Source organism: Streptomyces sp. MUM 2J (assembly GCF_022414535.1).
In the GTDB taxonomy this organism is placed as follows: domain Bacteria; phylum Actinomycetota; class Actinomycetes; order Streptomycetales; family Streptomycetaceae; genus Streptomyces.
On the sequence record NZ_JADWYM010000025.1, the window covers coordinates 1 to 57671 of the forward strand.

Annotated in this window: 50 protein-coding genes (1 of these 50 running past the window's edge); 15 read left to right on the forward strand and 35 right to left on the reverse strand. The window is 71.7% G+C overall.

Annotated features, from left to right (window positions below):
- Positions 1-377 precede the first annotated feature (377 nt).
- Positions 378-1580: an amino acid deaminase/aldolase gene (locus I3F54_RS20170; protein ID WP_240120225.1), complete on the forward strand. Its 1203-nt coding sequence runs from the start codon at positions 378-380 to the stop codon at positions 1578-1580.
- A 169-nt stretch (positions 1581-1749) separates the two neighbouring features.
- On the opposite strand, the gene I3F54_RS20175 is transcribed toward I3F54_RS20170, so the two are convergent.
- From I3F54_RS20175 to I3F54_RS20185, 3 genes are read right to left on the reverse strand one after another with little or no spacing between them, the layout of a single operon-like run.
- On the reverse strand, positions 1750-2532 hold the full coding sequence (locus I3F54_RS20175; RefSeq protein ID WP_240120226.1) for a 3-oxoacyl-ACP reductase: 783 nt from the start codon (positions 2530-2532) through the stop codon (positions 1750-1752).
- Positions 2529-3941, reverse strand: coding sequence for an aldehyde dehydrogenase (locus I3F54_RS20180; protein ID WP_240120227.1), 1413 nt, complete (start codon positions 3939-3941; stop codon positions 2529-2531). The genes I3F54_RS20175 and I3F54_RS20180 overlap by 4 nt, the downstream gene beginning before the upstream one ends.
- Before the next feature lie 8 nt (positions 3942-3949).
- Positions 3950-5320 carry a glutamine synthetase family protein gene (locus I3F54_RS20185; protein ID WP_240120228.1) on the reverse strand — a complete coding sequence of 457 codons (1371 nt, stop codon included), beginning with the start codon at positions 5318-5320 and terminating at the stop codon, positions 3950-3952.
- Positions 5321-5417: 97 nt separating this feature from the next.
- Here I3F54_RS20185 and I3F54_RS20190 point away from each other — a divergent pair, with 97 nt between their 5' ends.
- Together I3F54_RS20190 and I3F54_RS20195 are read left to right on the forward strand one after the other, a co-directional pair.
- Positions 5418-6191, forward strand: coding sequence for a FadR/GntR family transcriptional regulator (locus tag I3F54_RS20190; protein WP_240120229.1), 774 nt, complete (start codon positions 5418-5420; stop codon positions 6189-6191).
- Positions 6192-6605: 414 nt separating this feature from the next.
- Positions 6606-7301 carry a gamma-glutamyl-gamma-aminobutyrate hydrolase family protein gene (locus tag I3F54_RS20195; protein WP_240120230.1) on the forward strand — a complete coding sequence of 232 codons (696 nt, stop codon included), beginning with the start codon at positions 6606-6608 and terminating at the stop codon, positions 7299-7301.
- A 236-nt stretch (positions 7302-7537) separates the two neighbouring features.
- Here I3F54_RS20195 and I3F54_RS20200 read toward each other — a convergent pair whose 3' ends face one another.
- Positions 7538-8551 (reverse strand): LysR family transcriptional regulator, encoded by a 1014-nt coding sequence (locus I3F54_RS20200; protein WP_240120231.1) that lies wholly within the window; start codon positions 8549-8551, stop codon positions 7538-7540.
- A gap of 70 nt (positions 8552-8621) precedes the next feature.
- Between I3F54_RS20200 and I3F54_RS20205 the strand changes: the two genes are divergently transcribed.
- Complete coding sequence (locus I3F54_RS20205; RefSeq protein ID WP_240120232.1) at positions 8622-9752, forward strand: TDT family transporter; 1131 nt, start codon at positions 8622-8624, stop codon at positions 9750-9752.
- Here I3F54_RS20205 and I3F54_RS20210 read toward each other — a convergent pair.
- Entirely contained in the window at positions 9664-10401 is a 738-nt protein-coding gene (locus I3F54_RS20210; protein WP_240120233.1) for a helical backbone metal receptor, read from the reverse strand. The genes I3F54_RS20205 and I3F54_RS20210 overlap by 89 nt on opposite strands.
- Entirely contained in the window at positions 10398-10967 is a 570-nt protein-coding gene (locus tag I3F54_RS20215; RefSeq protein ID WP_240120234.1) for a helix-turn-helix domain-containing protein, read from the reverse strand. Before I3F54_RS20215 ends, I3F54_RS20210 begins: the two co-directional genes overlap by 4 nt.
- 501 nt (positions 10968-11468) lie before the next feature.
- Between I3F54_RS20215 and I3F54_RS20220 the strand changes: the two genes are divergently transcribed.
- The 3 genes from I3F54_RS20220 to I3F54_RS20230 all read left to right on the forward strand — a co-directional run bounded on the left by I3F54_RS20220 (position 11469) and on the right by I3F54_RS20230 (position 14333).
- Positions 11469-12374 carry a 5'-3' exonuclease gene (locus I3F54_RS20220; RefSeq protein WP_240120314.1) on the forward strand — a complete coding sequence of 302 codons (906 nt, stop codon included), beginning with the start codon at positions 11469-11471 and terminating at the stop codon, positions 12372-12374.
- Positions 12375-12467: 93 nt separating this feature from the next.
- Positions 12468-13310, forward strand: a complete 843-nt coding sequence (locus I3F54_RS20225) for a siderophore-interacting protein (protein WP_240120235.1) — start codon at positions 12468-12470, stop codon at positions 13308-13310.
- A gap of 54 nt (positions 13311-13364) precedes the next feature.
- On the forward strand, positions 13365-14333 hold the full coding sequence (locus I3F54_RS20230; protein WP_240120236.1) for a pseudouridine synthase: 969 nt from the start codon (positions 13365-13367) through the stop codon (positions 14331-14333).
- On the opposite strand, the gene I3F54_RS20235 is transcribed toward I3F54_RS20230, so the two are convergent.
- The 16 genes from I3F54_RS20235 to I3F54_RS20310 all read right to left on the reverse strand — a co-directional run bounded on the left by I3F54_RS20235 (position 14327) and on the right by I3F54_RS20310 (position 30780).
- A complete protein-coding gene (locus I3F54_RS20235; protein WP_240120237.1) occupies positions 14327-15847 on the reverse strand; it encodes a cytochrome P450 in 1521 nt (506 codons plus the stop codon). The genes I3F54_RS20230 and I3F54_RS20235 overlap by 7 nt on opposite strands.
- Before the next feature lie 52 nt (positions 15848-15899).
- Positions 15900-16514, reverse strand: a complete 615-nt coding sequence (locus I3F54_RS20240) for an ATP/GTP-binding protein (RefSeq protein WP_240120238.1) — start codon at positions 16512-16514, stop codon at positions 15900-15902.
- 67 nt (positions 16515-16581) lie between these two features.
- Complete coding sequence (locus I3F54_RS20245; RefSeq protein ID WP_240120239.1) at positions 16582-16983, reverse strand: DUF742 domain-containing protein; 402 nt, start codon at positions 16981-16983, stop codon at positions 16582-16584.
- Positions 16980-17387 carry a roadblock/LC7 domain-containing protein gene (locus tag I3F54_RS20250; RefSeq protein WP_240120240.1) on the reverse strand — a complete coding sequence of 136 codons (408 nt, stop codon included), beginning with the start codon at positions 17385-17387 and terminating at the stop codon, positions 16980-16982. Before I3F54_RS20250 ends, I3F54_RS20245 begins: the two co-directional genes overlap by 4 nt.
- Complete coding sequence (locus I3F54_RS20255) at positions 17384-19024, reverse strand: sensor histidine kinase KdpD (RefSeq protein WP_240120241.1); 1641 nt, start codon at positions 19022-19024, stop codon at positions 17384-17386. The genes I3F54_RS20250 and I3F54_RS20255 overlap by 4 nt, the downstream gene beginning before the upstream one ends.
- 317 nt (positions 19025-19341) lie before the next feature.
- Positions 19342-22191: an RNA helicase gene (locus tag I3F54_RS20260; RefSeq protein ID WP_240120242.1), complete on the reverse strand. Its 2850-nt coding sequence runs from the start codon at positions 22189-22191 to the stop codon at positions 19342-19344.
- 89 nt (positions 22192-22280) lie between these two features.
- Positions 22281-23225, reverse strand: coding sequence for a twin-arginine translocase subunit TatC (gene tatC, locus I3F54_RS20265; RefSeq protein WP_240120243.1), 945 nt, complete (start codon positions 23223-23225; stop codon positions 22281-22283).
- Positions 23226-23272: 47 nt separating this feature from the next.
- Positions 23273-23560 carry a Sec-independent protein translocase subunit TatA gene (tatA, locus tag I3F54_RS20270; protein ID WP_240120244.1) on the reverse strand — a complete coding sequence of 96 codons (288 nt, stop codon included), beginning with the start codon at positions 23558-23560 and terminating at the stop codon, positions 23273-23275.
- 259 nt (positions 23561-23819) lie between these two features.
- A complete protein-coding gene (locus I3F54_RS20275) occupies positions 23820-24014 on the reverse strand; it encodes a hypothetical protein (protein WP_240120245.1) in 195 nt (64 codons plus the stop codon).
- 20 nt (positions 24015-24034) lie between these two features.
- Positions 24035-24328, reverse strand: coding sequence for a hypothetical protein (locus tag I3F54_RS20280; RefSeq protein ID WP_240120246.1), 294 nt, complete (start codon positions 24326-24328; stop codon positions 24035-24037).
- The gene (locus I3F54_RS20285; RefSeq protein WP_240120247.1) at positions 24325-25401 is read right to left on the reverse strand and encodes a YafY family protein; all 1077 of its coding nucleotides are present in this window, start codon (positions 25399-25401) and stop codon (positions 24325-24327) included. The genes I3F54_RS20280 and I3F54_RS20285 overlap by 4 nt, the downstream gene beginning before the upstream one ends.
- Before the next feature lie 19 nt (positions 25402-25420).
- The gene (locus tag I3F54_RS20290; protein WP_240120248.1) at positions 25421-26425 is read right to left on the reverse strand and encodes a YafY family protein; all 1005 of its coding nucleotides are present in this window, start codon (positions 26423-26425) and stop codon (positions 25421-25423) included.
- A 141-nt stretch (positions 26426-26566) separates the two neighbouring features.
- Positions 26567-26938, reverse strand: coding sequence for an FKBP-type peptidyl-prolyl cis-trans isomerase (locus I3F54_RS20295; RefSeq protein ID WP_240120249.1), 372 nt, complete (start codon positions 26936-26938; stop codon positions 26567-26569).
- Between the two features lie 59 nt (positions 26939-26997).
- Positions 26998-28002, reverse strand: coding sequence for an FKBP-type peptidyl-prolyl cis-trans isomerase (locus I3F54_RS20300; protein WP_240120250.1), 1005 nt, complete (start codon positions 28000-28002; stop codon positions 26998-27000).
- A 147-nt stretch (positions 28003-28149) separates the two neighbouring features.
- The gene (gene pafA / locus I3F54_RS20305; protein WP_240120251.1) at positions 28150-29511 is read right to left on the reverse strand and encodes a Pup--protein ligase; all 1362 of its coding nucleotides are present in this window, start codon (positions 29509-29511) and stop codon (positions 28150-28152) included.
- A 9-nt stretch (positions 29512-29520) separates the two neighbouring features.
- On the reverse strand, positions 29521-30780 hold the full coding sequence (locus I3F54_RS20310; protein WP_240120252.1) for an MFS transporter: 1260 nt from the start codon (positions 30778-30780) through the stop codon (positions 29521-29523).
- Between the two features lie 212 nt (positions 30781-30992).
- Here I3F54_RS20310 and I3F54_RS20315 point away from each other — a divergent pair, with 212 nt between their 5' ends.
- A complete protein-coding gene (locus I3F54_RS20315) occupies positions 30993-32009 on the forward strand; it encodes a LacI family DNA-binding transcriptional regulator (RefSeq protein ID WP_240120253.1) in 1017 nt (338 codons plus the stop codon).
- A gap of 58 nt (positions 32010-32067) precedes the next feature.
- Here I3F54_RS20315 and prcA read toward each other — a convergent pair whose 3' ends face one another.
- From prcA to arc, 6 genes are all read right to left on the reverse strand, one after another.
- Positions 32068-32832: a proteasome subunit alpha gene (gene prcA, locus I3F54_RS20320; protein ID WP_240120254.1), complete on the reverse strand. Its 765-nt coding sequence runs from the start codon at positions 32830-32832 to the stop codon at positions 32068-32070.
- A 61-nt stretch (positions 32833-32893) separates the two neighbouring features.
- Positions 32894-33739, reverse strand: coding sequence for a proteasome subunit beta (gene prcB / locus I3F54_RS20325; protein ID WP_240120255.1), 846 nt, complete (start codon positions 33737-33739; stop codon positions 32894-32896).
- Complete coding sequence (locus I3F54_RS20330; RefSeq protein ID WP_308373718.1) at positions 33720-34310, reverse strand: endonuclease domain-containing protein; 591 nt, start codon at positions 34308-34310, stop codon at positions 33720-33722. The genes prcB and I3F54_RS20330 overlap by 20 nt, the downstream gene beginning before the upstream one ends.
- A gap of 35 nt (positions 34311-34345) precedes the next feature.
- Positions 34346-34564 (reverse strand): ubiquitin-like protein Pup, encoded by a 219-nt coding sequence (locus I3F54_RS20335; protein ID WP_240120256.1) that lies wholly within the window; start codon positions 34562-34564, stop codon positions 34346-34348.
- Positions 34565-34753: 189 nt separating this feature from the next.
- Positions 34754-36265, reverse strand: a complete 1512-nt coding sequence (gene dop, locus I3F54_RS20340) for a depupylase/deamidase Dop (RefSeq protein WP_374205943.1) — start codon at positions 36263-36265, stop codon at positions 34754-34756.
- A 244-nt stretch (positions 36266-36509) separates the two neighbouring features.
- Positions 36510-38276 carry a proteasome ATPase gene (arc, locus tag I3F54_RS20345; RefSeq protein ID WP_240120257.1) on the reverse strand — a complete coding sequence of 589 codons (1767 nt, stop codon included), beginning with the start codon at positions 38274-38276 and terminating at the stop codon, positions 36510-36512.
- Positions 38277-38522: 246 nt separating this feature from the next.
- Here arc and I3F54_RS20350 point away from each other — a divergent pair, with 246 nt between their 5' ends.
- Positions 38523-38828 (forward strand): ferredoxin, encoded by a 306-nt coding sequence (locus I3F54_RS20350; protein ID WP_240120258.1) that lies wholly within the window; start codon positions 38523-38525, stop codon positions 38826-38828.
- Positions 38829-38885: 57 nt separating this feature from the next.
- Here the strand turns inward: I3F54_RS20350 and I3F54_RS20355 are convergent, their stop codons facing one another.
- The 3 genes from I3F54_RS20355 to I3F54_RS20365 form a co-directional block, all read right to left on the reverse strand.
- Positions 38886-39461: a hypothetical protein gene (locus I3F54_RS20355; protein ID WP_240120259.1), complete on the reverse strand. Its 576-nt coding sequence runs from the start codon at positions 39459-39461 to the stop codon at positions 38886-38888.
- Positions 39462-39753: 292 nt separating this feature from the next.
- Entirely contained in the window at positions 39754-40656 is a 903-nt protein-coding gene (locus I3F54_RS20360) for a tRNA (adenine-N1)-methyltransferase (protein ID WP_240120260.1), read from the reverse strand.
- A gap of 57 nt (positions 40657-40713) precedes the next feature.
- Positions 40714-42309 carry a site-2 protease family protein gene (locus I3F54_RS20365; protein ID WP_240120261.1) on the reverse strand — a complete coding sequence of 532 codons (1596 nt, stop codon included), beginning with the start codon at positions 42307-42309 and terminating at the stop codon, positions 40714-40716.
- A gap of 175 nt (positions 42310-42484) precedes the next feature.
- Between I3F54_RS20365 and I3F54_RS20370 the strand changes: the two genes are divergently transcribed.
- Positions 42485-43483 carry a RecB family exonuclease gene (locus tag I3F54_RS20370; protein WP_275676520.1) on the forward strand — a complete coding sequence of 333 codons (999 nt, stop codon included), beginning with the start codon at positions 42485-42487 and terminating at the stop codon, positions 43481-43483.
- Positions 43484-43497: 14 nt separating this feature from the next.
- Positions 43498-44169 carry a response regulator transcription factor gene (locus tag I3F54_RS20375; RefSeq protein ID WP_205383608.1) on the forward strand — a complete coding sequence of 224 codons (672 nt, stop codon included), beginning with the start codon at positions 43498-43500 and terminating at the stop codon, positions 44167-44169.
- A gap of 89 nt (positions 44170-44258) precedes the next feature.
- On the opposite strand, the gene I3F54_RS20380 is transcribed toward I3F54_RS20375, so the two are convergent.
- From I3F54_RS20380 to metH, 4 genes are all read right to left on the reverse strand, one after another.
- On the reverse strand, positions 44259-45839 hold the full coding sequence (locus I3F54_RS20380; protein ID WP_240120263.1) for an ABC transporter substrate-binding protein: 1581 nt from the start codon (positions 45837-45839) through the stop codon (positions 44259-44261).
- A 135-nt stretch (positions 45840-45974) separates the two neighbouring features.
- Positions 45975-47579: an ABC transporter substrate-binding protein gene (locus I3F54_RS20385; protein WP_240120264.1), complete on the reverse strand. Its 1605-nt coding sequence runs from the start codon at positions 47577-47579 to the stop codon at positions 45975-45977.
- A gap of 462 nt (positions 47580-48041) precedes the next feature.
- Positions 48042-48743, reverse strand: a complete 702-nt coding sequence (locus I3F54_RS20390) for an HAD family phosphatase (RefSeq protein WP_240120265.1) — start codon at positions 48741-48743, stop codon at positions 48042-48044.
- Between the two features lie 205 nt (positions 48744-48948).
- On the reverse strand, positions 48949-52461 hold the full coding sequence (gene metH / locus I3F54_RS20395; protein ID WP_240120266.1) for a methionine synthase: 3513 nt from the start codon (positions 52459-52461) through the stop codon (positions 48949-48951).
- A gap of 307 nt (positions 52462-52768) precedes the next feature.
- On the opposite strand from metH, the gene I3F54_RS20400 reads away from it, so the two are divergent.
- The 4 genes from I3F54_RS20400 to I3F54_RS20415 form a co-directional block, all read left to right on the forward strand.
- Positions 52769-53533, forward strand: coding sequence for an IclR family transcriptional regulator (locus I3F54_RS20400; protein ID WP_240120267.1), 765 nt, complete (start codon positions 52769-52771; stop codon positions 53531-53533).
- Between the two features lie 369 nt (positions 53534-53902).
- Positions 53903-54697 (forward strand): MIP/aquaporin family protein, encoded by a 795-nt coding sequence (locus I3F54_RS20405; RefSeq protein WP_240120268.1) that lies wholly within the window; start codon positions 53903-53905, stop codon positions 54695-54697.
- Between the two features lie 67 nt (positions 54698-54764).
- The gene (glpK, locus tag I3F54_RS20410) at positions 54765-56300 is read left to right on the forward strand and encodes a glycerol kinase GlpK (protein WP_240120269.1); all 1536 of its coding nucleotides are present in this window, start codon (positions 54765-54767) and stop codon (positions 56298-56300) included.
- 19 nt (positions 56301-56319) lie between these two features.
- Positions 56320-57671, forward strand: partial view of a glycerol-3-phosphate dehydrogenase/oxidase gene (locus tag I3F54_RS20415; RefSeq protein ID WP_240120270.1) — the 5' portion only. Its footprint extends 265 nt past the window's final position; only the first 1352 of its 1617 coding nucleotides appear in the window; it begins with the start codon at positions 56320-56322; its stop codon lies beyond the right edge, outside the window.

Sequence of the window (57671 nt, forward strand, 5' to 3'; positions counted from 1 at the left end):
GCGCGGGGCGGTCCGGCGCGGGGGGCTGGGTCCGCGCCGCGTTGCCCGGCCGCTGGTCGGCGGCCGGACCGGGCGGGGGCGTGGCCGGGCGCGGTGGCACAGGGGCGCGGCGCGCTTCCGTGCTCATGCACCCCCCGTTTCCTGGTCCCCGGGCCGTCGTTCCGGTGCGCGGGCCGCGCAGCGCGTACCCCCGCAGGCATACCCGCACAGGTGGAGCGGCATCCCCGGCACGGCGACCGGCCGGAGCCGTGAACCTCCGTGCGTGCGCGTCACTCTACGGGTTGCCGCCGGTGGAACGGGAACCAGTCCGCATCGCCGGGGCATCTGCCCGGAACGTCCCCCTACCCTGCGGTAATTCCGCGTGGCAGGCTTCGTGCATGACTGCGCGCGCCGCTGACCGGGCCCGTTACGACAGGGCCACAGCCCATCTCGACGCCCCTGTGGCGATCGTGGACCTGGAGGCCTTCGACGCCAACGCCGACGATCTGGTGCGCCGTGCCGCGGGCAAACCGGTGCGGGTCGCCAGCAAGTCCGTGCGCTGCCGGGCGCTGCTGGAACGCGTCCTGGCCAAGGACGGTTTCCGGGGGATCATGTCGTTCACGCTCGCCGAGTCGCTGTGGCTTGCGCGTTCGGGCTTCGACGACGTCCTGCTCGCGTATCCGTCCACCGACCGGGCCGGATACGCCGAACTCACCTCCGACCCCAAGCCGGCCGCCGCCGTCACCGTGATGGTCGACGACGTCGCCCAGCTCGACCTGATCGACGCTGCGCGCGGTGACGGCAGCGAAGTGGTGCGCGTCTGCCTGGAGTTGGACACCTCGCTGAAGCTGCTCGGCGGCCGGGTGCGGGCCGGCGCCCGCCGTTCCCCGCTGCACTCCCCCGCCGAGGTCGCCGACCTGGCCCGGGCGGTGGCCCGCCGGCCGGGGTTCCGGCTCGTGGGGATCATGGCGTACGAGGGGCACGTCGCCGGGGTCGGGGACGCGATCGCCGGGCGGCCCCTCCGCTCCCGGGTCGTGCGGCTGATGCAGTCCGCGGCCCGGCGGGAACTGGCCGAGCGGCGCGCGGCGGTCGTGCGGGCGGTGCGGGCCGTCGCACCGGACCTGGAGTTCGTCAACGGCGGCGGCACCGGCAGCGTGCAGCACACCGCCGCGGAGGACGCGGTCACCGAGATCGCCGCGGGGTCGGGCCTGTACGTGCCGCGCCTGTTCGACAACTACACCTCCTTCCACGGCCGTCCGGCCGCCCTGTTCGCCCAGCCCGTCGTCCGGCGGCCCGGTGTCGGGGTCGTGACGGTCCTGGGCGGGGGCTATCCGGCCTCCGGTGCGCCCGGGCCGGACCGGCTGCCGGTGCCGTACCTGCCGGAGGGGCTGCGCTACGACCCCCAGGAGGGTGCCGGCGAGGTGCAGACGCCGCTGCTGGGTGCGGCCGCGGACGACCTGCTGATCGGCGACAAGGTGTGGTTCCGGCACGCCAAGGCCGGTGAGCTGTGCGAACGGTTCGACGCGCTGCACCTGGTGGCCGGGGACAAGGTGACCGAGTCCGTGCCGACCTACCGGGGCGAGGGCCGCACGTTCCTCTGACCGCGTTCGGCTCGGCCGGGCCGTCTTCCGCTCCGCCGCCCGCGGCCGTCGGAACGTACCCGTCAGGAGCCCGGCCGGCCGGAGGCGGCCGGGCGCTGCCGCCGGGGCCGCCGGGCGCACGGCTCCGGCAGCCCGGTGGCCGCAGCGGCGGCGGGCTGCCGAGCACGTCCTACAGCGGTGTGACGTAGGCCCCCGAGATGCCTCCGTCCACGAGGAAGTCGGTGGCGTTGACGAAGGAGGAGTCGTCACTGGCGAGGAAGGCGACCGCGGCCGCGATCTCCTCGGCCTCGGCGAACCGGCCGAGCGGGATGTGCACCAGGCGGCGGGCCGCGCGCTCGGGGTCCTTGGCGAACAGCTCCTGCAGGAGGGGGGTGTTGACCGGTCCGGGGCACAGGGCGTTGACGCGGATGCCCTCGCGGGCGAACTGCACGCCCAGTTCGCGGGACAGGGCGAGGACGCCGCCCTTGGAGGCGGTGTAGGAGATCTGCGAGGTCGCCGCGCCCATCCGGGCCACGAACGACGCGGTGTTGATGACGGAGCCCTTGCCCTGGCGCCGCATGTAGGGGATCGCGGCCTTGCAGCACAGGTAGACGGAGGTCAGGTTGACCTCCTGGACGCGCTTCCACGCCTCCAGGCCGGTCTCCAGGATGGAGTCGTCGTCAGGGGGCGAGATGCCGGCGTTGTTGAAGGCGACGTCGACGCTGCCGTAGGTGTCGTGGGCCGCCCGGTACAGGGCCTCGACCTGCTCGGGGTCGGTGACGTCGACCCTGACGAAGAGCCCGCCGGTCTCCTCGGCGGCGGCCTTGCCGCGGGCCTCGTCGATGTCGCCGCAGACCACGTGCGCCCCTTCGGCGGCGAGCCGGCGGGAGGAGGCGAGTCCGATGCCGCTGCCGGCTCCGGTGACGACGGCGGTGCGGCCGGTCAGGCGGCGGCAGACAGTCTCTTCGGTCACTGTGCGGGGCCCTCCGTGCTGATGAAGACGTTCTTGGTCTCGGTGAAGGCGGTCAGGGCGTCCGGGCCTAGCTCACGGCCGATGCCGGACTGCTTGAAGCCGCCGAACGGGGTCCAGTAGCGGACGCTGGAGTGGGAGTTGACGGAAAGGTTCCCGGCGCGCACCGCCTGCGAGACGCGCAGGGCCCGGCCGACGTCGCGCGTCCAGATCGATCCGGACAGGCCGTAGTCGGTGTCGTTGGCGAGACGGACCGCCTCGGCCTCGTCCTCGAAGGGCAGGACGACGGCGACGGGGCCGAAGACCTCCTCGACGGCGACCGGGGCCCGCGGATCCACGTCGGTGAGGACGGTGGGCGGGAACCAGAAGCCGGGGCCCTCGGGGGCCTTGCCGCGGATGCCGGGGGCCCGCGGGTCGACGTAGGAGCGGACGCGGTCCAGCTGGGCCCGGGAGATCAGCGGCCCCATCCCGGTGCTCTCGTCGGCCGGGTCGCCGACGGCGACCGACTCGACGGCCGGGGCGAGGAGGTCGAGGAAGCGGTCGTGGACGGAGGCCTGGACGAGGATGCGGGTACGGGCGCAGCAGTCCTGGCCGGCGTTGTCCAGGAAGGACATCGGGGTGGCGGCTGCGGCGGCTTCCAGGTCGGCGTCGGCGAAGACGATGTTGGGACTCTTGCCGCCGAGTTCCAGAGTGACCCGCTTGAGGCGGGCGGCACCCTTCGCCAGCACCTGTCTGCCCACGGCTGTGGACCCGGTGAACACGATCTTCGCGACGCCGGGGTGTTCGACGAGCGCGGCACCGGCGACCGGACCGCGTCCCGGCAGCACCTGGAACAGTCCCTCGGGCAGGCCTGCGGCGAGCGCGAGCCCGGCCAGCCGCAGGGCGGTGAGCGGGGTCGTCTCGGCCGGCTTGAGGACGACCGCGTTCCCGGCGGCCAGCGCGGGGGCCGTCCCCCACGCCGCGATGGGCAGGGGGAAGTTCCACGGCGCGATGACACCGACGACGCCGAGCGGTTCCAGCACGGTGACGTCGAGCCCACCGGGCACCGGGATCTGACGGCCGGTCAGCCGCTCCACTCCCCCGGCCGCGTAGTCGAGCAGGTCGCGGACGTTGCCCACCTCCCAGCGGGCGTTGCCGAGGGTGTGCCCGGCCTCGCGGACCTCCAGCCGCGCCAGCTCCTCCAGGTGTTCGTCGACGCCGACGGCGAACCGGCGCAGCAGGCGGGCACGGTCGCCGGGCGGCAGGGCGGCCCAGCGGGCCTGCGCATGGACGGCCCGGGCGACGGCAGCGTCCACGTCGGCCGCGGTGGCGGCCGGCACGGTGGCGAGGACCTCCTCGGTCGCGGGGTTCAGCACCCGGAGCCCGGCGTCGGAGGCAGGGGTGGGGGAACGCTCGGCGGACTGCTCGGGCACGGGGGGCCTCACATGCGTTCGAAGGAGCGGCGCAGCTCCCAGTCGGTGACCGCGGCGTCGAAGGCGTCGAGCTCGACCCGCGCCATGTTGCGGTAGTGCGCGACGACCTCGTCGCCGAAGGCGGCCTTCGCCAGGGGACTCGTCTCCCACAGCTCGGCGGCCTCCCGCAGGCTCGTCGGGACGTGCGCGAAGTCGGCGGCGTAGGCGTTGCCGGGGCAGGGCTCGGGCAGCTCCAGTTTCTGCTCGATGCCGTGCAGGCCGGCCGCCACCATGCCGGCGACGGCGAGGTGCGGGTTGACGTCGCCGCCGGGCACCCGGTTCTCCAAGCGCAGGGAGCGGCCGTGGCCGACGACGCGGAGTGCGCAGGTGCGGTTGTCGTACCCCCAGGCGACGGCGGTCGGGGCGAAGGAGCCGCGCTGGAACCGTTTGTAGGAGTTGATGCCCGGGGCGTACAGCAGCGAGAAGTCGCGCAGCGCGGCCAGTTGCCCGGCGAGGAAGTGCCGCATGAGCTCGGACATGCCGCCGGGATCCTCCTCTCGCCGGGCCATGGCGTTGTTGCCGGCGGCGTCGGCGAGCGAGAGGTGGATGTGGCAGGAGTTGCCCTCGCGCTCGTTGTACTTGGCCATGAAGGTGAGCGACATGCCCTCCTGGGCGGCGATCTCCTTGGCCCCGGTCTTGTAGACGGCGTGCTGGTCGCAGGTGACGAGGGCCTCGGCGTAGCGGAAGACGATCTCGTGCTGCCCCGGGTTGCACTCGCCCTTGGCCGACTCGACGGTGAGTCCGGCGCCGGCCATCTCGTTGCGCACGCGCCGCAGGAGGGGCTCGACGCGTCCGGTGCCGAGGATGGAGTAGTCGACGTTGTACTGGTTGACCGGTGTCAGCCCCCGGTAACCGGCGTCCCAGGCCTCCTCGTAGGTGTCCCGGAAGACGATGAACTCCAGCTCGGTGCCGACCTGCGCGGTCAGCCCGTGCCCGGCGAGGCGTTCCAGCTGGCGGCGCAGGATCTGGCGCGGAGCGGCGGTGACGGGTGAGCCGTCGTCCCAGGCCAGGTCGGCGATCATCAGGGCCGTTCCCGGGTTCCAGGGGAGGCGGCGCAGGGTGGCCGGGTCGGGGTGCAGGACGAAGTCCCCGTACCCCCGGTCCCAGGACGACATGGCGTAGCCGTCGACCGTGTTCATGTCGGCGTCCACGGCGAGGAGGTAGTTGCAGCCCTCGGTGCCGTGGTGGAGTACCTCGTCCAGGAAGAAGCGGGCGGCGAACCGCTTGCCCTGGAGGCGGCCCTGCATGTCGGGGAAGGCCAGGACGACGGTGTCGAGGTCACCGCTCGCGACGAGGGCGTGCAGTTCCTCGACGCCGAGCGGGGCGGTGCGGTCTGCCACGGGAGGGTCTCCTGGGGGCGTCGGTGCGCTTCTTCGGCCGGTCCGGAAGCCATAAGGTATTGCCGGGAACCATTCCTTGGGAAGGGGGCGCGGCCGTATGCCGGACGATGCGGTCGGCGGGTCTGCGGGCACCGGCGCCGGCGACGTCGCGGGCCGCCTGGCACCGGTGCTGCGGCCGGTGCGGGCGGGCAACGGCTTCGAGGAGGCACTGGAGCAGATCCTCCAGGTGGTACGGCTGGGCCTGGTGCCCGCGGGCGAGCGGCTGCCGGCCGAGCGCCAGCTCGCGGACCGGCTCGGCGTCAGCCGGGTGACCCTGCGGGAGGTACTGAGGGTGCTCCAGGAGCAGGGGCTGGTCGAGTCCCGGCGGGGCCGCTACGGCGGAACGTTCGTCCTGCCCCGCGAGGGGGCGGCGGGCGAGGCGGAGCTGCGCCGCAGAACCGCGGGCGTCGACCTTGAGGACGTCCTGCGCTTCCGCGAGGTCCTGGAGGTGGGCGCGGCGGAGCTGTGTGCGGGAAACGGGCTCACGCGGGAGGGGGCGGCCCGCCTGGGCCGGGCCCTGGACGGCACCCGCGACGCCCCGCTGTCCGACTACCGCCGCCGCGACACCCTGCTGCACCTGACCCTGGCCGAACTGAGCGGCTCCCCGTCCCTGACCGCCCGGTACGCGGCGGTCAGGTCCACGGTGAACGACCTGCTGGACTGCATCCCGCTCCTCGTCCGCAACCTGGAGCACTCCCAGCATCAGCACACCGCGGTGGTCGAGGCGGTGCTGGGCGGGGACGCGGAGGCGGCGCGGGCGGCGATGCGGGAGCACTGCGCGGGGACCGCGGCCCTGCTGCGGGGGTTCCTGGCCCGGCCCGGGTCCTTCTGATGGATCTCCTCGCTGATGGATCTCCACGCTGATGGATCCCCACGGTGCACCGGGCCCGTCCGGTGCGTGCTGCCCGGCCTGCGGTGTGCGGGGCCGGTACGGCCGAGCCGCCTCGCCCCCGCACGCCGCGTGCCGGGCGTCGCCGCGCCGCCGGGGGGCGTCAGCGGGTCCCCGGAAAGAGCCGCGGTGCGCGACCGGAAGGACTCACCGGCCCGTGGTGCCGCGCCCGCCTCCCGGGGCGCCCCGGGAGGCGGGGAACGACACGGCCGGTGCGGCTGTGGACACACGGCAGGCGGCCGTGGCGCGCCCTCACGGCCGCGTACTCACCGCGGCACAAAGGTCCGGCAGTGTTCCATTGGGGTGTTCGGGCGCCGGGCGCCGGGGAAGCAGGGCAGCGAGGTGCCGGGAGGGCGCATGACCAGCAGACCGCTGATCGGTGTGAGCACGTACCTGGAGGCGCGGGCGCGCTGGGGGGTGTGGGAACTGGAGGCGGCGCTGCTGCCGGCCGGATATCCGCGACTGGTGCAACGGGCGGGGGGACTGGCCGCGATGCTGCCGCCGGACGATCCGGCGCGGGCGGTGGCGGCCGTGGCGCGCCTGGACGGCGTGGTGATCGCCGGCGGGCCCGACGTCGACCCGGCCTGCTACGGCGCCGAGCGCGACCCGCACACCGGTCCGCCGGCCCCGGCCCGGGACGCCTGGGAGCTGGCGCTGATCAGGGCGGCACTCGCCGCCCACACCCCCCTGCTGGGCATCTGCCGCGGCATGCAGCTCCTCAACGTCGCCCTCGGCGGCACCCTCACCCAGCACATCACCGGCCACGCCGGGACGCCCGGCGTCTTCGACCGCCACCCGGTCCGGCCGGTCCCCGGCACCCGCTATGCCTCGCTGGCCCCCGAGGAGGCGCTCGTTCCCACCTTCCACCACCAGTCCGCGGGCCGCCTCGGCACCGGCCTCGTCCCCTCGGCCCACGCGGCCGACGGAACCGTCGAGGCGATCGAGCTCCCGTCCGGGCAGGGCTGGGTCCTGGGCGTCCAGTGGCATCCGGAGATGGGAGAGGACCTGCGGGTGATGCGCGCGCTGGTGTCCGCGGCCGGGGCCGCGAGCTGACGGGTCCGGAGAAGCGGGCCCGAGGCCGACGCGGCCGGCGCGAGCGGACGAGGAGGCCGCGGGGGGCGTCCACGGCGTCACCGGGGCGACGCCGGCAGGGCGGCGGGACGGGTCCGGGCGCGGCCGGAGCGAGCGGACGGGTCCGGAGGGAAGGGTGAGAGCGCCTGCGGGGCACGGGCGGCGGACCCTCGCGCGGACCCCGGGCCGACCCGGACGCCCGCCGGCCCTGCCGCCGCTCAGCCGGCCGGGTCCGGTGGGCGGGAGGGCACGGCCCCGTGGGGCGTGCGGAGGGCCGGGGGCCGGATTCGGGTCAGGGACAGCAGTTCCCTCGCCGGACCGGCCGGCCGCTGCCCCGTGGGCCACACGGCCCGCAGCTCCCGCCGCAACGCGACTCCGTCCAGCGGCACGCTGACCAGTCGCCGGACCCCCAGTTCCTCCCCGACGGCCAGTTCGCTGAGCACCGCCGGACCCGCGCCGCTCTCCGCCGCCGCCTTCACCGCCGTCGTCGAGGACAGTTCGATCAGCGGCCTCGCCGGACCCAGCCCCGCCCCGCCCAGCGCGGCGTCGAGGACCTGACGTGTCCCCGAGCCCGTCTCCCGCAGGATCAGCGGCGTCGCGGCCAGCTCCGCCACGCCGACCGGCCGGCGGCGCCTCGCCCAGGCGTGGCCCGGCGCCGCGACCACGATCAGCCGGTCGTGGGCGATGACCGCGGAGTCCAGGCCGGCCGGCACGGTGAGCCCCTCCACGAACCCCAGGTCCGCCTCGTCGGACAGCAGCCGCTCCGCGACGGCCGCGGAGTTCCCCGCGAGCAGCGACACGGCCGTGTCGGGGCGCTCGGCGCGCAGTGCGAGCAGCCACCCCGGCAGGAGGTACTCGGCGATGGTCATGCTGGCGGCGACCCGCAGCCGCGAGTCGCGGCGGTCCCGCAGCGCCTGCGCGCCGGCGTCGAAGGCCTCCGCGGCCTCCACCACCCGTCGCGCCCAGTCGGTCACCAGTGCCCCGGCGTCGGTCAGCCGCGAGCCGCGCGGGGAGCGGTCCACGAGTGCGACGCCCAGCTGACGTTCCATCGAGCGGATGCGGCTGCTGGCCGCAGGCTGGGTGATGCCGACCTCGCGGGCGGCGGCGCCGAGGCTGCCGAGCCGGGCCACGGCCAGCAGCAGTTCCAGGGCCCCCAGGTCGGGCACCCGGTGGGCCAGTGACCCGCCGGGCGCGGACTCCTCGGTCCCGCCACCCCTGCTCGCGCTGCCCATAAGGCAAGTTTATGTCCTCATAGAGGCATGCTCCCTGGCGGGGCCCGGGACCCGGCGGGAGGCTGAGGACATGATCACCGCAGTCCGCCACCTGGGCCCCAACTGGTACGCATCCGTCATGGGCACCGCCGTACTGGCCACCGCCGGCGCCGCCCTCCCGCTGCCGGGCCCGCCGCCCGGACTGCGCACCGTCTGCGCGGCCGTGTGGGCCCTGTCGCTGCTGATGCTGGTGACCCTGCTGGCCGCCCGCGCCCTGCACTGGCGGCACCACCGCGACCAGGCCCGCGCGCACCTCCTCGACCCGGCCACCGCCCCCTTCTACGGCTGCCTGGCCATGGCTCTGCTGGCGGTCGGCGGCGGCGCCGTCGCCGTGGGCCGCGACCTGATCGGCACCCCGGCGGCGGTCGCGCTCGACGCCGTGCTGTTCACGGCGGGGACGGCGGTGGGGGTGGCGGCTGCGGTCGCGGTGCCGTACCTGATGGCCGTGCACCACCGCGTCCGGTCCGACCAGGCCTCCCCGGTGTGGCTGCTGCCGCTCGTCGCCCCGATGGTGTCCGCGGCGCTCGGCCCGCTGCTGGTGCCCCACCTCCCGCCCGGCCAACCCCGCGGGACCCTGCTGCTGGGCTGTGTCGCCCTGTTCGGGCTGAGCCTGCTGGCGACCCTGCTGATGCTGCCGCTGGTCTTCGCCCGGCTGCTCACCGGCGGGCCGCTGCCCCTCGCGCTGACGCCGACGCTGTTCCTCGTCCTCGGTCCGCTGGGACAGTCCACCACCGCCGCCGGCAACTTCGCGGACGTCGCCCGCGGAACCGTCCCGGGCGCCGGCTCCGCGGCCTTCTCCGCCTTCGCCGTCCTGTACGGCGTGCCGGTCATGGGCTTCGCGCTGCTGTGGCTGTGCCTCGCCGGCGCGCACGTGCTGCGGGCCCGGCGGCTCGGCATGCGGTTCACGTTGACGTGGTGGGCGTTCACCTTCCCGGTGGGCACCTGCGTCACCGGCGCGGAGTCGCTGGCCCTGCACACCGGGCTCGCCGTCCTCGACGCGCTCGCGATCGTCCTGTACGGCGTCCTGCTGGCCGCCTGGGGCGCGGCTGCCCTCGGTACGGCGCGCGGCCTGCTCAGCGGCGCGCTGCCCGCAGCGCCGCCCCCAGCACCCGCGGCGCCTCGGCCAGTGAGGGTCCGTACCACGTCAGGTGCCGCCCGCTGACCAGGGCGCAGGGCTGTCCGGGGAAGGCCTCGGGTCCGTCGCCGGCGGTGAAGTGGTAGGGCTCGTCGGGCAGCACGACGAGGTCCGGGGCCGCCGCGCGCAGTTCCTCCAGCGGCACACGGGGGTAGCGGTCCGGGTGGCGTGCGTAGAGGTGGCCGACACCGAGCCGGGCGAGCACGTCACCGGCGAAGGTGTCCCGCCCGAGGACCATCCAGGGCCGCCGCCAGATCGGCACCACGGCCGTCGTCCGCTGTCCGGAAGGGTCCGGCCACCGGCCGCCTCCCGGCGCCGCCCAGACCTCCTCGGCCTCGTCCAGCCAGCGGGGCCGCTCCCGCACCCCGCAGGCCACGAGGACCCGGGTGAGTTCCCGGAAGGCCTGCGGCACGTCGCGGACCTCGGTGACCAGCACCTCGGCCCCCGCGGCGCGCAGGGCGTGGAGGTCGGGTGCGCGGTTCTCCTCCTCGTTCGCGAGGACGAGGTCGGGGGCGAGGGCGAGGATCTGCTCGGTCCTCGGATTCTTGGTGCCGCCGATCCGCGCCACGTCGAGGCCGGCCGGATGGGTGCACCAGTCGGTGGCTCCGACCAGGGTCCCGGGCGCCGAGACGGCCACCGTCTCGGTCAGCGACGGGACCAGGGAGACGATCCTCACGGCCGCGACCGGTCCCGCACCGCCTCGATGTGCTCGGCCACCGCGACGACCACCACCCGGGTGTCGGACACGGTGGCCCGCCAGCGGTGGCGCACCCCGCCGGTCAGGTACAGGCTGTCGCCGCGGCCCAGGCGGTAGGCGCGGCCCTCGGCCTCGATCTCCACGGCGCCCTCGGCCACGTACATCAGCTGGTCGTTGCGGTACTGGAACTCGCGGCCGGCATCGTGGTCCCCGGTGAACTCCTGGGCGTGCATCTGGTGGTGGCCGCGGACCAGCGACCGCACGCGCGGCTCCGGTCCGGCGTCGCCGGGCTCGGCACGGACGACGTCGACGCTGCACGCCGGGTCGGCGGCGGCGAGGAGTTCGACTGCGGTGGTGCGCAGCGCGTCGGCCACCTTCTCCAGGGAACTCCGGCTGGGCCGGGCCCGATCGTTCTCGACCTGGCTCAGGAAGGGCACCGACAGGCCACTGCGCTCGGCGACGGCGGCGAGGGTGAGCTCCAGGGCCCGGCGCCGGCGCCGTACGGCCGCGCCCACGCGCAGGGGCTGTTCTTTGTGGTCGCCCATCGCTCCGGCTCCCTCCTTCGCTCGTCGTACGGCCACTGTTCGTGCGTCCGTTGCACGGTGCACTTCTTCTGATGACTTGTCTGCACCCTACGCATGTTCGGCAAACCGATTCACGCGCCCGTCACATCGAGGACACGGCGCAGGGCGTCCGCCCTCACAGTTCGCGCCAGGGGATCGGCGCCGGCCACGCCCCGCTCCGGGTCACGGGGCTCCTGTCGGGTTCAATGCGTACCGCATCCCCGGTGTTCCCGCCCGTGTGATCGCCGAAGTTCCGGCATCCGCCTCGCTCTGCGTGGTTGGCTGGATCCTTTTCGTGCACACGGGGCGGTTCCGGGCACGATCCGAGGGGACGTCTCCGGGCGGCCGGGCGGCCGGACGGCGCGGACCGGCGAGCGGCGCGAACACCCCGGCCGGGGCACGGCGGGCGGCCGGGGCGGCGCCCCCGGTGACAGGGGCGCTGTCGGTGCGGTGCGGCATGATGCGAACGTGACCGGACGACTGATGCTTCTCGACACCGCCTCGCTCTACTTCCGCGCGTACTTCGGCGTCCCGGAGTCCGTGAAGGCGCCGGACGGCACCCCGGTGAACGCCGTGCGCGGGCTGCTGGACTTCATCGACCGCCTGGTGCGGGACCACCGGCCCACGCACCTGGTGGCCTGCATGGACGCCGACTGGCGACCGCAGTGGCGGGTGGAGCTGATCCCCTCCTACAAGGCGCACCGGGTCGCCGAGGAGCACGCGGCGGGGCCGGACGAGGAGGAGGTGCCGGACGCCCTGTCGCCGCAGGTCCCGGTCATCGAGGCGGTCCTGGACGCGCTCGGCATCGCTCGCGTGGGCGTCGAGGGGTACGAGGCGGACGACGTGATCGGCACGTTCACCGCGCGGGCCGAGGGCCCGGTGGACATCGTCACCGGTGACCGCGACCTGTACCAGCTGGTGGACGACGCGCGCGGGGTGCGGGTGCTGTACCCGATCAAGGGCGTGGGCACGCTCCGGGCGACCGACGAGGCGGTGCTGCGCGAGAAGTACGGCGTGGACGGCCCGGGGTACGCGGACCTCGCGCTGCTGCGCGGCGACCCCAGCGACGGCCTGCCGGGAGTGCCCGGCATCGGTGAGAAGACGGCGGCCGGGCTGCTGGCCGAGTTCGGTGACCTGGCCGGGATCCTGGCCGCGGTCGGCGACCCGGCGGCGAGGCTCACGCCGACGCAGCGCCGGCGTCTGACGGAGGCGGCGCCGTACCTCGCCGTGGCGCCGCGCGTGGTCAGGGTCGCCGGCGACGTCCCGCTGCCGGACGTCGACACGGCGCTTCCGCACGGCCCGCGGGACCCCGCGGCGCTGGAGGAGCTGGCGGCGCGCTGGGGTCTGGGCGGGTCGCTGCGACGGCTGCTGACGACGCTGGACGCGTGAGCGATATCCGCTGCTGCGGTCCGCTGCGGGCTCCGGAGGAAGGAGAAGTGTTAGCTTAGGTAAGCCTAAGCAAGGGGAGCATGGGAGGCCGTCATGGCAGAACGTCCGGCACGCGGGCCGCGCAGGGCCCATTCCGCGCAGGTCGTGCGCACCGAGCGGCTGACCCCGCACATGCAGCGCGTGGTGCTCGGCGGTGAGGGGCTGTCCGCGTTCACCGCGGGCACCTGCACCGACCACTACGTCAAGCTGCTGTTCCCCGCCGGGGGCGCGACCTATCCGGAGCCGTTCGACCTGGAGCGGATCCATGCGGAGTTCCCCCGTGAGCAGTGGCCGGTCACCCGGACGTACACGGTGCGCACGTGGGATCCCGAGCACCGCGAGCTGACCCTGGACTTCGTGCTGCATGGCGACGAGGGCCTGGCAGGGCCGTGGGCGGCACGCGTGCAGCCGGGTGAGACGGTCCACTTCATGGGGCCCGGCGGTGCATACGCCCCCGACGCCGGCGCCGACTGGCATCTGCTGGCCGGCGACGAGAGCGCCCTTCCCGCGATCGCCGCCGCGCTGGAGGCACTGCCCGAGGGGGCCGTGGCCCACGCCTTCATCGAGGTGTCCGGACCGGAGGAGGAGCAGAAGATCGACTCCGATGTGGAGATCGTCTGGCTGCACCGTGGTGACCGGCCGGTCGGCGAGAAGCTCGCGGCGGCCGTGACCGCGCTGCGCTTCCCCGAGGGCAGGGTGCACGCGTTCGTGCACGGCGAGGCGCACTGGGTGAAGGGGCTGCGCCGGCTGCTGCGCACGGATCGCCGGGTGGCGCGGGAGGACCTGTCCATCTCCGGTTACTGGCGGCTCGGCCACGACGAGGACGGCTGGCAGGCCTCGAAGCGCGAGTGGAACGCCCGCGTGGAGGCCGAGCAGGAGACCGCCGCGACGGCGTGACGAGCGGCGGCGCGGTTTCCCCGCGGTCAGCGGCTCCTCGTACGCTGGAGCGCGATGAGACGCCGTACCCCTGCCCCTCCCTCGCCCCTCCCCCAGCGCCACGGCGTGGACGCCGTACGGCTGCGGCTGCCCGCGGCCGGGAACTGGGCGACCGTGCGCGAGCACCTGGTGGAGCGGCTGACCGGTGCCGGTCCCGGGGTCGTCGAGGAGATGGTGGCCGCGGGGCGGGTGGTCGGCGCGGACGGGCGGCCGGTGGCTCCGGACGCGGCGTTCGTGCCGGGCATGTTCGTCTGGTTCCACCGGGAGCTGCCCGACGAGGTGGCGGTGCCCTTCGAGGTGGTGGTGGTCCACCGCGACGAGCACATCGTCGTCGCCGACAAGCCGCACTTCCTCGCCACCACCCCGCGCGGCAGCCATGTCACCCAGACGGCGCTGGCCCGCCTCCGCAGCGAACTGGGGCTGCCCGCGCTGACCGCCGCGCACCGGCTCGACCGGCTCACCGCCGGGCTGGTGCTGTTCGTCGTGCGACCCGAGGAGCGCGGCGCCTACCAGACGCTGTTCCGGGACCGGCGGGTGCGCAAGACCTACGAGGCGGTGGCACCGTACGACCCCGAGCTCACGCTGCCGACGACCGTGCGGAGCAGGATCGTGAAGGAGCGCGGGGAGCTGACCGCGCGCGAGGTGCCGGGCGAGCCGAACGCGGTCAGCGGCGTCGAGCTGATCGAGCACCGCGCCGGGGGACTGGCCCACTACCGCTTGCGGCCGGCCACCGGCCAGACCCATCAGCTACGGGTGCACATGAACACGCTCGGTGTTCCCCTGCTCGGCGATCCGCTGTACCCGGCGGTGACCGCCCCCGCACCGGCCGGTGACTTCCGGCGCCCCCTGCAACTACTCGCACGGGAGCTGGAGTTCACCGATCCGGTGACGGGTGGGCGGCACCGGTTCCGCAGTGCGCGAACCCTCGGCGCCTGGTCGTCCTACGCCGACTGGGCCGCCCGGAACGCTCAGGACCCTCAGTAGCCGCGCCACCAGCGCAGGAACCGCTGCCAGGCTCCCCGGGGACGCTCCGGCTCCGCGACCGAGGCCGGCGGCCCGGCAGGAGCGGTCCCGGACGGCGGCACTGCGGTCGCGGCCGGCGGCGCGGGCGTGGCAGGGGCCGCCGCGCGCGGAGGTGCGGTCGTCGCGGGCTCCGGCACGACGGTGCCGGCCGGCGGGGGCGGCGCGACCGAGCCGTGGCTCGGGGGCGTCATCACGTCCTGCTGCGGCTTGGGGTCGAACCGCACCGGCAGCTCGACCAGGTGACGCGAGGAGATCGACTCGCGGTGGCGCAGTTCGTCCTCGTCGCAGTCGAGCTGGACGTCCGGCAGGCGCATCAGCAGCGCGTCGACGCCGACCTCGGCGATCGCCCGGCCGATGTCCTGCCCGGGGCACTCGTGCGGGCCACCGCCGAAGGCGAGGTGGGAGCGGTTGCCCTTCATGTTCGCGGACAGGTCGGGCCGTACGCGGGGGTCGACGTTGCCGGGGGCCGGGGCGAAGAGCAGCCCGTCGCCCTTGCGGATGCGCCGGCCGCCCAGCTCGGTGTCCTGCTTGGCGTAGTAGGCGAAGACGGTGCTGAACGGCGGCTCGTCCCACAGGGACTGCTCGACCGCCTCCATCACGGTCATCTGACCGCCGTTGAGCCGGGCGTAGAAGCGGTCGTCGACGAGGACCATGCGCAGCGCGTTGGCCAGCAGGTTGGCAGTGGCCTCGTAGGCTGCCATGAGCACCAGCCACAGGTGCTTGGTGACCTCGTCGTCGGTCAGCCCTGCGGGGTGGGCGATGAGGTGGCCGGCGAAGTCCTCGTCGGGCTGGCGCCGGCGGCGGGCGGTGAGCTCCTGCAGCTTCTCCAGGACGTACGCCTGGCTGGCGATGGCGGTCTCGGTGCCCTTGAGCATGTCGCGGGCGGCCTGCACCATCCGGTCGTTGTACTCCTCCGGCAGTCCGAGGATCTCGCACATCACGGCCATCGGAAGGTGGTCGGCGTACTGCGCGACCAGCTCGGCGCGGCCCTTCCCGCAGAAGCGGTTGACCAGCCGCTGGGTGTGGCGGTTGATGTACCGGCGCAGGCTGCGGTGGTCGATGGTGGCCATGGCGCCGGTGACGGCGCCGCGCAGCCGCTGGTGTTCGTCCCCCTCGGCGTGGGAGCAGATCGGCTCCCACGCGATGTGCGGCATCAGCGGGTGGTCGGGTTTGACCATGCCGTCCTGCAGGGGGGTCCACAGGCGGCTGTCCCGGCTGTACTCCGCCGCCGAGCGCACCATGTGCAGGTTCTCGGCATGGCCGAGGACCACCCAGATCGGCACGTCGTCGTGGAGCAGCACGGGCGCCACGGCGCCGTGCTCGTCCCGCAGTTGCTCGTACAGCTCGCCCAGGTTCTCCGCACCGGGGCCGTAGAGGCGCTGCAGCCCGCCGGGGCCGCGGCTGTGCGCGGGGCAGCCGGGCGGCGGCGTACGGGCGGGGTCGTCCGTGGTCGTGGCATGGTGTTCAGGCGTCACGGGGATCGCTCCGGAACTGTGGTGGTGTCGGGGAGTTGCGGGGGTGGCTGATTCAGCCGAGGCTGCCGCTCATCGTCATGGCGTGCAGGAAGCGCATCAGGGTCATCAGCACGTCGCGGCTGGAGGACCGGCGGCGCGCGTCGCACTCGATGATCGGGATCTCCGGTGTGAGGTCGAGGGCCTGGCGGAGGTCGTCGACGGGGTAGCGGGGGGCGTCGGGGAAGGTGTTGACGGCGACCACGAACGGCACACCGCGTTCCTCCAGCCGCCCCATGACCTCGAAGCTGACCTCCAGGCGTCGGGTGTCGACGAGGACGACGGCCCCGAGCGCACCCTCGAACAGGCCGTTCCACAGGAACCAGAAGCGCTCCTGACCGGGCGTGCCGAAGAGGTACAGCACGACCTGGTCGGAGATGCGGATACGGCCGAAGTCCATCGCCACGGTGGTGGCGCTCTTCGAGGCGGAACCGAAGTTGTCGTCGACGCCGATGCCGGCCTGCGTCATGGTCTCCTCGGTGGTCAGCGGTTTGATCTCGCTGACCGCGCCGACCATGGTCGTCTTGCCGACGCCGAAACCGCCCACGATGACGATCTTCGCCGCGGCCTCGGTGGTCTGCGGCAGCTGGTCCTCGGCCCGTGGGCCGGGGACGGTGTCAGAGCCTTTCAAGTGCGGTGCCTTTCACGTGCGGTGTCCTTCACGTGCGATCGCTTCACCTACGGTGCCGGTCACGCCGTCAGAGCCGTTCGAGTCCGTGCATGACCGCCTCGAGGAGGGACCGGTCCGGGAGCTGCTGGCGCACGATCGGGGCGCGCGCGTGCACGGTCTCGGCCGCCAGCATGTCGGTGAGGAGTACGGTCATCGCGCTGAACGGCAGCCGCAGGTACGCCGACAGCTCCGCCACCGAGAGCGGGTGGGCGCTCAGCCTCAGCACCGCCGTCTGCTCCGGCGTCGCGGACGACGGTGGATCGGCGCACGCCACGATCAGCGTGACCAGGTCGAGCGGAGCGCGGTCCCCGTCCGTGCCGGTGATGGTGTAGAGACGCTCCGGCTGCTTCTGCTCGCCCTCCTGTCCCTGACCGGCCGGCCGCGGCGGCTCGGGCTCACGCCGGTGCCTCTGGCGTTGCGGAGGCGTCATACGCTCTGCTCGTTACGGCGGGGCGGACTGGTCAGATGCGCACCGATCCGGACGACGAGGTCCCGCATGTAGTGGCTCATCAGGCCGGGCTCGCACACCATGTCGGACAGGACCGCGAGGTAGGCGTTGGCGCCGGCGGCCATCAGGTAGAAGTAGCCACCGTTGAGTTCGACGAGGACGAGCTTCATCTCACCATCGGTGGCCGGAATCTCCTCGGCGACCGCGGTGACCAGGCTCTGCAGCCCCGCGCAGGCGGCGGCGACGCGGTCGGCGGCGTCGGGGTCGCCGCCGTAGCGGGCGATACGCAGGCCGTCGGCGGACAGCACCACGATCATCTCGATGCCGGGAGCGCTGTTGTAGAGCTCCTTGAGCATCCAGTCGAAGTTCTGTCGCTGCTGGATCACGTGAGATCCCCCTCGTCGTCGGCCCCCGGGTGGGCCGGGTCGTTGATCAGGTAGGTGAACTTCTCGGGGTGACGCGTGAACTCGGTGGGGTCGGCGCCCTCCGGCAGGCCCTTCCTCAGGCCCTGCCAGAACGACTCGACCCACAGGCCGGGCGGGCGGTCGTCCTGCTGGGGCCCGGCCTCGGGCCCGGCCCCGTCACCGGGCCGGTGCTGGGACCAGATGGTCGGCCGGCCCTCGCGCTCGGCGCGCTCGATGGCGTACTGCTCGCTGATGCGCTGGCTGATGGGCGTCTTGACCTTGCTGCGGCGCTGTGGAAGCCCCTTCTCCGTCCACTCGGTGACGACCGGCACCTCGTCGTCGTCCAGGGACACGTCGTCCGGGACGCGCGGGTTGGTGGGGCGGCGCCGCTTGGGCGGACGCTTGGGGCCTTCGACGCCGTCGGTGTCGGCCGTCGGCAGGGAGGTCGCGCCGATGCCGTGGGCGTAACCGGGGGCAGGCTCGGAGGTGACCATCTCCCGCGGGACGACGAGGATCGCCCGGGTGCCGCCGTAGGCGGAGGGACGCAGCGAGATCTGCATGTTGAAAGCGGTGCACAGACGTCCGACGACGGCGAGGCCCAGTCGCGGGGCCTCGCTGACGGCTTGCAGGTCGATGGCGCGCTTGGCCTTCTCCAGCACGCCCTCCAGGCGCAGCCGGGCCTCCTCGGTGAGGCTGACGCCGGAGTCCTCGATCTCGATGGCGATGCCGGTCTGCACCTCGGTGGCGGTGACGTGCACCTTGGTGTGCGGCGGCGAGTAGCGGGTGGCGTTGTCGAGGAGTTCGGCGCAGGCGTGGATGACCGGCTCGACGGAGATGCCACGGATGTTGACCTTGGCGATGTTGTCGAGGGAGATGCGCGGGTACTCCAGGATGCGCGACATCGCGCCGCGCAGCACGCTGTACAGCGGTACGGGCAGCGGCCACTGGCGGCCCGGCCGGCCACCGCCGAGGACGGCCACGGAGTCGGCGAGCCGGCCGATCATCGCGGTGCCGTGGTCGACGCGCAGCAGGTCGTCGAAGACCTCCGGGTTGCGGCCGTGGTCCTCCTCCATCTCCCGGAGTTCCTTGGCCTGCTGGTGGACGATCGCCTGCACACGGCGGGCGACGCTGACGAAGGAGCGCTGCGAGGAGTCACGCAGGGCCTCCTCGTGGTCGACGATGCGCAGCAGCGTCTTGACCACTTCGAGCTGCGCCGGCGAAAGGGCGCGGAAGTGCGGGTCCTCCAGGGAGAGCTGACGCAGTACCTCCCTGGGCGAGTTCCCCTTGTGCATCCGGTCCAGGGCCTGGGGAAGGTGCTCCAGGGCGAGACGTTCGTTCTCCTCCTCGTGGGAGGCCACCCGCTGTTCCAGGTACGCCGTGCGGCGTGCGTGCTCCGCCTCGGCCGCCCGCAGCCGACGGCCGCGGCGCACCGCCTCGGCGGCCGTGGCGATGACCAGCAGCGTGGCGATACCGCCGCACAGGCCGACGGCGGTCCGGGCCGGCTGCGCCACCAGGGCAGCGGCTGCTCCGGTCGCTGCGGCCATCGCTATGGCGGGCAGCAACAGCACGCGCGCGTAAGGGAGTTCGCGGCGACCAGGAGGGGATTGGACTCTCACCATGTGGACCCTCTGGAGTCTTCGGAAGATTTGGGAACAAGTGCACGAATACATCTCAACTCGGTGCGCTGCGGGCGAGCTTAGTCCGACCGGATCATCGCCGGGTCACATTCGGGAAGCGCCTGAAATACCGCGCGCCGCAGGAGTACGCTCAGCCCCATTTGCACGCAGGGGCTTCATTCGCACACGCTCCGTGACGGCTGGAGGGTGTGCGAAAGGCCGGTCACCGGAAAGGGTGACCGGCCTCGTGAGGCGGGTCGGGAACCCGCATCCGCACGCCGACGGCGGGTCGGCGCCCGCCAGGACGCCGGCGGCGGGGATCAGCCCACCGACGAGTAGGCGACCACGCCCCGCAGCAGACCGTCGACCGCCTTGCGCGCGGCCTTCGGCACGGTCGACCCGTCGGACGCCGCCGCCTGGATCTGCCCGAGGACGTCGATGACCTGCTTGCACCAGCGCACGAAGTCACCGGCGGGCATCTCCGCCTCGCGCAGCACCTCGTCCAGGCCCTTCCCGGAGGCCCACGTGTAAGCGGCCCATGCGAAGCCGAGGTCGGGCTCGCGCTGGCCCACGCCCTCGGTCTGGTTGATGCGGAACTCCTCCTCCAGAGCGTCGAGTCGGCCCCAGATCCGCACCATCTCGCCGAGCGCCGCCTTCGCCCTGCCCGAGGGCAGCTTGGGCGCCATCGCGTCGTCGGCGACCCGCGCCTCGTACACCAGCGCCGAGACGCAGGCGGCGAGTTCGGCCGGGCCGAGCCCCTCCCAGACGCCGGCCCGCAGGCACTCGCTGGCCAGCAGATCGAGTTCGCCGTACAGCCGGGCGAGCCGTTTGCCGTGCTCGGTGACCTCGTCGCCGCGCAGGTAGTCGAGTTCGGTCAGCAACGCCACGATCCGGTCGAAGGTACGCGCGATGGTGTTCGTGCGGCCCTCGATCCGGCGCTCCAGCTGCCCGGTGTCGCGCAGCAGCCGGTGGTAGCGCTCGGCCCAGCGGGCGTGGTCCTCACGGTCGTTGCACCCGTGGCACGGGTGGGCGCGCAGGGCCCGGCGCAGACGGGCGATCTCCCGGTCGTCGGCCGCCTCGGCACGCCGCTTGCGGTGCCGCTCGGGCGCGATGTGCCCGGCCTTGGTCCGCAGCGCGGAGGCGAGATCGCGGCGGGACTGCGGCGAGCGCGGGTTGAACGACTTGGGGATCCGCATCCGCTCCAGCGGCTCCACGGGCACCGGGAAGTCCATCGAGGCGAGCCGCTTGACCTGACGCTCGGCGGTCAGGACCAGCGGGCGGGGCCCGTCGTGCTGGTCGAAGCCGCGGTGGCCGTTGGACCGGCCGGCCGGCAGGCCGGGGTCGAGCACCAGAGCCAGGCCGGCGTACTTGCCGGTGGGGACGTGGATGACGTCCCCGGGCTTGAGCCGCTCCAGCGCCACGGCCGCCTCGGCACGCCGCAGGGCGACCCCCTGCCGCGCCAGCTCGGTCTCGCGGTCCTTGAGCTCGCGGCGCAGCCGCGCGTACTCCTCGAAGTCGCCCAGGTGGCAGGTCATGGACTCCTTGTAGCCCGCCAGCCCCTCCTCGTTGCGCTGCACCTGCCGGGAGATGCCGACGACGGACCGGTCCGCCTGGAACTGGGCGAAGGAGGTCTCCAGCAACTCCCGCGAGCGGTGCCGGCCGAACTGCTCGACCAGGTTGACCGCCATGTTGTACGACGGCCTGAAGCTGGAGCGCAGCGGATACGTCCGTGTGCCGGCGAGGCCCGCGAGGTGCTCGGGGCTCATCCCGCGCTGCCACAGGACCACGGCATGGCCCTCGACGTCGATGCCGCGCCGGCCCGCGCGGCCGGTGAGCTGCGTGTACTCGCCGGGGGTGATGTCGGCGTGCTGCTCGCCGTTCCACTTGACCAGCTTCTCCAGCACCACCGAGCGGGCGGGCATGTTGATGCCGAGGGCGAGGGTCTCGGTGGCGAAGACGGCCTTCACCAGACCGCGGACGAACAGTTCCTCCACGACCTCCTTGAAGGTCGGCAGCATGCCCGCGTGGTGGGCGGCGATTCCCCGCTCCAGCCCCTCCAGCCACTCGTAGTAGCCGAGCACGTGCAGGTCCTCGGTGGGGATGCTGGCCGTGCGCTCTTCGACCAGGGCCCGGACCCGGTCCCGGGCGTCCTCGTCGTTCAGCCGGAGGCCCGCGTACAGGCACTGCTCGACGGCTGCCTGGCAGGCGGCGCGGCTGAAGATGAAGGTGATGGCGGGCAACAGTCCCTCGGCGTCCAGCCGCTCGATGACCTCGGGGCGGCTCGGCGTCCAGACGCGCGAGCGCTGGCGGCGCTCCCGCTCGCGGTCGGCGTCGCGCATCGCCCGGCCGCGTCTGCGGTCCTGGTAGGAGGGGCGGCTCGCCTCCGTGCGGGCCAGCCGGGTCAGGTCGGGGTTGACGGCCTTGCGGTGCCCCTCCCCCTCCTCGAACAGGTCGTACATCCGCCGCCCGGCGAGCACGTGCTGGAACAGCGGCACGGGCCGGTGCTCGGAGACGATCACCTCCGTGTCACCGCGGACGGTGTCCAGCCAGTCGCCGAACTCCTCGGCGTTGGAGACGGTCGCGGACAGCGACACGAGCGTGACGGACTCGGGGAGGTGGATGATCACTTCCTCCCAGACGGCGCCGCGGAAGCGGTCGGAGAGGTAGTGCACCTCGTCCATGACCACGTGGCCGAGGCCGAGCAGCGTCTGCGAGCCGGCGTAGAGCATGTTCCGCAGCACCTCGGTGGTCATCACGACCACCGGGGCACTTGAGTTCACGCTGTTGTCGCCGGTGAGGAGGCCGACCTTCTCGGTGCCGTAGCGACGGCAGAGGTCGGCGTACTTCTGGTTCGACAGCGCCTTGATCGGTGTCGTGTAGAAGCACTTCCTGCCCTGCTGCAGGGCCAGGTGGACGGCGAACTCACCCACGATCGTCTTGCCGGAGCCGGTGGGGGCGGCCACCAGCACGCCCTTTCCCGCCTCAAGTGCCTGGCAGGCCTCGATCTGGAAGGGGTCGAGGCCGAAGTCGTACATCTCGCGGAAGGACGCGAGCGCGGTGGCCTGCTCGGCAGCACGCCTGCGGGCTGCCGCGTACCGCTCGGCCGGTGAGAGGTCCTCTGTCATCGTGCTTTCGAGCGTACCGGGCTCCACTGACAACAGGACGATCATTATGCGGATCGGCCGCGCGAACGCCGACGGGGCGGGTGGCCGCCCACCCGCCCCGTTCCTTCGGCCGGTCCGGTTCCCCGCGAGGACCGCTACGTGACGTCGTCGTAGCCGTTGACGCGGTCCGTGCTCGTCTGCTCGGGCAGGGCACGGCTGGCGGTCACGGGCTCCGCCTCACCGACCTCCTCGGGCGTGAGGTCCAGCTCGGAGGCCTCGTCGTCGGCGGGGCCCATCTCCTCGCGCCTCGCCCGGCGCCGGTCGTTCATGAGGGAGAACCCGGTCGCGCAGAAGTACAGCAGCCAGATCGGGCCCGCCAGGGCCATCATGGTCAGCGGGTCGGTGCTCGGGGTGGCGACGGCGGCGAAGACCGTGATCGCCATGATCATCCCGCGCCACCAGCCGAGCATCCGCCGGCCGCTCAGCACCCCGGTCAGGTTCAGCATGACCAGCAGCAGCGGCAGCTCGAAGGAGAGGCCGAAGACCAGCACCATGCGGACGACGAGGTCGAGCAGGTCGTCCAGTGGCAGCAGGTTGTCGAGGTCGGCCGGGGAGAAGTCCAGCAGCACCCGCGACATGGTCGGCAGCGTCTTGTAGGCGAAGAACGCGCCGCCGAGGAAGAGCGGGACACCCGTGCCGACGAAGGCGTAGGCGTACTTGCGCTCGTGCTTGTGCAGCCCCGGGGCGACGAACGCCCACAGCTGGTAGAGCCAGACCGGCGAGGCGAAGACCACGCCGGCCATCAGGGACACCTTGAGGGCGAGCGTGAAGGGGGTGAGCAGACCGTTCAGGACGATGCGGGCGCAGGTCCCGCTGCGCTGCTGCGCCAGTTCGGCGAAGCTGGCCTTGCAGCCCACGGCGTCCAGGATCGGGTTCGTGAAGAACTCGACGATGTCCTTGTAGAAGAAGGCGGCGACGATCGTGACGACGACGATGGCCAGGACGGCCTTCGCGAGCCGGTTGCGGAGCTCACGAAGGTGCTCCGCGAGGGGCATCCGCCCCTCGGGATCCTTCTCCTTCTGGCGGGCAGGCTTCAGCAACCCACGTTCCCATCTCGTGCGGCGGGCCGGAGATCACCGGCCCTGCGTCAGCGCTTGGTCGTGTCCGTCGGCTCGTTGACCGGGCGCGAGCTCGTCACGTCGCCGGGGGCCGCCTGGATGGTGCGCTGCGCCGGGGGCTGTTCGCCGTCGGCGTCCGTGGACGGGGCGGAGGTGCCGCTGCTGCCGTCATCCTTCATCGCCTTGGCCTCGCTCTTGAGGATGCGCGCGGACTTGCCGAGGGAGCGGGCCATGTCCGGAAGCTTCTTCGCGCCGAACAGCAGGACGATGACGACGAGGATGAGAATGATCTCGGGGGCTCCGAGCCTTCCGAACATAAGTCTTTACCTTCTCACCGAGGCGGCTGGGTGGGTTGCTGTCGGACCGGCCGGACATATGTCCGATCAATCGTGCTCACAGCGATCGTAACGCCCAGGGGTAAACGAGAGGCAATCCCCGTGCGTACTCCCGGTCAGCGGAGCGGGCCTCGTTCTCCGCGCCGCGATCAGCAGCGTACCTGCCGCGACCCACCACACGGCAGGGCGAACCGACCCAAAGCGGCCGGGGCGGCTGGCGCGGGAACTCCGCCGCGCAGACTCACAGCGAGTCGGCGGCCCGGGCCGCGCTGACCGTCGCCCGCTCCAGATCCTCGGCCGCCCTGCTGATGCGGCGTGCGGAGTCGGTGACCTGCCTCCCGAGGCGCTGGGCCTCCAGGAAGACCTGCACCGCGAGCACCCCCAGAACGACGAGACCCACGAAACCCACGGCAACGGCGAACATCGGCCAGAACATGCCGTCGAGCCTAGACCCTCTCAGAGCGTCGAATGCAGCCGCAGGGTACGGACACCACCGCCGGTGAGCAGTTCCACGATCCGCTCCCCCGCGGGCTTGCGCACCGCCGCGCCGCACTCGGGGCAGGTGAAGGAGTAGAAGGTGGTCCTGCTGCTGGCGCCGATGGCCAGGCGCAAGGCACCGGCAGCGAGTTCGAAGCGCCCCCGGCAGTCGGGGCAGCCGGCTCTGAAGACCACCGGGGCCACACTGCGCATGCCCCCGAAAGCAGAGGCCACCGACATGCTCCGTCCACCCTGCGTCGCCGACTCGCTCACAGCCTCTGCTCCTCTGTCTCCGGTCGCCCCTCGTCCGGACCGTCCGCCCGCCCCGGGTGGGACACCCCCGTCCCGGGCGACCGGTCCACCTCCAGTCCGTCGTACGCGGCCAGCGCGTCGCGGGCGGCCTGCCGGGCGCTGCCCGCCAGCTCCGGCGGCGACACGATCCTGCCGTCCCGGCCCAGGCGCAGCGCCAGGCGTCTGAGCGAGGCCGGCTCGGGCGTACGCAGAGTGATACGCAGTCCGCCGTCGGAAAGCTCATCCGCGCTGTCGTGCGGGTAGTACTCGGCGACCCACCGGCCGCCCGGGCCGACCTCGACGACGACCTCCGGGTCCTCGGCGGCGGGCTGCACCAGTGCCTGGGACAGGTCGCGCGGCTCGATCTCCGGCGGGGCGGACGGCTCGTCCAGGATCTCGATCTCGGCGACCCGGTCGAGCCGGAAGGTGCGGCGCGCCTCGGAGCGGCGGCACCAGGCCTCCACATAGGTGTGGCCCACGCTGACCAGGCGGATGGGGTCGATCTCGCGCTCGGTTACCTCGTCACGGGCCGGGGAGTAGTAGCGGATCCACAGCCGGCGCCGCTCGGAGATCGCCCGGTCGACGTCGGCGAAGACCCCGCCCTCGGACTCGAAGGTCACCGACAGCCGGGAACTGGCCCCGGCGGCCTCCCCCGCCGCGGCCTCCACCTTGGCCGTCGCCCGCAGCAGTGCCTGCCGGTCGCCCTCGCGCAGGCCGGGAAGGGTCGCCACCGCACGGGCGGCCACCAGCAGCGCGGTGGCCTCGTCGGCGGCGAGGCGCAGCGGCTCGGCCGCCTCCGCCCCGAGTGCCGCGGGGTTGTGCCACCAGATGCGCTCCCCGTCGGTGTCGATGTCGAGCAGATCACCGCCCCGGAAGCTCGTACCGCACATGGGCAGCACGTCGAGGTCGGAGACCAGCTCGTCCTCGCTGATCCCGAAGGCGCGGGCCACGTCCTCGATGCGGGCCCCGGGCCGCTCCCTGAGATAGGTCACCAGGGAGAGCATCCGCCGGGTCTGGTCGATGGCGCTCGCGGGCCTGACCGGTTTGCCTGCCACTGTCCTGCTCCGCTCCCCCTCAGCCCTTCGCCACGGCCCGCAGCCGGTCCACGACGTCCGCCCGCAGCTCGGCGGGCCCCATCACCACCACGTCCGGTCCGAACTCCACCAGCCAGGCGTCCAGTCCGTGCCCGTACGGAATCTCCAACTCGTCCCAGCCGTTCCCGAGTTCCCGCACGGCGGTGGCCTTCGCCCGCAGGGGGTACCCCGCGCCCGTGCGCAGCCGGATCAGGGCGGAGCGGTCGGCGGTCTCCCCCGCCCAGCCCGCCACGGTCTCGCGCACGGTGACCACGTCGGGCACCGGAGCGCCGAACCGGCCGCCGCGGGAGCGGACCCGGCCGGTGATCCGGGACAGTCGGAAGACCCGCTCGGCGCCCCGGTCGCGGTCGAACCCGGCCAGGTACCAGTGGCCGCGCCAGCACTCCAGAGCCCACGGTTCGACATGCCGCTGCTCGGGGTGGGCGGCGTTGGCCTTGCGGTAGTCGAAGACGACCGGACGGCGGTCCCGGCAGGCCAGCATCAGCGGTTCGAAGGCCGCCTCGTGCACCGGGATGCGCGGCTCCAGCGCCCCGTGGGCCTCGTAGGGGTCGACGTCCTCGGGCAGCCCTGCCGCGCGCAGCTTCTGCAGGGCTCCGCTGGCCGCGCCCGCCAGGCGGGCCTGCTGCCACACCTTGGCGGCCAGGCCCAGGGCCGCGGCCTCCTCGGCGTCGAGGGTGATCGGGGGCAGCCGGTTGCTGTCGCGGCGGGCCAGGTAGCCGATCTCACCGTCCAGGCTCTCGACCGTCTCGATGACGAGGCCGAGCTCGCGCAGATCGTCCTTGTCCCGCTCGAACATGCGGTTGAAGGAGTCGTCCGAGCCCGTCGCACCCCTGTCCGGACCGGCGGCCGCGCCGCCGTGGGCGGGTCCGAAGGCCTCGACGTAGGCCTCGATGGACCCGCGCAGCTCGCGCTTGCTGAGCGGACGCCGTGTCCCGAGCAGACACAGTGCCAGGTTCATCAGCCGCTCGGCCTTGGCAATGGCCATCGACGCCCTTCGTCAATCCCCGTGGGTTCTCTCTGGTACGTGTGCACGACGACCGTACCGTCCCGCGTCGGCGCGGCAAAAGCCGAGGACCCACGCCCGAACAGGCATGGGCCCCGGGCGATCGGGTCCGGTCCGCGGCGGTCAGACGCCGAGCAGGTCCACGACGAAGATCAGCGTCTCGCCCGGCTTGATCGCCGGGGTCGGGCTCTGGTTGCCGTAGGCGAGGTGGGCCGGGATGGTCAGCTGGCGGCGGCCGCCGACCTTCATGCCCTGCACGCCCTGGTCCCAGCCCTTGATGACACGGCCCCCGCCGAGCGGGAAGCGGAAGGGGGTACCGCGGTTCCAGCTGGCGTCGAACTCCTCGCCCGTGCTGAAGGCGACACCCACATAGTGGACGGTGACGGTCTGGCCCGCCCGCGCCACCTCGCCGTCGCCCTCCCAGATGTCCTTGATCTCGAGGTCCGCCGGGGGCTCGCCGCCGGGGAAGTCGATCTCGGGCTTGTCGATGCTCACGTTTCTAGCTCCTGCTTGTCTGCGGTAGGGCAACGATCACAGTCTTACACCCCGGCGGGTCACATGGTCGCCAGGATGTCCACCGAGAAGACCATCGTGGAGTCCTTCTGAATGCCGCTGTTCGCCGGCGGGTTGTCGCCGTAGCCCAGGGACGGCGGGATGACGATCAACACGCGGCTGCCGACCTTCTTGCCGGTCAGCCCCTGCGCCCAGCCCTTGACCACCTGCTGCAGCGAGAAGGAGGCCAGCGCCTTGCGGCTGTACGTCGAGTCGAACTCCTTGCCGGTGTCCCACACCACGCCCTTGTACTGCACCAGCACCGAGGCGTCCGCCTTGACCTCGGGGCCGTCGCCCTCCAGGACGTAGGTCGACACGAGCTTCTTCGGCGGGTCGGCCTTGGGGATCTCGATGGAGGGGGCTGAGCCGTCGGTGTTGGTGCCCACCTTGGGCAGGGCGGCGTCGTCCTGCGCCACCTCGGAACCGTCGGCCGAGCTCTTGGCGTTGAAGGTGTCCTCCAGGTCGACGACGAACACCAGTGTGTCGGTGCCCTTGATGCCGGCCTGGGCGTTGCCCTGCGCGCCGTATCCCCAGGTGGGGGGCACCGAGAACTCGACGCGGCTGCCGGTCTTCCTCCCGGTGAGGGCGTAGCGCCAGCCGTCGATGATGGTGCCCTCGGCGAGCTGGATGACCAGCGGTGTCTTGCGGTCGTAGGAGTTGTCGAAGACCTTCGCGGTGGCCCAGATCTGGCCCAGGTAGTTCGCCTGGACGTAGTCGCCCTCGGCGACCGTGCGCCCGTTGCCCGCGATCACCGTCCTGACCGCCAGCTGGTCCGAGGGTTCCCCCGGGCCCTTGGCCACCGTCGGCTTCTCGCCGAACTTCACCCCCGCGGTGATCGCCGGAAGCGGTCCGTCCACGATCTTCGGCGGCGGCGCTGCGGACTCCGACGACGGAGAGGGCGCCGCGCTGTCGCTGGCCTTGCCCGAGTCGGACTTGTCGTCGCCGCACCCGGCGAGCGTGACCAGGGACGCCGGCACGGCGGCAAGGATGAGGGAGCGTCGGCGCACGGTGAGGCCTCGTAATCGGTCGATCGATCTTGCTGATGGCGTGCGCGCAACTCTACGGCGTGAGAAGGGCGCCGTACGAGGAACGTACGGCGCCCGTGTGGCGTTCCGGCGACGCACCGGAGCACACCGTCGTGGATCCGGCTTCGCTCACATTCCGGCGATCAGCTTCTCCACCCGGTCGTCCACCGAGCGGAACGGGTCCTTGCACAACACGGTCCGCTGCGCCTGGTCGTTGAGCTTCAGATGCACCCAGTCGACCGTGAAGTCACGGCGCTGCTCCTGGGCGCGGCGGATGAAGTCGCCGCGCAAACGCGCCCGAGTGGTCTGCGGGGGAACCGACTTGCCCTCGAAGATCTTCAAGTCGTTGCAGATCCGGGCTGCTTGCCCCTTCTTCTCCAGCAGGTAGTACAGGCCGCGACGGCGGTGGATGTCGTGGTAGGCGAGGTCTATCTGCGCCACGCGCGGATGCGACATCGTCATGTTGTGCTTGGCCCGGTACCGCTCGATGAGCTGGTACTTCATGACCCAGTCGATCTCGGTGGCGATGCGGTCGAGATCCTCGCCCTCGATCGCGTCCAGCGTGCGGCCCCACAGCTCCAGGACCTGCTCGACGGTGCCGGTGCGGATGCCTCGCCGCTCGCAGAAGTCCACGGCCTTCTCGTAGTACTCCCGCTGCACCTCCAGCGCCGAGGCCTCCCGACCGCTGGCCAGGCGTACCTTGCGCCGGCCGGTGGTGTCGTGGCTGACCTCGCGGATCGCCCGGATCGGGTTCTCCAGGGTGAGGTCGCGCATCACCGTACCCGCCTCGATCATGCGCAGCACCAGGTCGGTCGCGCCGACCTTGAGCAGCATCGTCGTCTCCGACATGTTCGAGTCGCCGACGATGACGTGCAGCCGGCGGTAGCGCTCGGCATCGGCGTGCGGCTCGTCGCGCGTGTTGATGATGGGCCGCGAGCGGGTCGTCGCCGAGGAGACGCCCTCCCAGATGTGCTCGGCCCGCTGGCTGACGCAGTAGACGGCGCCGCGCGGGGTCTGCAGGACCTTGCCCGCACCGCACAGCAGCTGCCGCGTCACCAGGAACGGGATGAGGATGTCCGCCAGCCGGGAGAACTCGCCGTGCCGGGCCACCAGGTAGTTCTCGTGGCAGCCGTAGGAGTTTCCCGCCGAGTCGGTGTTGTTCTTGAAGAGGTAGACGTCGCCCGCGATTCCCTCCTCGTGCAGGCGTCGTTCCGCGTCCACCAGCAGGCCTTCGAGAATGCGCTCGCCTGCCTTGTCGTGAGTGACCAGTTCGATCACGTTGTCACATTCGGGTGTCGCGTATTCCGGATGAGAGCCCACGTCGAGATAGAGGCGGGCACCGTTCCGCAGAAACACATTGCTGCTGCGGCCCCATGACACGACACGGCGGAAGAGGTACCGCGCCACCTCGTCAGGCGACAGACGGCGCTGTCCCCTGAACGTGCACGTGACGCCGTACTCGTTCTCCAGCCCGAAAATGCGGCGGTCCATGAGTGAACATTACGCCCGATCCCCTGAACTGAAACGAGGTTCGGCAGCACGATTTGGATCATTTTCCGATGAAGCCGCAACCACCGCGCCCCGCGCAGGAGCTGCGAGGACCCGTCCGGTGGCCGAAAGCACGAGCAGCGACACCGCGCCCGCGGCACCCGGAAGGACGAATCCCCACAGGGGACCACCCGTCTGGACGACCGGCCCCGCCAGCCCCGTTCCGGCCGAAGCGCCCACCGTGAACGTCGTCACCAGCCAGGAGAACGCCTCGGTGACCGTTCCGCTCGGCGCGTGCCGGTCGACGATGACGAAGGCGCACGCGATCGCCGGCGCCAGGAACACCCCCGCCAGCGCGGTCAGCGCCACCATGGCGGCCACGCCCGGCATCAGCGTCAGCGGCAGGTAACACACCGCCAGGAACGCCACCAGCACCCGCAGTCGCCGCTCCGGCGCGCCGGCCCACCGCCGCGCGCCGTACACGGTGCCGCCCGCCAGCGCGCCCAGGCCGAGGGCCGCCATCAGCCAGCCGTACACCGCGTCTCCGCCGTGCGCGTCGGCATAGGACACGGCGGCTACCGTGATGGAGCCGAGCGCGATGCCGACGAAGAGGAACGCCGCCAGCAGCGCCACCAGGCCGGGCGAGCGCAGCGCGCCCAGCCAGTGCGCCTCGCGCGGGGCCGACCGCCAGGCGCGCGAGGGCGGCGAGAGCACCACGCAGAGCGCACCGAGGACACCGACCGCGTTCAGGACGATCAGCGCGGCCTGCGCCGACCACAGCGAGACGCACAGTGTCACCAGCAGCGGCCCGACCGTGAACATGACCTCCTGCGCCACCGCGTCCATCGCGTACGCCGTGTGCACCTGTTCCTCGCGGCGCAGCACCGAGGGCCACAGCGCCCGCAGCCCGCCCTCCAGGGGCGGCGCGAACAGGCCGGCCGCGGCCACGGAGGCGTGGGCGAGCGGCAGCGGCTCCAGGCCGGACAGTGCGAACACCGTCGTCGCCAGGGCCGCGGCCACCGCCGCGGGCAGTTGCACGCGCGGCTGGCCGTACACGTCCACCAGGCGGCCCAGCAGCGGCTGCCCGACGGCGTTCGCCACGCCGTACACGGCCGCCAGGGCGCCCGCGAGGCTGTACGTGCCGCCCTCGGCCCGCACGAAGAGCACGACGGCGATGGCCGCGGTGGCGTTGGGCAGCCGGCCCACGAGCGTGCCCACCAGGAGCCGGGTGGCGTGTCTCGCTCGGAGGATCTCCAGGTACCCCGCGGCCATGATCCGCCCCTCCCGGCTCAAGTTGTACGTATAACGTCGCTCGTCATACGTACCATGTGCGCTGTTCACGAGTCCAGGCACCGGACGACCGGTCGGCCCGGACGACCTGGGAGCCGCCGGGCCGGACGCCCCAAGGGCCGGAACCCGGAACGGCGCCCGGACTTCCGGCCGCACCCCGGCCGGAAGACGACCAGCAGAGGAGCACGCCGACGGTGGCACCAGGCAGCACCCGCCCCACGAGCAGGGACGTCGCCCGGGCGGCCGGCGTCTCCCAGGCCGCCGTCTCGCTCGTCCTCGGCGGCAAATGGCGCGGCCGCGTCTCCGAGACCACGGCCCAGCGCGTCCGCGACGCCGCCCGGCGGCTCGGCTACCGGCCCAACCTCGCCGCCCGGAACCTCCGGCTGGGCCGCACCCGCACCGTCCTGCTCGTGGTTCCCGCCCTGACCACCGAGTTCTACGGCGGCGTCTACACCGGTGCCGCCCGCGTCGCCGCCGAACACGGCTTCGGGGTGGTCCTGTACCCCTCCCCCGAGGGGATCGGCCCCGCCCGGGACCCGTTCGCCTCCGCCCAGGCCGCCCTGGACGGCGTCATCGCCTCCTCCATGGCCGCCGACGCCCTCACCGCCCTCCGCGGCGACCAGCTCCCCCTCGTCATGCTCGACAGCGACCCCCGGGGCAGCCTCGGCGCCGCCACCGTGAACCTCGACATCACCGACGGCGCCCGCCAGATCGCCGACCACCTGCTCGGTCTCGGCCACCGGCACTTCCTGCACATCGCCGCCGACATCCCCTCCTGGACCTTCGAGGCACGGGCGCGCGAACTCGCCGCACGCGTGGCGGCGGTCGACGGCACCTCGCTCCGCACCGCCCGCACCCCCATGACCATCGACGGCGCCCTGGTGGCGGCCGAGGCCGCCCTGGCCGAGGCCGGCCCCCCGGCCACGGCCCTGGTCTGCGACGACGACAAACTGGCGGCCGGCGCCTACAAGGCACTGCGACGGCGGGGCCTGCGCATCCCCGACGACGTCTCCGTCACGGGCGTCGACGACATCTCCCTCGCCGCCGCCCTGGATCCCGAACTCACCACCGTCCGCCTGGACGCCGAGCTCTTCGGCGAACGCGGCATGCACGCCCTCCTGGCCGTCCTGGAGGGCCGCACACCCGAGTCCGGGGACATTCCCGTCGAACTCGTCGTACGGGGCTCCACGGCCCCGCCCAAGGCCTCCTGAAACGCCTGGTGCCCCGGCCGTCACCTCGGCCGGGGCACCAACACGGTGGAGCGGGGCACTACGCGTCGTCGTCGGCGCCGTCGTCCGCTCCGTCGTCGGCGCTCTCCGCCTCCGTCGCGGTACTGCCGGCCTCCAGCAGCCGCGAGAGCTGGCCCCCGACGATCCGCTTGAACTTGCGCTGCTGCGGGCGCGTGCGGTCCAGCACCGCCACCTCCAGGCGCTCCGCGGGGATCTCCCGCTGGCTGCCGTTGGTGTCCCGCGACAGCGCCCGCACGGCCAGCTGCAACGCCTCGGCCAGGCTCATGCCGTCACGGTGCTCGCGGTCCAGGTACGTGCTGATCTGCTCCGAGTTGCCGCCGACCGCGACCGAACCGTGCTCGTCGACGATCGAACCGTCGTGCGGCAGCCGGTAGATCTGGTCCCCCTCCGGGGTCTCGCCGACCTCGGCGACCACCAGTTCCACCTCGTAGGGCTTCTCCGCCGCCGACGAGAAGATCGTGCCCAGCGTCTGGGCGTACACGTTGGCCAGGCCGCGCGCGGTCACGTCGTCCCGGTCGTAGGTGTAACCACGCAGGTCGGCGTAGCGGACCCCGCCGATCCGCAGGTTCTCGTACTCGTTGTACTTGCCGGCCGCGGCGAATCCGATCCGGTCGTAGATCTCGCTGAACTTGTGCAGCGCGCGGGACGGGTTCTCGCCGACGAACACGATCCCGTCGGCGTACTGCATGACGACCAGGCTGCGACCGCGCGCGATGCCCTTGCGGGCGTACTCCGCGCGGTCCGCCATCGCCTGCTGGGGGGAGACATAGAACGGCGTCGACACCGGTTATCGGTCCCTTTCTGTGGAAGTCACTGGATCACCTCGGACACGATCCCGGCGGGCGTCAGAGCAGCGCGGCCCGCGGGCCGTCGGGCCGCTCCAGCCGCCCCTGCAGCACCGCGCGGGCGATCTCGGAGGACTCCTCCTCCGTGAGCCGGCGGAAACCGTCCTCGGTGATCACGGTGACGATCGGGTAGATCCGGCGGGCGACATCGGGACCACCCGTCGCCGAGTCGTCGTCTGCCGCGTCGTACAGCGCCTGGACCACCAGTGTCGTGGCGTCGGACTCGGTCAGGTCGTCCCGGAAGAGCTTCTTCATCGCACCGCGCGCGAAGACCGAACCCGATCCGGTCGCCGCGAAGCCGCGCTCCTCGGTGCGGCCGCCCGTCACGTCGTACGAGAAGATGCGGCCCTTGTCGCGGTCGACGTCGTACCCGGCGAACAGGGGCACCACGGCCAGACCCTGCATCGCCATGCCCAGGTTGGAGCGGATCATCGTCGACAGCCGGTTCGCCTTGCCCTCCAGCGACAGCTGGGCCCCCTCGACCTTCTCGAAGTGCTCCAGCTCCAGCTGGAAGAGCCTGACCATCTCCACGGCCAGACCGGCGGTGCCGGCGATGCCGACGGCCGAGTACTCGTCGGCCGGGAACACCTTCTCGATGTCCCGCTGCGCGATGACGTTGCCCATCGTGGCCCTGCGGTCACCGGCGAGAACCACGCCGCCCGGGAACGTCACGGCCACGATCGTCGTGCCGTGCGGCGCCTCCAGCACCCCCTGGGTGGGGGGGAGCTGCCGCTTACCCGGCAGCAGCTCGGGCTGGTGCCCGGACAGGAAGTCCATGAAGGAGGAGGATCCTGGCGTCAGGAAGGCAGCTGGCAGACGCCCGGTGCTACGAGTGTTGGCTTCCACGCGTTTCCTTCCACGTATGCAGCAGCCCGCCCTGCGGCGCCGGGCTGATCCTTGAACTGCCCCAGTGCGGCGTTGCAGCTGAAGCACGTACGCCACGGACCCTACCCGTCTCGTGGCAGTGATCCACCTGTGCGGGCAGAGCCGGCGAACATATGCGGCAGACGCCGCCTCGGGCTGCGATCGGCCGGTCGCGTTCGCTCTCCGCGATGCCGTACTGCCGCTTCGGACGCGCCTGCCGCCCCCGGATCGCACGACGCACTGTGCGGCGCGTCGTCAACCCGTCGGAGGCGGACGCGTTGCGGTGCCACACCCGGTGCGGCCCGGCCTCACCGCCCGTCCGGCAGGACTCGCGCCCGGCCGGCACCGCCGCCTTCTCCCGAGCCGGCCTGACCAAGGCCTCCCGGGGCCGCCGGTCGTGCGCGGCGCCGTGCTCGGCCACGCACTCCCGGCAACGCGGCTGCGGGCCGTCCCGCCGGTTCCGGTACCTCGCGAACGCCTCGAGAGGCAGATCCCGCACGAACCCCTTGCAGTGCGTGGCGCTCGGGCCGCCGACCAACTTCGCCCCCCGCATTCTTCGATTCGACGGCCACGACCCTCAGATGACGCCTACTGGCCACCCTTTTGCACGAAGCTCCGCACGAAATCCTCTGCGTTCTCCTCGAGTACGTCGTCGATCTCGTCGAGGACGGAGTCCACGTCGTCGCTCAGCTTCTCGTGGCGCTCCTTGAGGTCCTCCGAGGCCTGCGCGTCCTGCGCCTGCTCCGTGGCCTCCTCGGTGGAGCGCGTGGCCTTCTGCTGGCCGCCGCCGGTGTCCTTGGTCGCCATATCCCTCACCCCGCTCTTTCGCCCGACATGGGTCGGCAGGTCGGCATTCCTGCCGATCGGTGATGATCAGACCCTACTCGCCAGGCCCGACATCGGCCCCGCAGTTTGCCCAACGTGCGGGGATCACCTCGATGATTCCCGGCCGGGGCGCATTCCACCCGCCCGGCCGGGCCGGCCGCCGGGTACCCCTCAGCCGCCGGACAGCACCCTGACCAGGTCTTCCGCCGTGCGGCAGCGGTCGAGGAGCTCCTTGACGTGATTTCGCGTTCCGCGTAGCGGTTCCAGGGTTGGGACCCTCTGCAGGGAGTCCCGGCCCGGGAGATCGAAGATGACCGAGTCCCAGGAGGCCGCGGCGACGTCGTCGGCGTACTGCTCCAGGCAGCGGCCGCGGAAGTAGGCGCGGGTGTCCTCCGGGGGGCTGGCCTTGGCCCGCTCGACCTCGGCCTCGTCCAGCAGCCGCTTCATCCGGCCCCGCGCCGCGAGGCGGTTGTAGAGCCCCTTCTCGGGGCGCACGTCGGCGTACTGGAGGTCGACCAGGTGCAGGCGGGCGGCATCCCAGTCGATGCCGTCGCGGCGCCGGTAGCCCTCCATGAGCTCGCGCTTGGCGACCCAGTCCAGCTCCCCGGCCAGGCTCATCGGGTCGTTCTCCAGCCGGGTGAGGGTGTCCTCCCAGCGGCTGAGCACGTCCTTGGTCTGGTCGTCGGCGTCGGCGCCGTAGCGCTCCTCCACGTATTTCCGGGCCAGCTCGTAGTACTCCATCTGGAGCTGCACCGCGGTGAGTGTGCGGCCGCTGCGGAGAGTGACCAGGCGCTTGAGGGACGGATCGTGGGAGACCTGGTGGAGGCTGCGGACCGGCTGGTCGACTGCCAGGTCGACGGCGATGAACGCGTCCTCGATCATGGAGAGCACCAGGGCCGTCGTCCCCAGCTTGAGGTACGTGGAGATCTCGGAGAGGTTGGCGTCGCCGATGATCACATGGAGGCGGCGGTACTTCTCGGCGTCCGCGTGCGGTTCGTCGCGGGTGTTGATGATGGGCCGCTTGAGCGTGGTCTCCAGACCGACCTCGACCTCGAAGTAGTCGGCGCGCTGGCTGAGCTGGAACCCGTGCTCGTGGCCGTCCTGGCCGATGCCGACGCGGCCGGCGCCGGCGAAGACCTGGCGGGAGACGAAGAACGGCGTCAGGTGGCGCACGATGTCCGAGAAGGGGGTCTCCCGCTTCATCAGGTAGTTCTCGTGCGTGCCGTAGGAGGCGCCCTTGTTGTCGGTGTTGTTCTTGTAGAGGTGGATCGGCTGGGCGCCGGGGAGCTGGGCGGCCCGTTCCGCGGCTTCGGCCATGATCCGCTCGCCGGCCTTGTCCCACAGGACGGCGTCCCAGGGGTTGGTGACCTCGGGGGCGCTGTACTCGGGGTGGGCGTGGTCGACGTAGAGCCGGGCACCGTTGGTGAGGATGACGTTGGCCAGGCCGATGTCCTCGTCGGTGAGCTGGCTGGCGTCGGCGGCCTCGCGGGCGAGGTCGAATCCTCGGGCGTCCCGCAGCGGGTTCTCCTCCTCGAAGTCCCAGCGGGCCCGGCGGGCCCGGTGCATCGCCGCCGCGTAGGCGTTGACGATCTGGGATGAGGTGAGCATGGCATTGGCGTTGGGATGGCCGGGGACGGAGATGCCGTACTCCGTCTCGATGCCCATTACTCGCCGTACGGTCATGCGGCCCTCCTTGCCCCGCGGCTCCCTCGGTCGTGGGCGCCGCTCACGTACCGCTCGTGCTCGAGTGGCCGTGCGGTGCCCGTCCCCGCACTGCGCAACCCGGCGGTAGGGAAGAGCCTAGAACGCCTTTGCACTGGTGGGGAGATCATTTGCATCATTGGCTTGCCCGCCTTGTCCCGGGTGTCGCCGGAAAAGCAGTCGGCCGCGGGCACCCTGGTGAGGGCACCCGCAGCCGCCCTTTCTTCTACAGGTACTGTCCAGTATTGGCCACCGTGTCGATGGAACGCCCGGTGTCCGCGCCCTGCTTTCCGGTGATGAGGGTACGGATGTAGACGATCCGCTCGCCCTTCTTTCCGGAGATGCGGGCCCAGTCGTCCGGGTTGGTGGTGTTGGGCAGGTCCTCGTTCTCCTTGAACTCGTCCACACAGGCCTGGAGGAGATGGGAGACGCGAAGGCCCTTCTGGTTCTTTTCCAGGAAGTCCTTGATCGCCATTTTCTTGGCGCGGCCCACGATGTTCTCGATCATGGCGCCGGAGTTGAAGTCCTTGAAGTAGAGGACTTCCTTGTCACCGTTGGCATAGGTGACTTCCAGGAAGCGGTTCTCCTCCGATTCGGCGTACATGTGCTCGACCGCGGTCTGGATCATGGCCTGGACCGTCGCACCCTTGTCCTGGCCGTGCTCCGAGAGGTCCTCGGTGTGGAGCGGGAGGCGCTCGGTGAGGTACTTGCCGAAGATGTCCTTGGCGGCCTCGGCGTCCGGGCGCTCGATCTTGATCTTCACGTCGAGACGGCCGGGGCGCAGGATGGCCGGGTCGATCATGTCCTCGCGGTTGGAGGCGCCGATCACGACCACGTTCTGCAGGCCCTCCACACCGTCGATCTCGGCGAGCAGCTGCGGGACGATGGTGTTCTCCACGTCGGAGCTGACACCGGAACCGCGGGTGCGGAAGAGGGACTCCATCTCGTCGAAGAAGACGATCACGGGGGTGCCCTCGCCGGCCTTCTCCCTGGCCCGCTGGAAGACGAGGCGGATCTGCCGCTCCGTCTCACCGACGTACTTGTTCAGCAGCTCGGGGCCCTTGATGTTGAGGAAGAAGCTCTTGCCGGCGGCCTGGCCGGTGACCTCGGCGACCTTCTTGGCCAGCGAGTTGGCGACCGCCTTGGCGATCAGCGTCTTGCCGCATCCGGGGGGCCCGTAGAGCAGGACGCCCTTGGGCGGCCGGAGTTCGTGCTCCTTGAACAGGTCGGGGTACAGGTAGGGGAGCTCGACCGCGTCGCGGATCGCCTCGATCTGGTTTCCGAGGCCGCCGATGGCCTCGTAGCCGATGTCGGGGACCTCCTCGAGGACGAGCTCCTCGACCTCGCTCTTGGGCACGACCTCGTAGACGTAGCCGGAGCGGGGTTCGAGCAGCAGGGCGTCGCCGGGGCGGATGGTGACGTCCAGCAGCGGCTCGGCGAGCCGCACCACCCGTTCCTCGTCGGTGTGCCCGAGCACCAGGGCGCGCTCGCCGTCCTCGAGGATCTCCTTGAGGGTGACGATGTCCCCGACGCGCTCGAACTCCATGGCCTCGACCACGTTGAGCGCTTCGTTGAGCATGACTTCCTGGCCGCGCCTGAGGTCGTCGAGTTCGACCCCGGGGCTGACGTTCACGCGGAGCTTCCGGCCGCCGGTGAAGATGTCGGCGGTGCCGTCCTCGATGGCCTGCAGGAAGACTCCGAAGCCGGCCGGCGGCTGGGCGAGCCGGTCGACCTCCTCCTTGAGGGCCACGATCTGATCCCGGGCCTCGCGGAGTGTGTTGGCGAGTCGCTCGTTCTGGGCGGACACGCCGGCCAGGTTGGTCTGCAGCTCGACGATCCGCTCTTCGAGAATCCTCGTGTGTCGCGGAGAGTCGGCGAGCTTACGTCGCAGGACGGCGATCTCCTGCTCAAGGTAGGCGATCTGCCCGGCCGGGTCGTCGGACCCGCGTCCCGGGCGGATGCCGCGGTCAATGTCGTCGTCGTGGGCTGCCACGGTCCTCACCTCCTCCAAGGGGAGCTGGACGCTTCCAGACCCTACCTGGGTGGGTGTCGATTGAAACCCCTAGATCACAAAGACGGTCGGGGTGTGTCCGATCTTCACCCTTGCGCTCTCCCTCACGCCAGGGGAATACCCACCGAACATGATTGGAAAGCGGGCAGAGGTAGGGTCGAAGTGTTCAACACCCGTCAGGGCCTGCTTCGTTCCCGAGCGGCTCGGCATCGAACGGCAGCAGGAGAGATGAGCGTGCAGCAGGAGGCCGGAGCCGGCGACGAGGCGCTGGAGGTCTGGATCGATCAGGATCTGTGTACCGGCGACGGCATCTGTGCGCAGTACGCACCCGAGGTGTTCGAGCTGGACATCGATGGTCTGGCGTATGTGAAGGGCGCCGACGAGGAGCTGCTGCAGGCACCGGGTGCCACGGTCCCGGTGCCGCTGCCCCTGCTGACGGACGTGGTGGACTCGGCGCGGGAGTGCCCGGGCGAGTGCATCCACGTCAGGCGGGTTTCGGACAGTGTCGAGGTGCACGGCCCGGACGCCGGGTGACGACTCCCCCACCGAGGGTCACGACTGTCTGGAATCTCACATCCCGGGTGGCGCGGTTCAGACGCTGCGGGCGCCCGCGGGCGTGGAGCGCAGGAACGCGCCGTCCTTCCACTTCCACGTCGCACGGCTCTTCAGGTCGGGGCAGCAGGCGGGCACGTCGTCGGAGGAGTAGCCGAGCAGGGTGGCGAGGACGTCCCCGCCGCGCACGGCGATCTCGGTGACCGTGTTGCGGCTCTTGGGGTCGACCAGGGTGGCGACGACGCGGGGCCGCACGGCACCCGGGCCCTGGGTGAGGACGTAGACGCCGTCGGGCGGGGTGCCCATGGGCGCGTCGCAGTGCACCACGGCGACCGTCTCCGGTCGGTCGTCTCCGTCGAGATCACCGGTGGCGGTCTTCTGCACGACGGCACGGACGGGTCCGCAGTCGAGCGGGAAGTCGACGCCCACGGTGGTGGGCGCCGCGGCGGGAGCGGCGGACGCGTCCGCGGGGCCGGGCGTCTGCGCCGCTCTGGCCGGGTGCGGCTGCAGGAGGCCGGACAGCGCCATGACGCCGGCGAGGGCGGTCGCCGTGGCGACCCAGTGGATCGGCCGGGTGTGGGTGTGTGCCAGTTCCGGGACGGCGGATTGCTGCACTAGGAGTGTCTCCCGTGAGGGCTGTGCCGGTGGGGGTGGCCTGCATGGTGCCACACGTCACAGTCCGGGGGAACGGCGGGGTCGCGGCCGGTGGGCGGACCGACCCGCCGCGACCGCCGCGCGGACGGGGCGGCCGGCCCGGCCGGGGTGAGACACGGTCAGGACGGCGGCGCCGTGGCCGCGTTCCCGGTGTGCTGCGGGAACGCGGCCACGGTGTTCGTCCGTTGACCCGGCACGGGGCCGCCGCAACGCGCGCTCCGCGGGCTGAGCGGTGCCGCGTCCGGAAGGAGCCTCAGCGCCCCATGCCGCCGTCGGCGTTGGGGCCGGTGTAGTCCTCGCCGTAGGCGCCCTTGGCGGGGCGGCGGCGGCGCATGGGCGGCTCCACGCCGTCGGCGAGGCGGCGGGCGGTGAGGAGGAAGCCGGTGTGCCCGATCATGCGGTGGTCGGGGCGGACGGCCAGGCCCTCGATGTGCCAGTTGCGGATCATGGTCTCCCAGGCGGTCGGCTCGTTGAAGCAGCCGATCTCCCGGATGGACTCCACGGTCCGGGCGAGCTGGGTGGTGGTGGCCACGTAGCAGCACACGATGCCGCCGGGCACCAGCGCCTTGGAGACCGCCTCCAGGCATTCCCAGGGGGCGAGCATGTCGAGGATGACGCGGTCGACGTCGGTGTCGGACAGGTTGTCCTGAAGGTCGCCGACCGTGAGCTGCCACGCGGGGTGCGGGCCGCCGAAGTAGCGCTCGACGTTCCCCCGGGCGATCTCGGCGAAGTCCTCGCGGCGCTCGTAGGAGTGCAGCATGCCCTGGTCCCCGATGGCGCGCAGCAGGAAGCTGCTGAGCGAGCCGGAGCCGACGCCTGCCTCGACGACGCGTGCGCCGGGGAAGATGTCGGCGAAGGCGAGGATCTGCCCCGCGTCCTTCGGGTAGACGACGGCCGCCCCGCGGGGCATGGACAGGACGTAGTCGGGGAGCAGGGGGCGCAGCGCGAGGTAGGCGACGTTCCCGGTGGTGCGGACAACGCTGCCCTCGGGACCACCGATCAGTTCGTCGTGCGGGAAGGAACCCTTGTGGGTGTGGAAGTTCTTCCCGGCCTCGAGCGTGAACGTGTAGTGGCGGCCCTTGGGGTCGGTCAGCTGTACCTGGTCCCCGACCTTGAAGGGCCCGCGCCTGCGGGCGGCACCGGTCGGTTCGGACATGTGAACAGCCTACCGGCCTTTGCGGGGGCCGCCGACCACCGCGTGACCCGGTGGTCCTCAGGCGGGCCGGGCCATCGCCTTGACGAAGGCGCGCTCCACGTCGGCGGCGGACAGGACGCCGTAGATCTCGCCGGTCTCCTCGACCACCAGATATTCGGTGGCGGGGGTGGCGCGGAGGACCTCCAGGAGGTCCTCGCCGGCCAGTTCGGCGGAGACGCGCATACCGTCGGTGATCTCCTGGGCCAGGCCGCTGACCGCGACCCAGGGGCGGCGGTGCTCGGGGACGCCGACGATGGCGGCCTCGCGTACCAGGGAGAGGGGTTCGCCGTCGGTGTCGACGACGACCAGGGCGCGGGCCCCGGAGTCGTTGGCGCGGCGCAGGGCCTCCGAGAGCGGGGTGTCGGTGTGGACGGGGACCGCGCGGCGGGTGAGGGTGCGGGCGCGCAGTTCGGGCAGGTGCTCACGCAGGCGCGCGACGCGCAGGCTGTTGCCGGCACCGGTCCAGATGATCGCGGCGAGGATGGCGGCGAGGAGGGCGTCGGTGACGGTGTCCATGCCGATGTTGTCCTCGGCATGTGAACCGAGGGCGCCGGACTGGGTGAGCAGGGGCAGGCCGATGAGGACGGAGACGGCCAGGGCGCGGCCGACCCAGGCGGCGGCGACGGTGCCGCTCATGGGTCTGCCGGTGATCTTCCAGACGACCGCGCGGAGCATCCGGCCGCCGTCCAGGGGCAGACCGGGCAGGAGGTTGAAGGCGGCGACGATGAGGTTGGAGATCATGAGGCCGGCGAGCAGCACGCCGGGGACGGTGCCGGGCTCGACGGGCTGCATGGCGAGGTAGAACAGGCCGGCGAGGACGAGGGAGAGCAGGGGGCCGACGAAGGCCAGCACGAACTCCCGGCCCGGGGTCTCGGCCTCCTTCTCGATCTCGGAGACGCCGCCGAAGAACTGGAGCTGGATGCGGCGGACGGGCAGCTTGAAGCGCAGGGCCGCGACCGTGTGGGCCAGCTCGTGCACGAGGACGGAGGCGTAGAAGGCGACGGCGAAGAAGAGGGAGACCAGGTAGCGGGCGGCGCCGAGCTCGGGCAGCACCCGGTCCAGCTGGCCGCCGAACACCCAGGTGATCAGTGCCGCGACCAGGAACCAGCTGGGCGCCACGTACACGGGCACCCCGAAGGGCCGGCCCATCAGCAGCCCGCCCCGCGGCTCGGGCGGCGGCTGCGGGGGGCGGGGCCGGGAGGTGCCGGAGTCCGCCCGTGTGCGGTCGTGGCCGGCGGGCCCGTGCGCATCGCCGTGGCCGCCGAGGGGGGCGGCGGCGCGGGGACCGGGCGGCGGGGCATCGTGCCCGGGGGTGGCGCCGGAGGTGTGGCCCTCCGGCGCGGGCGGGGTGCCGTGGGCCCCGGGCCCGTCGTTCCCGGTGGTGTCGTCCGCGCCGTCTCGACCGGTCTCCGGGGTCTCGGGCGCGTCGCGGTCACCGGATCCGCCCGCCGGGCCGGTGGCCCGGGCAGCGGGGTACGTCCGGCCCGGCTCCGGCGTGGGGGACGCTTCCGGACGGGGGGCCTCGCCGGGTGGGGGCGCCGTCGGTGTTGCGTGGCGGTCGGCCGTCTCGTCGTCGTTCGACGGCGGCTGCGCGCTCCGGCCGCTCTCGTCCACGGTGTCCCCTCGTTCGAAGCGTCTTCCGCGTCCTGGCGGGCGGAAGGGTCTCCGGTCGATGGTATGCGGCGTTCGTGGGACGTTCCGCCCCGGCACCCCTGAGTTTTCCCTGGCGTCCCGCGCACCGTGCACACGTGCGGGTGACTGTCGGTGGCGGGCCGTAAGCTCTGTGGGCATGGAGACGAGCAACGAGGGGCCGGCCGGAAAGCGCCTCGCCGGCGGCCCGGTGGCCCCGGTGCCGGTGCCGGTGCCCGGGCCGGTGCCGGCCCGGGATGCGGACGGGGCCCGGCCGGACGGTGCCGGAGCGCCTGCCCCCGCGGTGGTGGTGCCGCCCGCGGGGCTGTCGCCCTCGCGGGCCGGGGACTTCATGCAGTGCCCGCTGCTGTACCGGTTCCGGGTGATCGACCGGCTGCCGGAGAAGCCGAGCGAGGCGGCGACGCGCGGCACCCTGGTCCATGCCGTGCTGGAACGGCTCTTCGACGCGCCCGCCGCGGAGCGCACGGCGCCGCGGGCGAAGGCACTCGTCCCGGGGCAGTGGGACCGGCTGCGGGAGGCGCGGCCGGAGCTCGTGGAGCTGTTCGCGGACGACGTGGACGGCGAGCGGCTGACGCGCTGGCTGGCGGAGGCCGAGCAGCTGGTCGAGCGGTGGTTCACGCTGGAGGACCCGACGCGGCTGGAACCGGCCGAGCGTGAGCTGTTCGTCGAGGCGGAGCTGGACTCGGGACTGAGGCTGCGCGGGATCATCGACCGGGTGGACGTGGCGCCGTCCGGCGAGGTGCGGATCGTCGACTACAAGACGGGCAGGGCTCCGCGGCCGGAGTACGCCGAGAGCGCGCTGTTCCAGATGAAGTTCTACGCGCTGGTGGTCTGGCGGCTGAAGCGGGTCGTGCCGCGGCGCCTGCAGCTGGTGTACCTCGGCAGCGGGGACGTGCTGACGTACGACCCGGTCCGCGCCGATCTGGAGCGGGTGGAGCGCAAGCTGCTGGCTCTGTGGGAGGCGATCCGGCGGGCCACGGAGACCGGGGACTGGCGTCCGCGGCCGACGAAGCTGTGCGGCTGGTGCGATCACCGGGCGCACTGCCCGGAGTTCGGTGGCACTCCCCCGCCCTATCCGCTGCCCGTGAGGGCGGCCGAGCCGGACGGGGACCCGCAGGGCAGAATGGGGCCCGACTAGCGAAGGAGACTCACGTGGCCATCCGCGTCCTACTCGTCGACGACCAGCCGCTGTTGCGTACGGGCTTCCGGATGATCCTCGAGGCGGAGCAGGATCTCGCGGTGGTCGGCGAGGCCGGGGACGGCCTCCAGGCGCTGGACCAGGTGCGTGCCCTGCAGCCCGATGTCGTCCTGATGGACATCCGGATGCCGCGGATGGACGGTGTGGAGGCGACCCGGCAGATCACCGGGCCGGAGCGGGACGGCCCGGCCAAGGTGCTGGTGCTGACCACCTTCGACCTCGACGAGTACGTGGTGGAGGCGTTGCGGGCGGGGGCCAGCGGGTTCCTGCTCAAGGACGCCCCGGCGAACGAGCTGGTGCAGGCGATCCGGGTGGTGGCGGCGGGTGAGGCGATGCTCGCCCCCAGCATCACGCGCCGGCTGCTCGACAAGTACGCCACCCATCTGCCCTCCGGCGAGGAACCTGTCCCGGACACCCTGCACACACTGACCGACCGCGAGGTGGAGGTGCTGAAGCTGGTGGCGCGGGGGCTGTCGAACGCCGAGATCGCGGCCGACCTGTTCGTCAGCGAGACCACCGTCAAGACGCACGTGGGGCACGTCCTGACGAAGCTGGGGCTGCGCGACCGGGTGCAGGCGGCCGTCTACGCCTACGAGAGCGGTCTGGTGCGTCCCGGCGCCCAGTAGGGCGCCGCACGCGCCGGGTACGGGTGAGGGGGCGGTCCCGGCGGGACCGCCCCCTCACCCGTGTGGCGCTCGTTTCGCCCGCGTGCCGCTCAGTCCTTCTTCAGTTCCCAGAAGCGGAAGACGGTGGAGGCGTCGAGGCAGCTCTCCAGGCCGTAGACGTTCTCGCGGGTGACGGCGTACTGCTTGGCCTGCCACACGGGCAGTACGGGCAGGTCGTCGGCGACGATGTCCTGGAGGCGGGCGAACTCCCCGTCCGTGGCGGCACGGTTGCTCTGCGCGGCCGTGCGCGGCAGCAGGGTGCCGATGATGGTGTCGTTGGTGTAATGGTTGCCGAGCACGTTACCCGGTCCGAAGAACGGGGCGGTGAAGTTGTCGGCGTCGGGGTAGTCGGGGACCCAGCCCTTGACGTAGATGCCGTACTTGCCGGCCTCGATCTCCTTCTGGTAGCGGTCGTAGGGGACCGACCTGACGTCCGCCTCGAACAGGCCGCTGGCGTTGAGCTGGCCGGCGATGGCCTTCAACTCGGCGTCGGTGGCGGGGCCGTAGCGGGACGGCGTCGACCAGAGCGTCAGGCGCACCCGGCCGGTCATGCCCTCCTCGCTGAGCGCGTCGGCGGCCTTCTGCCGGGAGGGGCGGGCGCCGTAGGTGTCGAAGAAGGACGTGCTGTGGCCGGCGATGCCGGCGGGGACGATCGAGTACAGCGGGGTCGCGGTGCCCTGGTAGACGTCCCTCACGAGGGCGTCGCGGTCGAGCAGGTAGGCGATGGCCTTGCGGACGCCGAGCTTCCCGGCGACCGGGTCCTCCATGTTGAAGACCAGGTGCTGGACCTCGGCGCTGCTGCCCTCGACGACCTCGGCGCCGGTGCCGTCGCCCCCCTGGTCGAGGTCGGCGATGTCGCCCGCGCTGAGACCGCGGTAGGCGATGTCGACGTTGCCGTCGAGCAGGGCCTTCTTCAGGCCGGTCTGGTCGCCGTGGAAGAACTTCAGGGTGACACCGGAGTTCTTCGGTTCGGCGGCGCTGCCGCTGTAGTGCTCGTTGACGGAGAAGACGGCCTCGTCCTCGTCGACGGAGTCGAGCCGGTAGGGGCCGGAGCCCACGGCCCGGCCGTCCTTGCGCAGACCGTCGGCGTCGTACTGGCGGTGGTCGACGATGGAGCCGGCCCCGGAGGCGATCTTGCTGGGGAAGGTGGCGTCGGGGACCTTCAGCCGGAAGACGACGGTCTTGGCGTTCGGTGTCTCGACGGCGTCCAGCGTGGAGAACATGATCGCCGGGCCGTCCGGGTCGTCGATCCTCAGCATGCGGTCGAAGGAGAACTTCACGTCCTCGGAGGTGAGGTCGTCACCGTTGCTGAACTTCAGGCCGTCGGCGAGCGTGCAGGTGTAGACCGTGGTCGTCGCGTCGAAGGCGCAGGTCTTGGCCGCCTCCGGCTGAGGCTCGGTGCCGCCCTTGGGGAAGCTGAGCAGCGACTGGAAGACGTTGTTGAACAACAGCCAGGAGCCGGGGTCGTAGCCGGATGCGGGGTCGGTGGCCAGGACGTCGTCCGACATCCCCAACACCACGGTGGGGCCGTTGCCTCCGGCCTTCCCCGTCTCTGTACCGCATCCGGTCAAAAGGCCGAAGGCCAGACCCGCCGTGAGGGGCAGGACCGACCACGGGTTGCGCATGTTCACGTAGAGGTGCCTTGTCGTCGTTCTCGTGCCCCCGGGACCACGCCTCCGGCCCCGGGTTTCAGCCGCGGGGCACGTTCGGCCCCCCGGGCATTCATTCCCGGGGCGGCTGACCGCCTCCCCGGGACGCTGTGGGGGTCAGCCGCCCACACCCCGGCCGAGCTCCCAGAGCTGCAGCGTCGAGGTGGAGTTGAGGGCGTACGAGGTGCCCGTGATGTTGTCGCGCGCGGCGATGTACTGCTTGCCCTGCCACAGCGGCAGCATGGGCACGTCCTCGGCGACGATGTCCTGGATCTCCGTCAGGCTGTCGGCGGCGGAGAGCCGGTCGGCCTCGCGACGGGACTGCGGGATGAGGTGCTTGATGATCTCGCTGTTGGAGTAGGGCGACTTCAGGAAGTTGCCCTTGTCGAGGAACGGCGCGAGGAAGTTGTCGGCGTCCGGGAAGTCGGGGAACCAGCCCATGCCCCAGACGTCGTACTCACCCTTGCGCTCGGCCGGGACGAAGGTCTCCCAGGGATGGCCCTTGATGTCCACGTCGAACAGGCCGCTGCCGTTGAGCTGCTTCCTGAGCTGCTCGAACTCCTTCTTCGTGGCGGCACCGTAGTGGTCGGTGGTGTAGTGCAGGGTCAGCTTCACCGGCGTGGTGATGCCGGCCTTGTCCAGCAGCTTCTTGGCCTTGGCGGTGCTGGGGTCGCCGTACTTGTTGAAGAAGGCGTTGGAGTGGCCGGTGACGGCGGCCGGGACCAGCGAGTAAAGGGGCTGCGCCTGGGAGCCGTAGACCTTGGACACCAGCTCGCTGCGGTCGACGATCTGGGCCATCGCCTGGCGTACGGCCTTGTCCTTGACCGAGGCGGCGTCGGTGTTGAAGACCAGGTAGCGGATCTCGAGTCCGGGCATGTCGACCAGCTCGACGTCTCCGCCCGTGGCCGCGGACAGCTTCTGGACCTGCTGCGGCGTCATGGTGCGCGACATGACGTCGATGTCGTTCTTCTCGAGCGCGGCGTCCATGGCGTCGGCATCCGCGAAGGAGACCAGCTCGGCCTTGGAGTTGTTCACCGTCAGGGTGCCCTTGTAGTCGGGGTTCCTGGTGAACACGGCCCGGGTCATCTCCCCGTCCCTGGTCTCGGCGTGGAGACTGTAGGGGCCGGAGCCGTCGACCGCGAAGCCGTCGCGCAGCTTGTCCTTGGCGTAGTGGTCGGGGCTGACGATGCCCGCGACGGGGGTGGACAGCTTGAACGGGAAGGTGGCGTCGGCGGTCTTCAGGTGGAAGACGACGTCGCGGTCGCCCTGCGTCTCGACGGTGTCGATGGTCGACAGCAGCGAGGCGACACCGGAGTCGGCATCGATGTCACGGGCCCGGTCGATGGAGAACTTGACGTCGTTCGCGGTGACGGGCTTGCCGTCGGCGAACTTCAGGCCGGCGCGGAGCTTGCAGGCGTAGCGCTCGTTGCCGCTGTCGGTGAAGCCGCAGCTCTCGGCGGCCTCGGGGACCGGGTCGCCCTCGCCCTTGGGCAGGATCATCAGGGTCTGCACGGTCTGGCGCAGGACGTTCCAGGTGCCGACGTCGTAGGCGTAGGCGGGGTCGAGGGGCGCGGGGGCGTCCTTCGTAGCGGTGAACCGGTCCGTGGTGCCGACGACGATCGCGTCGCCTCCGCTGCTGCCGCTCCCGGACCCGCCGCAGCCGGCGAGCACGGGTGCGAGCAGACCGGCCATGGCCGGAAGCACCAGAGTCTTGCGGTTCATGCTCGAGTTTCTCCAGAGCTGATCGATTCCGTGTATCCGGCATGCAGGGGTGTCGCAGCGGATCACGGAGGGTTGGGGTCGATGTTCTCGCGACGAGATTAGTCCGCGCCCGCAGGAGGTCCGGAAACCAGTGGAGTTGAGGCCCCATCACGCAGCGAGACCGGGCATGGACAGACCGAAAACCCGACACGGGAAGGATTCGTGCAGCACTCCACCAATCGGGACACAAGGACCCCCTGAGGCCCGGTACACCGGGGTGCCACGCACAGCGCGCCCCACCTGTCGACCCCTCGACGCGTGGGGAACGTCACATGTGGAGCATGATGCACGAGGGTTGGAATTCAGACACTCGGCGTACCGGAAATTGCGCGGTGGCCGTTCCGTGATGAATCCGTGCCCATGGTCGTGGAATTTCCCGGGCAATCGTTGGCGCACGCTGGGTGAACACCTGACGCGCTTGCGTCATCGAACGGTTTCGGTCAGCAGTCCGCGCAGAAATGTCAGGTCGACCTCTTCCAGTGAAGTCACCACGGTGCGACGGGCGGCAGGGCTGATGGGGGCGACGGAAGGCACGGCCACCACGTGGCAGCCGGCGGCCTCGGCGGCGGCGACCCCTGTGGCGGTGTCCTCGATGACGGCGCATCTGGCCGGATCCGCTCCAAGGCCGGTGGCGGCCCGCAGATAGGGATCGGGGTGCGGCTTGGTGCGGTCGACCTCGTCGCCGGCGACGGTGAGGTGGAAGCGGTGGCTGAGGGAGGTGAGGACGCGGTCGATGACGCGCCGGTGCGAGGCGGAGACCAGGGCCGTGGGGATGCCGTGGTCGCTCAGCTCGGCCAGCAGCCGGGCGGCGCCGGGCATCAGCGGCAGGGTGCGGTCGATGCGGTCCTCGAAGCCCTCGTTGAGCAGGACGGTGAGCTCGGCGAGGGCGATGTCGGCGCCCGTCGCCTCGATGAGGAACCCCGCGCTGCGGGTCATCGGGCCGCCGACGACGACATGGCGCCAGGCGTCCTCCAGCGTGTGGCCGAGGGCGGCGAACACCTCGACCTCGACGTCCCACCAGAAGCCCTCGGTGTCCACCAGGGTTCCGTCCATGTCGAGCAGCACGGCCTGCAGGGCGGAGCCCTTGGCCGTGGTGTGTCCGAGCGCAGGGACCGTACTGGTCATCCGGGCGCACCTCCTTGAGGGACGATCAGGCCGGTTCCCTCCGGGGGAACCGGCCTGCGGTGGACCGACCAGTGTACGACGCGCGCGAACGAAATACCTCGTTTGAAAGGCGAGGTCGGGGGCACTCTCCCCAACCCGGACGCACGCGCCGGGAGGACCTTCGGCGTGCCCTCCGCGGGGCGTGCGGGCGCTGCGCGGCGGGGGCTCAGCGGGCGTTGAAGTACTTGGCCTCCGGGTGGTGGATCACGATCGCGTCGGTGGACTGCTCGGGGTGGAGCTGGAACTCCTCCGACAGGCGGACGCCGATGCGCTCCGGCTGGAGCAGGTCCGCGATCTTCGCGCGGTCCTCCAGGTCGGGGCAGGCGCCGTAGCCGAGGGAGAAGCGGGCGCCGCGGTACTTCAGGGCGAACATGTCCTCGACGTCCGCCGGGTCCTCACCGGCGAAGCCGAGCTCGGCGCGCACGCGGGCGTGCCAGTACTCGGCGAGCGCCTCGGCCAGCTGGACGGACAGGCCGTGCAGCTCCAGGTAGTCGCGATAGGCATCGGCCTCGAACAGGCGTGCGGTCTCCTCGCCGATGCGGGAGCCCACGGTGACCACCTGGAGGCCGACGACGTCGGTCTCGCCGGACTCCTCGGGACGGAAGAAGTCCGCGAGGCAGAGCCGCCGGCCGCGTCGCTGGCGCGGGAAGGTGAAGCGGGTGCGCTCATGGCCCGACTCGTCCAGGATGATCAGGTCGTCGTCCTTGGACACGCACGGGAAGTAGCCGTGGACGACGGCCGCCTCCAGCAGGTTCTCCGTCTGCAGCCGGTCCAGCAGTCCGCGCAGCCGCGGACGGCCCTCGGCCTCGACCAGTTCCTCGTACGTCGGTCCCTCGCCGGTGCGGGCCTGCTTCAGACCCCACTGGCCCTTGAACAGGGCGCCCTCGTCGATCCAGGACGCGTACTCCCTGAGCTGGATGCCCTTGATCACGCGGGTGCCCCAGAACGGCGGGGTGGGGACCGGGTTGTCCGTGGACACATCGGAGCGGACGTGCCCCTCCTGCGGGCGCTCCTGCACCTCGGCGACGGCCGTCCGCACCCTGCGCTGCCTCAGTTCGGGCAGACCGGCCCCGGGCATGCCGCGCTTGACGCCGATCAGGGCGTCCATCAGCCGCAGACCCTCGAAGGCGTCGCGGGCGTAGCGGACCTCGCCCTCGTAGATCTCGTACAGGTCCTGCTCGACGTAGGCGCGGGTCAGCGCGGCACCGCCGAGGATGACCGGGTAGTCGGCCGCCAGTCCGCGGGCGTTGAGCTCCTCCAGGTTCTCCTTCATGATCACCGTGGACTTCACCAGGAGCCCGGACATGCCGATCACGTCGGCTCCGTGCTCCTGGGCCGCCTCCAGGATCGCGGAGACCGGCTGCTTGATGCCGAGGTTGACCACGTTGTAGCCGTTGTTGGACAGGATGATGTCGACGAGGTTCTTGCCGATGTCGTGCACGTCGCCGCGGACCGTCGCCAGCACGATGGTGCCCTTGCCCGCCTCGTCGGTCTTCTCCATGTGCGGTTCGAGGTGGGCGACGGCGGTCTTCATCACCTCGGCGGACTGGAGCACGAACGGCAGCTGCATCTGGCCGGAGCCGAACAGCTCTCCGACCACCTTCATGCCGTCGAGCAGGGTGTCGTTGACGATCTCCAGCGCCGGGCGGGTCAGCAGGGCCTCCTCCAGGTCGGCCTCCAGGCCGGTCCGCTCGCCGTCGATGATGCGCCGCTTGAGGCGCTCCTGGAGCGGCAGCGCGGCCAGTTCCTCGGCCTTGGAGGCCTTGAGCGACTTGGCCGTGGCGCCCTCGAAGAGGGCCATCAGCTTCTGCAGGGGGTCGTAGCCCTCGCCGCGGCGGTCGTGGATCAGGTCGAGGGCGGTTCTGACCTGCTCCTCGTCGAAGCGGGCGATCGGCAGGATCTTGCTCGCGTGGACGATCGCGGAGTCCAGGCCCGCCTTGACGCACTCGTCCAGGAAGACGGAGTTCAGCAGGATCCGGGCGGCCGGGTTGAGGCCGAAGGAGATGTTCGACAGGCCCAGGGTGGTCTGCACGTCCGGGTGCCGCTTCTTCAGCTCGCGGATGGCCTCGATGGTGGCGATGCCGTCCTTGCGGGACTCCTCCTGACCGGTGCAGATGGTGAAGGTCAGGCAGTCGATGAGGATGTCCTCCTCACGGATGCCCCAGGTGCCGGTCAGATCGGCGATCAGCCGTTCGGCGATCTCGACCTTCTTCTCCACGGTGCGGGCCTGGCCCTCCTCGTCGATGGTCAGCGCGATCAGCGCGGCGCCGTGTTCCTGCGCCAGCCGGGTGACCTTGGCGAACCGGGAGCCGGAGCCGTCGCCGTCCTCGTAGTTCACCGAGTTGATCACCGCGCGCCCGCCGAGCTTCTCCAGGCCCGCCCGGATCACCCCGACCTCGGTGGAGTCCAGCACGATCGGCAGGGTGGAGGCGGTGGCGAAGCGGCCGGCGAGTTCCTCCATGTCGGCGACGCCGTCGCGGCCGACGTAGTCCACGCACAGGTCGAGCATGTGCGCGCCTTCGCGGATCTGCTCGCGGGCCATCTCCACGCAGTCGTCCCAGCGGCCGTCCAGCATGGCCTCGCGGAACTTCCTGGAGCCGTTGGCGTTGGTCCGCTCGCCGATGGCCAGGTAGGAGGTGTCCTGGCGGAACGGGACCGACTGGTACAGGGAGGCGGCACCGGGCTCGGGCCGCGGGCTGCGCTCGACCGGGGCCAGTGCGCGCACCCGCTCCACCACCCGGCGCAGGTGCTCCGGTGTGGTGCCGCAGCAGCCGCCGACCAGGGACAGGCCGTAGTCGCGGACGAAGTTCTCCTGCGCGTCCGCCAGCTCCGGCGCGGTCAGCGGGTAGTGCGCCCCGTCCGCGGTGAGCACCGGCAGACCCGCGTTCGGCATGCACGACAGCTGGACGCGGGAGTGGCGGGCGAGGTAGCGCAGGTGCTCGCTCATCTCCGCGGGGCCGGTGGCGCAGTTCAGGCCGATCATGTCGATACCCAGCGGCTCCAGCGCCGTCAGGGCCGCGCCGATCTCCGAGCCGAGCAGCATGGTGCCGGTGGTCTCGACGGTCACCGACACGATGAGCGGGACCTCGTACCCGGCGGTCTCCATCGCGCTGCGGGCGGCGATGACCGAGGCCTTCGTCTGGAGCAGGTCCTGCGTGGTCTCCACCAGCAGCGCGTCGGCGCCGCCGGCGAGCAGGCCCTCGGCATTGCTCCGGTAGGCGTCACGGATCGCGGCGAAGGTGGTGTGGCCGAGGGTGGGCAGCTTGGTGCCGGGACCCATCGAGCCGAGCACCCAGCGCCGGCGACCGTCCCGGGCCGTGAACTCGTCCGCCGTCTCGCGGGCGATACGGGCCCCGGCCTCGGACAGCTCGTGGACCCGCTCGGCGATGTCGTACTCACCCAGGGCGGAGAGGTTGGCCCCGAAGGTGTTGGTCTCCACGCAGTCGACGCCCGCATCGAAGTACGCCGAGTGGACCGAACGGACGATGTCCGGCCGGGTGACGTTGAGGACCTCGTTGCAGCCCTCCAGATTCTGGAAGTCCTGCAGCGTGGGTTCCTGGGCCTGGAGCATGGTGCCCATCGCCCCGTCGGCGACCACCACACGGGTGGCGAACGCCTGGCGGAGCGCGGACGCACGGGCCCGGCTGTCGGCGGAAGGGGTCGGCGGCTGCGCGGCCATGAAGGGGCTCCCTTGAGGTGCGACGGCTGTCGGCTATGCGGCGTCCCGGACAATGCCCCGGGAGGCGCACGGCGCCAGCGTAACCGGGAGCGGGCTTGGATGGGCAGCGCGTCCACGGGGCGGGACGCGCGGCTCTCGCGGGCGGCCGTCGCGACGCCGTGGCGCGTGCGTGCGGCCACGCCGACGGCAACAGGTGCCGACCGACCATTGGCGGTGGGTCGCCGGGAAACGGTAGTGTTCGGCAATGCCGAACGGCAGCAGCAACGGCCGCACGTGGACGGCCGAAGGGGACGGAGGCAGAACAGCGATGTCACGGAACATCCAGTCGCTCGAACGCGCGGCCGCGATGCTGCGCCTGCTCGCGGGCGGCGAACGACGGCTGGGCCTGTCGGACATCGCATCCTCCCTGGGCCTGGCCAAGGGCACCGCCCACGGCATCCTGCGCACCCTGCAACAGGAGGGCTTCGTCGAACAGGAGGAAGCCTCCGGCCGCTACCAGCTGGGCGCGGAGCTGCTGCGTCTGGGCACCACCTATCTCGACGTCCACGAGCTGCGGGCACGCGCCCTGGTGTGGACCGACGACCTGGCCCGCGCCAGCGGGGAGAGCGTCTATCTCGGCGTCCTGCACCAGCAGGGCGTCCTGATCGTGCACCACGTCTTCCGGCCCGACGACAGCCGGCAGGTGCTGGAGATCGGGGCCATGCAGCCACTGCACTCCACCGCCCTGGGCAAGGTCCTGTCCGCCTACGACCCCGTGGCGCACAGCGAGGCCCTGGAAGCCGACCGCAAGGCCTTCACCGACCGCACGGTGTGCGAGCTGGACGCCTTCGAGCACATCCTCGACATCACCCGCGCGCGCGGCTACGCCGCCGACGTGGAGGAGACCTGGGACGGCGTCGCGTCCCTCGCCGCACCCATCCACGACCGCCGGCGGATGCCGGTGGGGGCCGTGGGCATCACCGGCGCGGTGGAGCGGGTGCGCCGTGACGAGGAGCTGAGGCCCGAGCTGATCGCGGCCGTGCGCGACTGCGCCCGCGCGGTGTCGCGCGATCTGGGCGCCGGGCGGTTCTGACCCCGCACGGGTCCACCGACGGAAGCGACCGGGACACCGATCGGGGTCCCGGCTTTCGGCATACCCTGAAATCGGTCGAAAATTGACATGTAGGGCGAAGGTGCACACCTCGCCCTTGATCGCGGTCCGCGATCGATAGTGCACCGCGATCAATAACGATCGCATTTTCGATAACAGAACCCTTGACGCATGCGTAACGCCGGGGCAAGACTCCCGTCCATCGGTCGGCATTGTCGAACACCTACCGGCAATACACGCTAGAGTGTGACAACGCCAAGGGCCGGTATCGCTCTCACCCCCGAGGGCGCCGGAAACCCGGTGGGACCCGGGATCCGGCTTCCCTGGCACGCAAGGACAAAGGAGTCGCGGGTGTCCAGCTCCGACATCTTCATCGGCGAGACCATCGGTACCGCCATACTCATCCTGCTCGGCGGCGGCGTCTGCGCCGCCGTGACGCTGAAGGCCTCCAAGGCTCGTAACGCCGGCTGGGTCGCCATCGCCTTCGGGTGGGGCTTCGCCGTCATGACGGCCGTGTACGTCTCCGGCCCCCTCTCCGGCGCACACCTCAACCCGGCCGTCACCGTGGCCCTCGCCATCAAGGACGGCGACTGGACGAACGTGCCGACCTACATCGGCGGCCAGCTGCTCGGCGCCATGATCGGCGCGACGCTCGTCTGGATCGCCTACTACGGCCAGTTCCAGGCCCACCTGACCGACAAGGAGATCGTCGGCGGTCCGGGGGCACAGGCCACGGCGGCCAAGGCCGTCGAGGCGCAGGAGCAGGGCGCCGGCCCGGTTCTGGGCGTCTTCTCCACCGGTCCCGAGATCCGGAACGCGGTGCAGAACCTCGCCACCGAGATCATCGGCACCGTGGTGCTGGTCATCGCGGTCCTCACGCAGGGCCTGAACGACAAGGGCAACGGCCTGGGCGTCCTCGGCGGTCTGATCGTCGCGCTCGTGGTGGTCTCGATCGGTTTCTCGCTGGGTGGCCCCACCGGCTACGCCATCAACCCGGCCCGCGACCTCGGTCCGCGCATCGTGCACGCCCTTCTGCCACTGCCCAACAAGGGCGGCTCCGACTGGGGCTACGCCTGGGTCCCGGTGGTCGGTCCGCTGATCGGCGCCGCCATCGGGGCAGGCATCTACAACGTCGCATTTGCCTAAGAGCACCGCACTCGCAGCACGTGCCGTACGTCATGCCCCATCCTCACGGAACCTCCAGGAGAACACAGTGACCGACGCCCACGCCGGCCCCTTCATCGCCGCCATCGACCAGGGCACCACCTCCAGCCGCTGCATCGTCTTCGACCGGGACGGCCGCATCGTCTCCGTCGACCAGAAGGAGCACGAGCAGATCTTCCCGAAGCCGGGCTGGGTCGAGCACAACGCCGACGAGATCTGGACCAACGTCCAGGAGGTCGTCGCCGGAGCCGTCTCCAAGGCCGGCATCACCCGGGACGACATCAAGGCCATCGGCATCACCAACCAGCGCGAGACCACCGTCCTGTGGGACAGGAACACCGGTCGGCCCGTGCACAACGCCATCGTCTGGCAGGACACCCGCACCGACGCCCTCTGCCGCGAGCTGGGCCGCAACGTCGGCCAGGACCGCTTCCGCCGTGAGACCGGCCTGCCTCTGGCCTCCTACTTCGCCGGTCCCAAGGCCCGCTGGCTGCTGGACAACGTCGAGGGCCTGAAGGAGCGTGCCGAGGCCGGGGACATCCTCTTCGGCACCATGGACACCTGGGTCATCTGGAACCTGACGGGCGGTGTCGACGGCGGCAAGCACGTCACCGACGTCACCAACGCCTCCCGCACCATGCTGATGAACCTCCACACCATGGAGTGGGACGACAAGATCTGCGAGTCCATCGGCGTGCCGCCGCAGATCCTGCCGGAGATCCGCTCCTCCGCCGAGGTGTACGGCGAGATCACGGGCGGCAAGCTGGGCGACCTGCTAGGCGGCATCCCGGTCGCCTCCGCGCTCGGTGACCAGCAGGCTGCCCTGTTCGGCCAGACCTGCTTCTCCGAGGGCGAGACCAAGTCGACGTACGGCACCGGCACCTTCATGGTGATGAACACCGGTGACAAGATCATCAACTCCTATGCCGGACTGCTGACCACCGTCGGCTACAAGATCGGTGAGCAGCCGACGGTCTACGCCCTGGAGGGCTCGATCGCCGTCACCGGCTCGCTGGTGCAGTGGATGCGGGACCAGATGGGCCTGATCTCCACCGCCGCGGAGATCGAGACGCTCGCGCTCTCGGTCGAGGACAACGGCGGCGCCTACTTCGTACCGGCCTTCTCCGGCCTGTTCGCCCCGCACTGGCGCTCCGACGCCCGCGGTGTGATCGCCGGCCTGACCCGGTACGTCACCAAGGCGCACCTCGCGCGTGCCGTCCTGGAGGCCACCGCCTGGCAGACCCGGGAGATCGCCGACGCCATGACGAAGGACTCCGGCGTCGAGCTGTCCACCCTCAAGGTCGACGGCGGCATGACCGCCAACAACCTGCTGATGCAGACGCTCTCCGACGTCCTGGACGCACCGGTGGTGCGCCCGATGGTCGCCGAGACGACCTGCCTCGGCGCCGCCTACGCCGCCGGCCTCGCCGTCGGCTTCTGGAACAACACCGACGACCTGCGCGCCAACTGGCGCCGGGCCGCCGAGTGGACCCCCCGCATGGACGCGGAGACCCGCGACCGTGAGTACAAGAGCTGGCTCAAGGCCGTCGACCGGACCATGGGCTGGATCGCCGAGGAAGACTGACGAGGAGTTAGAACCCGACATGACCACTCAGTCCACCCTGCAGTCCGTACCTGCCCTGGGGACGCGACCGTCCTCCGGCTCCCACCCGAGCCGCGCCGAGACCAGGGAGCAGCTCTCCAAGGCGTCGTACGACCTTCTCGTCATCGGCGGCGGCATCCTGGGCATCTCGACCGCCTGGCACGCCGCGCAGTCCGGCCTCAGGGTGGCACTGGTCGATGCCGGCGACTTCGCCGGCGCCACCTCCTCCGCCTCCTCCAAGCTGCTCCACGGCGGTCTGCGCTACCTGCAGACCGGCGCGGTGAAGCTGGTGGCGGAGAACCACTTCGAGCGCCGTGCGGTCTCCCGTCAGGTGGCCCCCCACCTGGCGAACCCGCTCACCTTCTACCTCCCCGTGTACAAGGGGGGGCCGCACGGCGCGGCGAAGCTCGGGGCGGGCGTCTTCGCCTACTCCGCGCTCTCCGCGTTCGGTGACGGCGTGGGCCACCTGCTCTCGCCCGCCAAGGCGGCGCAGGACGTGCCCGAGCTGCGCACCGAGAACCTGAAGGCCGTCGCCGTGTACGGCGACGACCAGATGAACGACGCGCGCATGGCGCTGATGACGGTCCGCGCGGCCGTCGAGGCGGGCGCGGTCGTGCTCAACCACGCCGAGGTCACCGGGCTGCGCTTCACCAAGGGCCGGGTGACGGGCGCGGAGCTGCGCGACCGCCTCTCCGGCGAGGAGTTCGGCGTCACGGCCCGCCTGGTGCTGAACGCGACCGGCCCGTGGGTCGACCACCTGCGCCGGATGGAGGACGCCGGCGCGGCGCCGTCCATCCGGCTGTCGAAGGGGGCGCACCTGGTGCTGAAGCGGACCTCGCCGTGGAAGGCCGCGCTCGCCACCCCGATCGACAAGTACCGCATCACCTTCGCCCTCCCCTGGGAGGACATGCTGCTGCTGGGCACCACCGACGAGGAGTTCGAGGGCGACCCGGCGGACGTCGCGGTCAACGACAAGGACATATCCCAGATCCTGGACGAGGCCGCGTTCTCCGTCCGCGACCAGCAGCTCAGCCGCGACCTGATCACCTACGCCTTCGCCGGCCTGCGGGTGCTTCCGGGCGGCCCCGGCGACACCGCCAAGGCCAAGCGCGAGACGGTCGTCACCGAGGGCAAGGGCGGCATGCTCTCCGTCGCGGGTGGCAAGTGGACCACCTTCCGGCACATCGGCCGTACGGTGATGCAGAAACTGGAGTCACTCCCGGGCCACCCCCTGGGCGACGACTTCGAGCCGATCTCGTCGCTGCCGAGGAAGCTGCCCCTGCCGGGTGTCGCCAACCCGCGCGCGGTGGCCCACCGTCTGCTGGTGGACCGCCCGGCGCCCGGGCCGCGGAT

Coding starts and splice junctions, on each gene's coding strand:
- I3F54_RS20170 (WP_240120225.1), top strand. CDS start 378: ATGACTGCGCGCGCCGCTGACCGGGCCCGTTACGACAGGGCCACAGCC.
- I3F54_RS20190 (WP_240120229.1), top strand. CDS start 5,418: ATGCCGGACGATGCGGTCGGCGGGTCTGCGGGCACCGGCGCCGGCGAC.
- I3F54_RS20195 (WP_240120230.1), top strand. CDS start 6,606: ATGACCAGCAGACCGCTGATCGGTGTGAGCACGTACCTGGAGGCGCGG.
- I3F54_RS20200 (WP_240120231.1), bottom strand. CDS start 8,551: ATGGGCAGCGCGAGCAGGGGTGGCGGGACCGAGGAGTCCGCGCCCGGC.
- I3F54_RS20205 (WP_240120232.1), top strand. CDS start 8,622: ATGATCACCGCAGTCCGCCACCTGGGCCCCAACTGGTACGCATCCGTC.
- I3F54_RS20215 (WP_240120234.1), bottom strand. CDS start 10,967: ATGGGCGACCACAAAGAACAGCCCCTGCGCGTGGGCGCGGCCGTACGG.
- I3F54_RS20220 (WP_240120314.1), top strand. CDS start 11,469: ATGCTTCTCGACACCGCCTCGCTCTACTTCCGCGCGTACTTCGGCGTC.
- I3F54_RS20225 (WP_240120235.1), top strand. CDS start 12,468: ATGGCAGAACGTCCGGCACGCGGGCCGCGCAGGGCCCATTCCGCGCAG.
- I3F54_RS20230 (WP_240120236.1), top strand. CDS start 13,365: ATGAGACGCCGTACCCCTGCCCCTCCCTCGCCCCTCCCCCAGCGCCAC.
- I3F54_RS20245 (WP_240120239.1), bottom strand. CDS start 16,983: ATGACGCCTCCGCAACGCCAGAGGCACCGGCGTGAGCCCGAGCCGCCG.
- I3F54_RS20255 (WP_240120241.1), bottom strand. CDS start 19,024: ATGGTGAGAGTCCAATCCCCTCCTGGTCGCCGCGAACTCCCTTACGCG.
- I3F54_RS20260 (WP_240120242.1), bottom strand. CDS start 22,191: ATGATCGTCCTGTTGTCAGTGGAGCCCGGTACGCTCGAAAGCACGATG.
- tatA (WP_240120244.1), bottom strand. CDS start 23,560: ATGTTCGGAAGGCTCGGAGCCCCCGAGATCATTCTCATCCTCGTCGTC.
- I3F54_RS20275 (WP_240120245.1), bottom strand. CDS start 24,014: ATGTTCTGGCCGATGTTCGCCGTTGCCGTGGGTTTCGTGGGTCTCGTC.
- I3F54_RS20290 (WP_240120248.1), bottom strand. CDS start 26,425: ATGGCCATTGCCAAGGCCGAGCGGCTGATGAACCTGGCACTGTGTCTG.
- pafA (WP_240120251.1), bottom strand. CDS start 29,511: ATGGACCGCCGCATTTTCGGGCTGGAGAACGAGTACGGCGTCACGTGC.
- I3F54_RS20310 (WP_240120252.1), bottom strand. CDS start 30,780: ATGGCCGCGGGGTACCTGGAGATCCTCCGAGCGAGACACGCCACCCGG.
- I3F54_RS20330 (WP_308373718.1), bottom strand. CDS start 34,310: ATGCGGGGGGCGAAGTTGGTCGGCGGCCCGAGCGCCACGCACTGCAAG.
- I3F54_RS20335 (WP_240120256.1), bottom strand. CDS start 34,564: ATGGCGACCAAGGACACCGGCGGCGGCCAGCAGAAGGCCACGCGCTCC.
- dop (WP_374205943.1), bottom strand. CDS start 36,265: ATGACCGTACGGCGAGTAATGGGCATCGAGACGGAGTACGGCATCTCC.
- I3F54_RS20350 (WP_240120258.1), top strand. CDS start 38,523: ATGAGCGTGCAGCAGGAGGCCGGAGCCGGCGACGAGGCGCTGGAGGTC.
- I3F54_RS20360 (WP_240120260.1), bottom strand. CDS start 40,656: ATGTCCGAACCGACCGGTGCCGCCCGCAGGCGCGGGCCCTTCAAGGTC.
- I3F54_RS20370 (WP_275676520.1), top strand. CDS start 42,485: ATGGAGACGAGCAACGAGGGGCCGGCCGGAAAGCGCCTCGCCGGCGGC.
- I3F54_RS20385 (WP_240120264.1), bottom strand. CDS start 47,579: ATGAACCGCAAGACTCTGGTGCTTCCGGCCATGGCCGGTCTGCTCGCA.
- I3F54_RS20390 (WP_240120265.1), bottom strand. CDS start 48,743: ATGACCAGTACGGTCCCTGCGCTCGGACACACCACGGCCAAGGGCTCC.
- metH (WP_240120266.1), bottom strand. CDS start 52,461: ATGGCCGCGCAGCCGCCGACCCCTTCCGCCGACAGCCGGGCCCGTGCG.
- I3F54_RS20400 (WP_240120267.1), top strand. CDS start 52,769: ATGTCACGGAACATCCAGTCGCTCGAACGCGCGGCCGCGATGCTGCGC.